Annotated in this window: 39 protein-coding genes and 13 pseudogenes (1 of these 52 running past the window's edge); 28 read left to right on the top strand and 24 right to left on the bottom strand. The window is 69.5% G+C overall.

Annotation, left to right across the window (positions count from 1 at the left end):
- The 5 genes and pseudogenes from ACFZDC_RS37160 to ACFZDC_RS37140 form a co-directional block, all read left to right on the top strand.
- Nucleotides 1-945, top strand: the 3' portion of a protein-coding gene (locus ACFZDC_RS37160; RefSeq protein WP_391330850.1) for a cytochrome P450. Its footprint begins 495 nt before the window's first position; 945 of the gene's 1,440 nt are visible here — the last part of the coding sequence; its start codon lies off the left edge, out of view; it ends in the stop codon at nt 943-945.
- 159 nt (nt 946-1,104) lie between these two features.
- Nucleotides 1,105-1,689, top strand: a complete 585-nt coding sequence (locus ACFZDC_RS37155; protein ID WP_391330848.1) for a DUF2867 domain-containing protein — start codon at nt 1,105-1,107, stop codon at nt 1,687-1,689.
- Nucleotides 1,690-1,884: 195 nt separating this feature from the next.
- Nucleotides 1,885-10,044 (top strand): SDR family NAD(P)-dependent oxidoreductase, encoded by an 8,160-nt coding sequence (locus ACFZDC_RS37150; protein ID WP_391330846.1) that lies wholly within the window; start codon nt 1,885-1,887, stop codon nt 10,042-10,044.
- Nucleotides 10,045-10,087: 43 nt separating this feature from the next.
- Nucleotides 10,088-11,245 carry an acyl-CoA dehydrogenase family protein gene (locus ACFZDC_RS37145; RefSeq protein WP_391330844.1) on the top strand — a complete coding sequence of 386 codons (1,158 nt, stop codon included), beginning with the start codon at nt 10,088-10,090 and terminating at the stop codon, nt 11,243-11,245.
- Between the two features lie 45 nt (nt 11,246-11,290).
- Nucleotides 11,291-12,649: pseudogene (locus ACFZDC_RS37140) on the top strand (IS630 family transposase).
- Nucleotides 12,650-12,738: 89 nt separating this feature from the next.
- Here the strand turns inward: ACFZDC_RS37140 and ACFZDC_RS37135 are convergent.
- The 4 genes and pseudogenes from ACFZDC_RS37135 to ACFZDC_RS37120 form a co-directional block, all read right to left on the bottom strand.
- Nucleotides 12,739-13,200, bottom strand: coding sequence for a pyridoxamine 5'-phosphate oxidase family protein (locus ACFZDC_RS37135; RefSeq protein WP_391330842.1), 462 nt, complete (start codon nt 13,198-13,200; stop codon nt 12,739-12,741).
- Between the two features lie 263 nt (nt 13,201-13,463).
- Nucleotides 13,464-13,892: pseudogene (locus ACFZDC_RS37130) on the bottom strand (RNA polymerase subunit sigma-70); the annotation flags it as partial.
- 57 nt (nt 13,893-13,949) lie between these two features.
- Nucleotides 13,950-14,075, bottom strand: coding sequence for a hypothetical protein (locus ACFZDC_RS37125; RefSeq protein WP_391330161.1), 126 nt, complete (start codon nt 14,073-14,075; stop codon nt 13,950-13,952).
- A 665-nt stretch (nt 14,076-14,740) separates the two neighbouring features.
- On the bottom strand, nt 14,741-14,956 hold the full coding sequence (locus ACFZDC_RS37120; RefSeq protein WP_391330866.1) for a hypothetical protein: 216 nt from the start codon (nt 14,954-14,956) through the stop codon (nt 14,741-14,743).
- Here ACFZDC_RS37120 and ACFZDC_RS37115 point away from each other — a divergent pair.
- Nucleotides 14,855-15,106 (top strand): annotated as a pseudogene (locus ACFZDC_RS37115) (glyoxalase superfamily protein); the annotation flags it as partial. The gene ACFZDC_RS37120 and the pseudogene ACFZDC_RS37115 overlap by 102 nt on opposite strands.
- A gap of 248 nt (nt 15,107-15,354) precedes the next feature.
- Here the strand turns inward: ACFZDC_RS37115 and ACFZDC_RS37110 are convergent.
- The 3 genes from ACFZDC_RS37110 to ACFZDC_RS37100 are packed head-to-tail and all read right to left on the bottom strand — an operon-like array spanning nt 15,355 to nt 23,525.
- Nucleotides 15,355-16,512, bottom strand: coding sequence for a hypothetical protein (locus ACFZDC_RS37110; protein ID WP_391330840.1), 1,158 nt, complete (start codon nt 16,510-16,512; stop codon nt 15,355-15,357).
- The gene (locus ACFZDC_RS37105) at nt 16,424-20,644 is read right to left on the bottom strand and encodes a hypothetical protein (RefSeq protein WP_391330838.1); all 4,221 of its coding nucleotides are present in this window, start codon (nt 20,642-20,644) and stop codon (nt 16,424-16,426) included. Before ACFZDC_RS37105 ends, ACFZDC_RS37110 begins: the two co-directional genes overlap by 89 nt.
- Nucleotides 20,645-20,699: 55 nt before the next feature.
- The gene (locus tag ACFZDC_RS37100; RefSeq protein ID WP_391330837.1) at nt 20,700-23,525 is read right to left on the bottom strand and encodes a hypothetical protein; all 2,826 of its coding nucleotides are present in this window, start codon (nt 23,523-23,525) and stop codon (nt 20,700-20,702) included.
- 435 nt (nt 23,526-23,960) lie between these two features.
- Between ACFZDC_RS37100 and ACFZDC_RS37095 the strand changes: the two genes are divergently transcribed.
- Genes ACFZDC_RS37095 through ACFZDC_RS37075 form a run of 5 tightly spaced genes read left to right on the top strand, consistent with a single transcriptional unit; the run spans nt 23,961 to nt 27,387 of the window.
- On the top strand, nt 23,961-24,500 hold the full coding sequence (locus ACFZDC_RS37095) for a winged helix-turn-helix domain-containing protein (protein WP_391330860.1): 540 nt from the start codon (nt 23,961-23,963) through the stop codon (nt 24,498-24,500).
- Nucleotides 24,416-25,345, top strand: a complete 930-nt coding sequence (locus tag ACFZDC_RS37090) for a transposase (protein WP_391330858.1) — start codon at nt 24,416-24,418, stop codon at nt 25,343-25,345. The genes ACFZDC_RS37095 and ACFZDC_RS37090 overlap by 85 nt, the downstream gene beginning before the upstream one ends.
- A complete protein-coding gene (locus ACFZDC_RS37085) occupies nt 25,342-26,676 on the top strand; it encodes a neprosin family prolyl endopeptidase (RefSeq protein WP_391330835.1) in 1,335 nt (444 codons plus the stop codon). The genes ACFZDC_RS37090 and ACFZDC_RS37085 overlap by 4 nt, the downstream gene beginning before the upstream one ends.
- Nucleotide 26,677: 1 nt before the next feature.
- Complete coding sequence (locus ACFZDC_RS37080) at nt 26,678-26,941, top strand: hypothetical protein (protein ID WP_391330834.1); 264 nt, start codon at nt 26,678-26,680, stop codon at nt 26,939-26,941.
- Nucleotides 26,942-26,991: 50 nt separating this feature from the next.
- Complete coding sequence (locus ACFZDC_RS37075; protein ID WP_391330832.1) at nt 26,992-27,387, top strand: hypothetical protein; 396 nt, start codon at nt 26,992-26,994, stop codon at nt 27,385-27,387.
- 582 nt (nt 27,388-27,969) lie between these two features.
- Here ACFZDC_RS37075 and ACFZDC_RS37070 read toward each other — a convergent pair.
- Nucleotides 27,970-28,209: pseudogene (locus tag ACFZDC_RS37070) on the bottom strand (ATP-binding protein); the annotation flags it as partial.
- A gap of 378 nt (nt 28,210-28,587) precedes the next feature.
- On the opposite strand from ACFZDC_RS37070, the gene ACFZDC_RS37065 reads away from it, so the two are divergent.
- Nucleotides 28,588-28,956 (top strand): methyltransferase domain-containing protein, encoded by a 369-nt coding sequence (locus tag ACFZDC_RS37065; RefSeq protein WP_391330856.1) that lies wholly within the window; start codon nt 28,588-28,590, stop codon nt 28,954-28,956.
- Nucleotides 28,957-29,311: 355 nt separating this feature from the next.
- On the opposite strand, the gene ACFZDC_RS37060 is transcribed toward ACFZDC_RS37065, so the two are convergent.
- On the bottom strand, nt 29,312-29,836 hold the full coding sequence (locus tag ACFZDC_RS37060; RefSeq protein WP_391330830.1) for a hypothetical protein: 525 nt from the start codon (nt 29,834-29,836) through the stop codon (nt 29,312-29,314).
- A 1,010-nt stretch (nt 29,837-30,846) separates the two neighbouring features.
- On the opposite strand from ACFZDC_RS37060, the gene ACFZDC_RS37055 reads away from it, so the two are divergent.
- Both ACFZDC_RS37055 and ACFZDC_RS37050 read left to right on the top strand, forming a co-directional pair.
- On the top strand, nt 30,847-32,364 hold the full coding sequence (locus tag ACFZDC_RS37055) for a helix-turn-helix domain-containing protein (protein WP_391330829.1): 1,518 nt from the start codon (nt 30,847-30,849) through the stop codon (nt 32,362-32,364).
- A gap of 240 nt (nt 32,365-32,604) precedes the next feature.
- Nucleotides 32,605-32,913 carry a hypothetical protein gene (locus ACFZDC_RS37050; RefSeq protein ID WP_391330827.1) on the top strand — a complete coding sequence of 103 codons (309 nt, stop codon included), beginning with the start codon at nt 32,605-32,607 and terminating at the stop codon, nt 32,911-32,913.
- A 27-nt stretch (nt 32,914-32,940) separates the two neighbouring features.
- Here the strand turns inward: ACFZDC_RS37050 and ACFZDC_RS37045 are convergent.
- A pseudogene (locus tag ACFZDC_RS37045) lies at nt 32,941-34,173 on the bottom strand (IS701 family transposase).
- A 172-nt stretch (nt 34,174-34,345) separates the two neighbouring features.
- On the opposite strand from ACFZDC_RS37045, the gene ACFZDC_RS37040 reads away from it, so the two are divergent.
- A complete protein-coding gene (locus ACFZDC_RS37040; RefSeq protein ID WP_391330826.1) occupies nt 34,346-34,981 on the top strand; it encodes a hypothetical protein in 636 nt (211 codons plus the stop codon).
- A 177-nt stretch (nt 34,982-35,158) separates the two neighbouring features.
- Here the strand turns inward: ACFZDC_RS37040 and ACFZDC_RS37035 are convergent.
- Nucleotides 35,159-35,497 (bottom strand): annotated as a pseudogene (locus ACFZDC_RS37035) (IS701 family transposase); the annotation flags it as partial.
- Between the two features lie 296 nt (nt 35,498-35,793).
- Nucleotides 35,794-36,336, bottom strand: coding sequence for a hypothetical protein (locus tag ACFZDC_RS37030; RefSeq protein WP_391330825.1), 543 nt, complete (start codon nt 36,334-36,336; stop codon nt 35,794-35,796).
- Between the two features lie 38 nt (nt 36,337-36,374).
- Between ACFZDC_RS37030 and ACFZDC_RS37025 the strand changes: the two are divergent.
- Nucleotides 36,375-36,791: pseudogene (locus tag ACFZDC_RS37025) on the top strand (phosphotransferase); the annotation flags it as partial.
- 207 nt (nt 36,792-36,998) lie between these two features.
- Here the strand turns inward: ACFZDC_RS37025 and ACFZDC_RS37020 are convergent.
- Nucleotides 36,999-37,709, bottom strand: coding sequence for a BlaI/MecI/CopY family transcriptional regulator (locus ACFZDC_RS37020; protein WP_391330823.1), 711 nt, complete (start codon nt 37,707-37,709; stop codon nt 36,999-37,001).
- A gap of 230 nt (nt 37,710-37,939) precedes the next feature.
- Here ACFZDC_RS37020 and ACFZDC_RS37015 point away from each other — a divergent pair, with 230 nt between their 5' ends.
- The 5 genes and pseudogenes from ACFZDC_RS37015 to ACFZDC_RS36995 all read left to right on the top strand — a co-directional run.
- Nucleotides 37,940-38,227: a WhiB family transcriptional regulator gene (locus tag ACFZDC_RS37015; protein ID WP_391330821.1), complete on the top strand. Its 288-nt coding sequence runs from the start codon at nt 37,940-37,942 to the stop codon at nt 38,225-38,227.
- A gap of 714 nt (nt 38,228-38,941) precedes the next feature.
- Nucleotides 38,942-39,718 carry a MerR family transcriptional regulator gene (locus tag ACFZDC_RS37010; RefSeq protein WP_391330820.1) on the top strand — a complete coding sequence of 259 codons (777 nt, stop codon included), beginning with the start codon at nt 38,942-38,944 and terminating at the stop codon, nt 39,716-39,718.
- A complete protein-coding gene (locus ACFZDC_RS37005; protein WP_391330818.1) occupies nt 39,715-40,143 on the top strand; it encodes a hypothetical protein in 429 nt (142 codons plus the stop codon). The genes ACFZDC_RS37010 and ACFZDC_RS37005 overlap by 4 nt, the downstream gene beginning before the upstream one ends.
- Nucleotides 40,144-40,441: 298 nt before the next feature.
- Entirely contained in the window at nt 40,442-41,425 is a 984-nt protein-coding gene (locus ACFZDC_RS37000) for a S8 family serine peptidase (protein ID WP_391330817.1), read from the top strand.
- 429 nt (nt 41,426-41,854) lie between these two features.
- Nucleotides 41,855-41,989: pseudogene (locus tag ACFZDC_RS36995) on the top strand (IS5/IS1182 family transposase); the annotation flags it as partial.
- A gap of 542 nt (nt 41,990-42,531) precedes the next feature.
- Here ACFZDC_RS36995 and ACFZDC_RS36990 read toward each other — a convergent pair.
- The 6 genes and pseudogenes from ACFZDC_RS36990 to ACFZDC_RS36965 form a co-directional block, all read right to left on the bottom strand.
- Entirely contained in the window at nt 42,532-42,864 is a 333-nt protein-coding gene (locus ACFZDC_RS36990) for a histone-like nucleoid-structuring protein Lsr2 (protein WP_391330816.1), read from the bottom strand.
- Between the two features lie 129 nt (nt 42,865-42,993).
- Nucleotides 42,994-43,143: an ATP-dependent DNA ligase gene (locus ACFZDC_RS36985; RefSeq protein ID WP_391330815.1), complete on the bottom strand. Its 150-nt coding sequence runs from the start codon at nt 43,141-43,143 to the stop codon at nt 42,994-42,996.
- A gap of 229 nt (nt 43,144-43,372) precedes the next feature.
- Nucleotides 43,373-43,750: pseudogene (locus ACFZDC_RS36980) on the bottom strand (transposase); the annotation flags it as partial.
- A gap of 10 nt (nt 43,751-43,760) precedes the next feature.
- A pseudogene (locus tag ACFZDC_RS36975) lies at nt 43,761-44,132 on the bottom strand (transposase); the annotation flags it as partial.
- A 161-nt stretch (nt 44,133-44,293) separates the two neighbouring features.
- A pseudogene (locus ACFZDC_RS36970) lies at nt 44,294-45,061 on the bottom strand (IS481 family transposase); the annotation flags it as partial.
- A 381-nt stretch (nt 45,062-45,442) separates the two neighbouring features.
- Complete coding sequence (locus ACFZDC_RS36965; protein ID WP_391330813.1) at nt 45,443-46,888, bottom strand: aminobutyraldehyde dehydrogenase; 1,446 nt, start codon at nt 46,886-46,888, stop codon at nt 45,443-45,445.
- Nucleotides 46,889-47,462: 574 nt separating this feature from the next.
- Between ACFZDC_RS36965 and ACFZDC_RS36960 the strand changes: the two genes are divergently transcribed.
- The 6 genes and pseudogenes from ACFZDC_RS36960 (at nt 47,463) to ACFZDC_RS36935 (ending at nt 52,630) form a co-directional block, all read left to right on the top strand.
- On the top strand, nt 47,463-48,572 hold the full coding sequence (locus ACFZDC_RS36960; protein WP_391330811.1) for an extracellular solute-binding protein: 1,110 nt from the start codon (nt 47,463-47,465) through the stop codon (nt 48,570-48,572).
- A complete protein-coding gene (locus ACFZDC_RS36955) occupies nt 48,572-49,465 on the top strand; it encodes an ABC transporter permease subunit (RefSeq protein ID WP_391330809.1) in 894 nt (297 codons plus the stop codon). The genes ACFZDC_RS36960 and ACFZDC_RS36955 overlap by 1 nt, the downstream gene beginning before the upstream one ends.
- Nucleotides 49,452-50,282, top strand: coding sequence for an ABC transporter permease subunit (locus ACFZDC_RS36950; RefSeq protein ID WP_391330806.1), 831 nt, complete (start codon nt 49,452-49,454; stop codon nt 50,280-50,282). Before ACFZDC_RS36955 ends, ACFZDC_RS36950 begins: the two co-directional genes overlap by 14 nt.
- A 3-nt stretch (nt 50,283-50,285) precedes the next feature.
- Nucleotides 50,286-51,407, top strand: coding sequence for an ATP-binding cassette domain-containing protein (locus tag ACFZDC_RS36945; protein ID WP_391330805.1), 1,122 nt, complete (start codon nt 50,286-50,288; stop codon nt 51,405-51,407).
- Nucleotides 51,408-51,650: 243 nt separating this feature from the next.
- A pseudogene (locus ACFZDC_RS36940) lies at nt 51,651-52,432 on the top strand (IS481 family transposase); the annotation flags it as partial.
- Between the two features lie 72 nt (nt 52,433-52,504).
- Complete coding sequence (locus ACFZDC_RS36935; RefSeq protein WP_391330804.1) at nt 52,505-52,630, top strand: hypothetical protein; 126 nt, start codon at nt 52,505-52,507, stop codon at nt 52,628-52,630.
- On the opposite strand, the gene ACFZDC_RS36930 is transcribed toward ACFZDC_RS36935, so the two are convergent.
- The 5 genes and pseudogenes from ACFZDC_RS36930 to ACFZDC_RS36910 all read right to left on the bottom strand — a co-directional run bounded on the left by ACFZDC_RS36930 (nt 52,614) and on the right by ACFZDC_RS36910 (nt 57,050).
- A complete protein-coding gene (locus ACFZDC_RS36930; RefSeq protein ID WP_391330803.1) occupies nt 52,614-53,570 on the bottom strand; it encodes a sigma-70 family RNA polymerase sigma factor in 957 nt (318 codons plus the stop codon). The two genes, ACFZDC_RS36935 and ACFZDC_RS36930, sit on opposite strands and share 17 nt — an antisense overlap.
- Before the next feature lie 29 nt (nt 53,571-53,599).
- The gene (locus ACFZDC_RS36925; protein ID WP_391330802.1) at nt 53,600-54,799 is read right to left on the bottom strand and encodes an FAD-dependent oxidoreductase; all 1,200 of its coding nucleotides are present in this window, start codon (nt 54,797-54,799) and stop codon (nt 53,600-53,602) included.
- A 188-nt stretch (nt 54,800-54,987) separates the two neighbouring features.
- Nucleotides 54,988-55,539: pseudogene (locus ACFZDC_RS36920) on the bottom strand (Tn3 family transposase); the annotation flags it as partial.
- A 288-nt stretch (nt 55,540-55,827) separates the two neighbouring features.
- Nucleotides 55,828-56,562: an alpha/beta hydrolase gene (locus ACFZDC_RS36915; RefSeq protein ID WP_391330801.1), complete on the bottom strand. Its 735-nt coding sequence runs from the start codon at nt 56,560-56,562 to the stop codon at nt 55,828-55,830.
- A gap of 290 nt (nt 56,563-56,852) precedes the next feature.
- Nucleotides 56,853-57,050 (bottom strand): hypothetical protein, encoded by a 198-nt coding sequence (locus tag ACFZDC_RS36910; RefSeq protein WP_391330800.1) that lies wholly within the window; start codon nt 57,048-57,050, stop codon nt 56,853-56,855.
- Between the two features lie 159 nt (nt 57,051-57,209).
- Between ACFZDC_RS36910 and ACFZDC_RS36905 the strand changes: the two genes are divergently transcribed.
- On the top strand, nt 57,210-57,671 hold a 462-nt coding region (locus ACFZDC_RS36905), incomplete at its 3' end, for a winged helix-turn-helix domain-containing protein (RefSeq protein WP_391330854.1).

Below are 57,671 nucleotides of genomic sequence, written 5' to 3'. Positions count from 1 at the left end.
TCGGTGCACCCCTATGCGCACCACTACACCACCAAGGTGATCATGGAGGTCCTCTTCGGCAAGCACCGCCCCTCCTGCGAGGACGCCATGTTCGCGGAGGTGATGAAGATGCTGGAGTTCAACTCCCGCCCCGCGACGATGAAGATGTTCCACCGCATGCCGACCTGGCGGGTGCAGGTGCTGCGCCTGATGCGGCCCAACGGCGTCAACGACTTCCTCACCCGCCGCGACCGGGTCCACGGCATGGTGGACGCGGCCATCGAGGAGCGGGTGCGCTCCGGTGCGCCCGGCGACGACCTGCTCGGCGTCATGCTCGCCATCACCAACGCCGACGGCTCCAAGCCGAGCCGGATCGAGATGCGCGACGAGATCATGACGCAGTTCCTCGCGGGTACGGAGACCACGGCCGCCGCCATCTGCTGGGCGCTGGAGTTCCTCACCCGGCACCCCGACGTCGTCGAGCGCCTGCGCGCCGAGATCGAGGAGGGCACGAGCGACGCCTACCTGACGGCGGTGGTCCACGAGGTGCTGCGGCTCGGCCCGCCGATCCAGCAGATCGTCCCCCGTGAGGTGGTCAAGCCGGTGGAGATCGGCGGCGTGCGCTACCAGCCCGGCGACCGCCTGTGGGCCAGCGCCTACCTGCTCAACCGCGACGAGCACAACTACCCGCAGCCCGACGAGTTCCGCCCGGAGCGCTTCCTCGGCTCCAAGCCCGCCTCGCACACCTGGATCCCGTTCGGCGGCGGCCACACCCGCTGCCTCGGTGACCGCATCGCCTTCGTCGAGCTCAAGGCCACCCTGACCGAGATCCTGACCACCCTCGACGTCGAGCGCGCCGACGCCGAGCCCGAGACGGCGCGCAGCCGCACGGTCGTCAACATCCCCAGATACGGCGCCCGCATGATGTTCCGGCCGCGCAAGGTGAAGGCGGGGACGGTCGGTTGAGACGGCGGATCGACGGCCGATCGAGGTGGCGGATCGAGACCGCCGGTTGAGATGGTCCGTTGAGACGCTCCGTTGAGGCGGCCGGTCGAGGCGGCGCGCGCACGGCTAGGTTGTTGTCCGCCGTGCGCGGCCGTCCGTTCTACGAGAAATGAGGTTGGCATGAGGCTCCCGAACTCCGCGTTCACCGAGCGACCGTGGAGGGTCCACGAGTTCATCAGGGATTTCGAGGTCGAGGACGTCTGGGATCTGGACACCCCCGGTGGTCCGGACGACCTGGCCCTCCTGGTCCGGCAGTTCGACAGCGACGGCAAGCACTTCGAGCCCTCGCCGATGTACAAGCTGCTGTTCGCGATCCGCTGGAAACTCGGAGCCGTCCTCAAGTGGGACGGGGCGGAGCACGGCCTCGGCCCGCGCAATCCCTCCCTGCGCGACCGGCTGCCGGACGACCTGCGCGACGGCCCCCGCGGCCCGGACCTGAAGGTGGTGCCGATGAAGTCGGTCTACCAGACGTCCGACGAGTGGGTGACCGAGGTCGTCAACAAGACCGTGCACGCGGCCATGCACATCGGCTGGGTGCACGACGGCAACGGCCGATACCACGCGCAGATGGCCGTGCTGGTCCACAAGAAGGGCCTGCTGGGCAAGGTCTACATGCCGCTCATCCTGCCCTTCCGGCGTGTCTTCGTGACGCCGAACCTGGTGAAGACGATCGGCCGTTCCTGGCACGCGCGCACCGCGCGCTGACAACGGGGCAGAACGTGGCCGCGCCGGGCGACCGGCGTGGCCACACGCATGTCCGCCCAGTCCCCGAAAAGCCCCCGATGCGTGCAGCCGGCTCGGAAATTCCCGGATTCGAAAGCGCACAGGTGTATCTGCGGAGTCCGTTCACGGATCGTGCAGGGCAGCCAAAGCGGTAGAGAGGGCTGGAGCTCTATGGGCGTGAACGAGTTCGGGGAAGGGCTCACCGGGGTGGATCGGAATGCCGTCGCCGTCATCGGAATGTCGTGCCGGGTTCCCGGTGCGAAGGACATCCGTTCCTTCTGGCAGTTGCTGAGGGAGGGGCGGGATGCGATAGCGGACGCGCCCGCCGACCGGTGGCCCAGGGACATTCCCGAACTGGCCCGCCACCCCCAGGGCGGTTTCGTCGAGGGCGTCGGCGACTTCGACGCGGGCTTCTTCGGCATCTCCCCGCGCGAGGCCGCCGGCATGGACCCGCGCCAGCGCATGGTGCTCGAGCTGAGCTGGCACGCTCTGGAGGACGCCTTCCTGCCGGCGGAGAACCTGCGTGGCAGCGCCACCGCGGTCTTCCTGGGCGCCACCGGGGACGACTACGCCTCCCTGGTGCACCGCCACGGCGGCGACGCGCTGTCCCACCACGCCATCGCGGGGCTGAGCCGGGGCCTGATCGCCAACCGGGTCTCGCACCAACTGGGCCTGCACGGACCGAGCCTGATCGTGGACACCGCGCAGTCCTCCTCCCTCGTCGCGGTGCACATGGCCTGCGAGAGCCTGCGCTCGAAGGACGCGGACCTCGCCCTGGCCGGCGGCGTCCACCTGAACCTCGTGCCGGAGAGCACGATCGCCTTCGCCCGCTCCGGGGCGCTGTCCCCGGACTGCCGCAGCCACACCTTCGACGCCTGCGCCAACGGATTCGTCCGCGGCGAGGGCGCGGGCGTGGTCGTCCTCAAGCGGCTGGCCGACGCCACCGCCGACGGCGACCCCGTCTACTGCGTGCTGCTCGGCGGCGCCGTCAACCACGACGGCCCCGGCGCGCTGACCGTGCCCAACGCCGAGGCGCAGAGCGCCCTGCTGCGCGAGGCCTGCCGCGATGCCGGCGTGGCCGCCGCCCGGGTGCGGTACGTCGAACTGCACGGCACCGGCACCCGGGCGGGTGACCCGGTCGAGGCGAGCGCCCTGGCCGAGGTGTACGGCGAGGGCCGCGACGCCGCGCAGCCGCTGCTGGTCGGCTCGGTGAAGACCAACATCGGCCACCTCGACGCCGCCGCGGGCGTCCTGGGCCTGATCAAGGTCGCCCTGTCGATGCGGCACGGCGAGCTGCCCGCCAGCCTCAACTACGACACCCCCAACCCGGACATCCCGCTGGACCAGTGGAAGCTGCGGGTCAACGCCGCCGCCGTGGCCTGGCCCGACGGCCCCCGGCTGGCCGGCGTCAGCTCCTTCGGCATCGGCGGCACCAACTGCCACCTCGTCGTCGGTGCCCCCGAACCGCACCCCGAACCGCGGCCGGCCGCCGAGGCCGCGCCCGGCACACCGGTGCCCGTGATGGTGTCCGCCCGCACCCCCCAGGCGCTGCGGGCCCAGGCCCGCGAACTGCGCGCGTGGGTGCGCGACGAGGCCGGCCTCGGCCCCCTGGACGTCGGCCACTCCACGGTGACCACCCGGTCCCCGCTCAAGAACCGCGGTGTCGTCCTCGCCGCCGACCGGCAGGAACTGCTCGACGGCCTCGCCGCGCTGGCGGAGGGCACACCGTCGGCGCGGGTCGTCACCGGCACCGCCGGCGAGGGCGGCGGCGTGGTGTGGGTGTTCTCCGGCCAGGGCGCCCACTGGGTCGGCATGGCCCAGGGCCTGTGGGAGACGAACGAAGTGTTCGCCGCCCGCATGGACGAGTGCGAGCGCCTGCTCGGCGAGTTCGCCGGCTTCTCGCTGCGGGAGGTGCTCGGCGACGAGGCCGCGCTGAAGCGGATGGACGTCGTCCAGCCCGCGCTGTTCGCGGTGATGGTGTCGCTCGCCGAGGTGTGGCGCGCGGCCGGCCTCCCGCCCGACGCGGTCATCGGCCACTCCCAGGGCGAGATCGCCGCGGCCACCGCGGCGGGCATCCTCTCCCTCGCCGACGGCATACGGCTCATCGTCAACCGCGCCCGGATCATCACCGAGAAGCTGTCCGGGCGCGGCCTGATGGCGGTGCTCGACCTGCCCGCCGACCAGGTCGACCAGACCAAGGTCTCCGTCGGAGCGGTCAACTCGCCCGCCACGGTGGTCATCTCCGGCGACCCGGACGCCGTACGCGAGGCCGTCGCCGACTGCGAGGCCCGAGGGATCCGCGCCCGGATCGTCCCGGTCGACTACGCCTCCCACTGCGAGCACGTCGAATCGATCCGCGACGAAGTCCTCGAAGGCGTCGCGGACGCCGCGACCACCGACACCGGCGTGGCGTTCTACTCCACCGTCGTCGCCGGACGCGTCGACCCGACCGAGCTGGACGCCGACTACTGGTACCGCAACCTGCGCGAGCCGGTGCGCTTCGCCGACACCGTCCAGGCGCTGACCGACGCCGGATACGGCGTGTTCGTCGAGGTCAGCCCCCACCCGGTGCTGGCGATGCACATCGCCGCCACGGCAGGCTCGGCCGTCGTGCAGCCCACCCTGCGCCGCCACGAGGACGAGACGCACCGCCTGCTGCTGTCCATGGCCGAACTGCACACCCGCGGCGTCGACCTGGACTGGAGCGGCACGTTCACCGGCGCCCGGCGTGTGCCGCTGCCGACGTACGCCTTCCAGCGCGAGACGTACTGGGTCGACGGGGCCGCCGTCCAGACCCCAGCCCCGCGACCCGCGCCCGCCACGGCGGCGTCCGAAGCGGCTGAAACCACCCGGGAAGCCACCGGGATGTCCGAGCAGGAGCTGTGGACGCTGGTGCGCGGCGAGGCCGCCGTGCTGCTCGGGCACGCCGACACCACCCGGATCGCCGCGGACAGCACCTTCAAGGAACTCGGCTTCGACTCGGTCACCGCGGTGCAGCTGCGCGACCGGCTCAACTCCGCGACCGGCCTGCAGATGCCCGCCTCGCTCGCCTACGACCACCCCACCCCCGCCGCCCTCGTACGGCACCTGCGCGAGCAGTTCACCGGCCCGGACGAGACACCGGCAGGCGCGGCGGCCGCCCCCGTCCACGCCGCCGACGAGCCCATCGCGATCGTCGGCATGAGCTGCCGCCTGCCCGGCGGCGTCACCACCCCCGAGGACCTGTGGCGGTTGGTCGAGGGCGGCGTCGACGCGATCACCGGCTTCCCCCAGGACCGCGGCTGGCGCATCGACGCGGACGCGGACTTCGTCCCCGCGGGCGGATTCCTCGACGACGCCGCCGACTTCGACGCCGGCTTCTTCCGGATCAGCCCGCGCGAGGCCCTCGTCATGGACCCGCAGCAGCGCCTCGCCCTCGAAACCGCGTGGGAGGCCCTGGAACACGCGGGCCAGGACCCGGCCCGGCTGCGCCGCACCAGCACCGCCGTGTTCATGGGCGCCATGGCCCAGGACTACCTGCCCCGCCTGCACGAGGTGCCCGGCAACCTCGCCGGCCACGCCCTGACCGGCGGCTCCGGCAGCGTCGTGTCCGGCCGGATCGCCTACTCCCTCGGCCTGGAGGGACCGGCCGTCACCGTCGACACCGCCTGCTCCTCCTCCCTGGTCGCCGTGCACCTGGCCGCCCAGGCGCTGCGCTCCGGTGACTGCTCGCTCGCCCTCGCCGGCGGCGTCACCGTGATGTCCACCCCCGGCATGTTCGTCGAGTTCGCCCGGCAGGGCGGGCTGGCCGCCGACGGCCGTTGCAAGGCGTTCTCCGACAACGCCGACGGCACCGGCTGGTCCGAAGGCGTCGGCGTGCTGGTGCTGGAGCGGCTGTCCGACGCCCGCCGCAACGGCCGGCGTGTGCTGGCCGTCCTGCGGGGCAGCGCCGTCAACCAGGACGGCGAGAGCAACGGCCTGACCGCGCCCAACGGCCCCTCCCAGGAGCGGGTGATCCGCCAGGCCCTCGCCTCGGCCGGACTGTCCCCGGACGAGGTCGACGCGGTGGAGGCGCACGGCACCGGCACCAGCCTCGGCGACCCGATCGAGGCCCAGGCGCTGCTGTCCGTGTACGGACGGGACCGCGAGGACCCGCTGTGGCTGGGATCGCTGAAGTCCAACATCGGACACACCCAGGCCGCCGCGGGCGTCGCCGGCGTCATCAAGATGATCATGGCGATGCGGGCGGGCCTGCTGCCCAGGACCCTGCACGCCGACGAACCCTCCCGCCGTATCGACTGGTCCTGCGGGGCCGTACAGCTGCTGGCCGAGCAACGCGACTGGCCCGCGGCGGACCGCCCCCGGCGGGCCGGCGTCTCCTCGTTCGGCATCAGCGGCACCAACGCCCACGTCATCATCGAGCAGGGCGACCCCGCAGACCCGGCCGAGCCCGCCGACACCCCTGCCGCGGACTCCCGAGGCGTGCTGGTGTGGCCGGTGTCGGCGCACAGTGCCCGGGCGCTGGCCGGACAGGCCGGCAAGCTGGCCGCCGCGCTCGCCGACGGCAGCGCCGCACACCCGGCCGACGTGGCTCGCGCCCTGGTCACCCGGCGCTCCGTCCTCGACCACCGCGCCGTCGTCATCGGCACGGACCGGGAGGAACTCCTCGCCGGTCTCGACGCCCTCGCCCAGGGGCGGCGCGACTCCGGCGTGGTCACCGGCCACGCCTCGGCGCCGCCCGGTGTCGGCGTCCTGTTCTCCGGGCAGGGCAGCCAGCGCCTGGGCATGAGCCGGGAACTGAGGGCGGCCTTCCCGGTGTTCGCCGAGGCCTGGCGCGAGGTCTGCGCGGAACTCGACCCGCTCCTTGAGTACCGGATCGACGACGTGGTCGGCGCCCAACCGGGCTCCCCGGCCGCCGCACTGCTCGACGACACCGCGATGACCCAGCCCGCGCTGTTCGCCTTCGAGGTGGCCGCCTACCGGCTCCTGACCTCGCTCGGCGTCGAACCCGCCGTGCTCGTCGGGCACTCCATCGGCGAACTGGCCGCCGCACACGTGGCGGGCGTGTTCTCGCTCGCCGACGCGGCCCACCTGGTCGCCGCCCGCGGACGCCTGATGGGGGCGCTGCCGCGCGGCGGCGCCATGGTGGCCGTCCAGGCGAGCGAGGACGAGGTCCGCGCCGCGCTGGCCGGACACGCGGACGCCGCCTCCATCGCCGCCGTCAACGGCCCCGCCGCCGTGGTGGTCTCCGGCGTGGCCGAGGTCGTCACCGAGGTCGCCGCCGCACTGGCCGCCGACGGACGCAAGACGACCCGGCTGCGGGTTTCGCACGCCTTCCACTCGCCACTGATGGATCCCATGCTGGCGGAGTTCCGGCGCGTCGCCGAGTCGGTCACCTATACGCCCGCACGCCTCGCGGTCGTCTCCAACGTGACCGGCGCCCTCGCCGAACCGGGCGAGCTGGAGCGGCCCGAGTACTGGGTGCGCCATGTCCGCGACGCCGTACGCTTCGCCGACGGGGTCGCCGCCGCCGTCGAGGCCGGCGCCGGGACGCTCGTCGAGGCGGGACCGGACGGCGTCCTCGCCGCCATGGCAGGCGACACCCTCGCCGACACCGGCGTGACAGCGATCCCCCTGGTTCGCAAGGGCCGTGCCGAGACCCGTGCGGCGGCCGAGGCCCTCGCCCGGCTGCACGCCGCCGGAGTCCCCGTCGACTGGTCCGCCTACCTCGACGCCGTCGGCTCCGCCGGCCGGCTCGTCGACCTGCCCACCTACGCGTTCGACCACCAGCGCTACTGGGCCGAGCAGGCCAAGCCGGCCGGCGATGTCGCGGACGCCGGTCTCGAACCGGTCGGGCACCCCTTCCTGGCCGCCGAAACCGAACTCGCCGGCGCCGGCCAGGTCGTCTTCAGCGGACGGATCGACCCCGACGCCGAGCCCTGGCTGGCCGACCACACCATCTTCGGCACCCCCGTGTTCCCCGGCGCGGCCGTGGTGGACCTGGCCCTGCGCGCCATCGAGAACACCGGCTGCCGCGCCGTCGAGGAACTCACCCTGCACGCCCCGCTGACCTTCGCCGACGGCGCCGTACGGGTACAGGTCCTCCTCGGCGAGGCGGAGCCGTCCGGCCGGCGCCCCGTCACCGTCCACTCCTGTCTGGCCTCCGGCGGCTCGACCGCCTGGACCCGGCACGCCGCGGGGTACGTCGTACCGAACGCACCCGCCCGCCCCGCCGCTGTGGACGACGTATGGCCCCCGCAGGAAGCCGCCGAGGTGGACCTGAGCGGCTTCTACCCGGAACTGGCCGAGCGGGGCTACGGCTACGGCACGGCCTTCCAGGGCCTGCGCGCCCTGTGGCGGCACGGCGACGAGGCCTACGGCGAGGTCCAGCTGCCCGAGCACGTACCGCACGCCGAGGACGGATTCGCCGTTCACCCGGCCCTGCTCGACGCCGCGCTGCACCCGATCCTGCCGATGGTCCTGTCCGACGACCCCGGACAGACGCTGCTGCCCTACGCGTGGGCGGGAGTCGCCCACCACGCCCCTGTCACCGGCCGTGTCCGGGTCCGCGTGGCCCGGATCACCGACACCGAGGTGTCGGTGACGGTCACCGCAGCCGACGGCGCGCCCCTGCTCACCGTCGACTCCCTGGCCCTGATGCCGGCCTCCGCCGACCAGCTCACCCGAGGCTCCCTCGCCGACTCCCTGTTCGCCGTGCGCTGGACCCCGGTGGAGCCGGGGCCGACGGGGGCGACCGAGCCGGCCGACCTCGTGCACATCGAGGCGCGGGCAGGCCTCGACACGCTCGAGGCGGCACGGACGTACGCCCGCGAGGCGCTGGAGCTGGTCCAGCGGCGGCTCAGCGACCACCACGACCGCCCGCTGGTCATCGTGACCAGGAACGCGGTGGCGGCCCTCCCCACCGAGACGCCCGACCCGGCCCTCGCCCCGGTGTGGGGCCTGGTGCGCTCCGCCCAGGGCGAGCACGCCGGCCAGTTCGTGCTCGTGGACACCGACGGCAGCGACGAGTCGCAGCGCGCCCTTCAGTCCCTCGACCCGAACGCGCCCGAGCTCGTGATCCGCCGGGGCACGGTCCACGCGCCCCGACTGACCCCGCTGCCCGCCCCGGCCGGCGCACGACAGACCTGGGACCCGGACGGAACGGTCCTGCTCACCGGGGCGACCGGCGGGCTGGGCGCGATGCTCGCCCGGCACCTGGTCGCCGAGCACGGCGTGCGCCACCTGCTGCTGCTCAGCCGCTCCGGCGGCGCCGACCTGGCCACCGAGCTATCCGCACTGGGCACCCACGTCACCCAGGCCGCCTGCGACGTCTCCGACCCCGAGGCGCTGGCCGAGCAGCTCGCGCGGATCCCCGAGGAGGCGCCGCTCACGGCCGTCGTGCACATGGCCGGTGTCCTCGACGACACCACCGTGGAGCTGATGACGCCCGAGCGGATCGACCGCGTGTTCGCGCCCAAGGCCGACGCCGCGTGGCATCTGCACGAACTCACCAAGGACCGGGACCTGTCGGCCTTCGTGCTGTACTCCTCGGTCGTGGGCGTCCTCGGCAACGCCGGCCAGGCCAACTACGCGGCCGCCAACGCCTTCCTCAACGCCCTGGCCGAGCACCGCGCGGCGGCGGGACTGCCCGCTCTCTCGCTGGCCTGGGGCCCGTGGGAGACCGGCATGGCCAGCACACTCGGCGACAGCGACCTGGCGCGCTTCCGCCGCCACGGCATGGCTCCGCTGCCTGCGGAGCGGGGCATGGCGCTGTTCGACGCCGCGCTCTCCGTGGACGAGACGCTGCAGCTTCCCGTGCAGGTGGACCGGAGCGCCCTGGAGCAGGACACCGTGCCAGCGCTGCTGCACAGCCTGGTCCGGCCCACGGCACCCGCCCCGGCCGGGCGGAGCGCAGCGGCCGAGCCGCAGGACAGCGGGGCGTCGCCCATGGCCGCCAAGCTGGCCGGCCTCTCCCCGGAGGAGCAGCGGGAGGAACTGGTGGCGCTGCTGCTGGAGACCGCCGCCGTCGTGCTGGGCTACCCGTCCGCCGACGACATCGACGCCGACATGTCGTTCCAGGAGATCGGCTTCGACTCCCTCAGCGGCGTCGAGTTCCGCAACCAGGTCAAGCAGGACACCGGCGTCCACATCCCGGCGACGGTGATCTACAACTACCCGACCCCCGCCGCACTGGCGGAACGCGTCCGGGAACTGCTGTTCCCCGAGCCGGAGCAGGGCGATCAGGAGACCGCCGGCCGCCCGGACGAGGCCCCACGGGAACCGGACGGCCTGGACGAGCTGGACGAGATCGACGACCTCGACATCGAGGCACTCGTACAGCGGGCGAATTCCGAATGATCACGTCAGTGCCCGGTGTGCCTGACCTGGAAGTGGTGGAGAGATGAAGTCGGAAGACCTCAAGACCGTCCGCACGTTCGTCAAGCAGCATCTCGACGGCCGTGACACGGAGTTCGACGCGCTCGACGACAAACCCGCGGACGTCTACGAGAGGTTCCGCGAGACCGGACTGGCCAACTGGTGGCTGCCCGAGGAACTGGGCGGGCGCGGGCTGACCCTCGAGGACAGCGTCGGTATCGTCAACGAACTCTCCTACGGCGACGCGGGAGTGGCGTTCACGCTTTTCATCTCGGTCCTCGGCACCAGCATCGTGCAGCTGTACGGCTCCGAGGAGCTCAAGGCCCGCCATCTCGGGCCCATGGCCGAACGCGGCTCCTTCTGCGCGACGCTGGGCAGCGAGCGGACGGCGGGCAGCGAACTCGCCAAGATCGAGACGGTCGTCGCGGCCGAGGGAGACGAACTCGTCCTGACGGGCGCGAAGTTCTTCTCCACCAATACCGACTTCGCCGACTTCCTCGTCGTCGTCGCCCGCTCGGCTGAGGACCCCGAGACGTACCACGCCGTACTGGTCCCGCGCGACACCCCCGGCGTGGAGATCGTGCGGCGCTGGGACGTCATCGGCCTGCGCGCCTCGCACACCTACCAGGTCAGCCTGCAAGGCTGTCGCGTTCCGGCATCGAACCGCCTCGACGGCCCGGGCCTGCGGCTGCTGGAGATCGGGCTCAACGCCAGCCGCATCCTGATCGCCGCCACCGCGATCGGGGTCGCCCGCCGGGTGCGCGACCACTGCATGACCTACGCCAAGAGCAAGCCCTTCCGCGACGGCACCCTCCTGGAGAGCCCCGTGTTCGCGCAGCGGCTCGGCCAGATGGAGATGCAGATCGACGTCATGAAGAGCCACTGCCTGCGCGCCGCACGCGAGTACGACGCTGTCATGGCCGCCCCCGACGCCGCCGCGCTCTTCCGCCGCCAGGGCACCCTGAAGTCGGCGCTCACCGCGAAGATGTTCTGCGGCCAGGCCGGCTGGGAGGTGGCCAGTACCGGCTCGGAGATGTTCGGCGGCCTCGGCTACACGCATGACCTGCCCATCGGCAAGCTGCTGCGCGACATCCGCTACGTCTCCCTCGTGGAAGGCGGTGACGACGTCCTGCGCGAACTCCTCTTCAGCCGCTACGTCATCCCCGTACCACGCCGCTCCTAGTGTGATGCGCCGGAAATTGCGGGCTTAAGTCTGTAGCCTGTTTTCATGTCTCGGGGTCCTCGTGCCGTCGAAGTTGTGCTGTCCGATGAGGAGCGCGCCGAGTTGCTGCGCTGGGCGGGCGGGGCGGTGGCGGCCCGTCTTGCCGAGCGGGCGCGCATCGTCTTGGCGTGCGCGGACGGGAAGCCGAATACACGTGTGGCGGCGGAGTTCAAGGTAACCGCGGACACGGTGAGGAAGTGGCGCTCGCGGTTTGCTGACCGGCGGTTGGCGGGGCTTGCGGATGAGCCACGGCCCGGCCGGCGCAAGTCGGAACTGGTGATCAGTGATGACGAACGGGCTCAGCTGACGCGCCTGGCGAGGCGCGCGAAGACCGCGCAGTTCCTGGCCCTGCGCGCGAGGATCGTGCTGCGGTGCGCGGAGGGCGCAACGAACAAGCAGGTGGCGGCCGAACTCGGCGTGAGCGAGCAGTCGGTGAACCGCTGGCGGGCCCGGTTCATCAAGCGGCGGCTGGACGGTCTGGTCGACGAGCCGCGGCCCGGTCGGCCGCCGTCTATCCTGCTCGACCAGGTCGAAGACGTCATCGTCGCGACGCTGGAATCCACCCCGGGCCAGGACACGCACTGGTCACGGGCCTCCATGGCCGACCGCACCGGGCTGTCGAAGTCCACCATCGGCCGGATCTGGAAACGGTTCGACCTCAAGCCGCACCTTCAGGATGCCTTCAAGCTCTCCACCGACCCGCAGTTCGTCGCGAAGGTCGTCGATGTCGTCGGCCTGTACCACGACCCGCCCGAGAAGGCAGTGGTGTTGTGCGTGGATGAGAAGAGCCGGATTCAGGCGCTGGACCGCTCTCAGCCGGTGCTGCCGATGATGCCGGGCATGCCCGAGCGGCGCACCCACGACTATCTGCGGCACGGCATCACCAGCCTGTTCGCCGCGTTCACCATCGCCGACGGCACTGTCATCGGTGAACTGCACCGCCGCCACCGGGCCATCGAGTTCAAGAAGTTCCTGGTCACGATAGACAAGGCGGTTCCCACCGGACTCGACGTGCACCTGGTGTGTGACAACTGTGAGCCACCCACAACACCCCCGAGATCAAGACCTGGCTCGGCAAGCACCCCCGCTTCCATGTCCACTTCATCCCGACCGGCTCCTCCTGGATCAACCAGGTCGAGCGGTGGTTCGGCCTGCTCACCGACAAACTCATCCGCCGCGGCGTCCACACCTCGGTGAAGGCACTGGAGGCAGACATCAGGGCCTGGATCAACCTGGATCAACTCGTGGAACGAGAACCCCAGACCCTTCACCTGGACCAAGACCGCCGACGAGATCCTCAAATCCCTCGCCGACTACCTCACCAAAGTCACTCCGCCAGCCACCGAGAATCAGCGAGAGACTTAAGCCCGCGATTTCAGGCGCATCACACTAGTACCCCAGCCATAGATCGTGATCTTGCTGGTGGGGAGAGCGGCGTCAGTCAGCGACGGCTGCTATTCCAGCCACGTCCCGTCGCGCATGATGACTCTGCCGCGCAGTTCCGGTTCGCCGCGCCAAGCGCGCACACTCTTCGGCACCACGCACACATACAGACAGGAACCTTCCTCCGCACGCGGGTCCCACCCGAACTTGGCGGCGAACGCCTCGGCCGCGTCTCCGGGCACGTCCTGGTCCAGGAAGCATTCCGCCTCACCCTGGAGAAGCACTACGTCGAAGGTGTCCGGCAGCGCCAGACGCACGCGCGGCTCCGCGCGGACGTTCCGCGCAGTCGCGGAAGTGGCACTGGTGCACATCCACACTGCTTGCCCATCCCACATGAACCACAGCGGCACCTGGTGCGGCCCGTGATCAGGATGTGCTGTCGACACCCATACATCCCGCTCGATGACGAGCCGTTCCAGAGTGTCGCGCCTACGCTCCGCCGCCTGGCGGCGAACAATCCCCGTGGTCTGCATGAGTACCGACCATAGCCAGCAGGCTCAAAGCGCGCATGAGGCGAGGGACCTACGCCCGGCGACCGATGAACCCCTCCGCCTCTGACTCGGGACGGCCAGTACAGGTCGGCTGACAGACGGGTACGGCCACCGCTGATCATCGTGTGTTGTGTGGACAAACGAAGAGACGGTGGCCGCGGGTCACAGCGTAGACCCGGCGCGCTGGCACGAGGTGTTCGAGGTCCTGGTGGGCCGGAGCGCGGCGAGCACGGCGAACACGACGGTCACCACTGGGTGATGAGCGGCGTGTCCGGTTCGTGCTGCCGCCAGGCGTCGGTGAGGCGGATGAGACGGGTAGGGGCGGCGATGCCGCGCACGGTTGCGATCTTGCCATCTGTGATGTCGAACGTCACGGCGCCGATGACTTGGCCGCCGACCACGAAGAGGATGGCGGGGGCGCCGTTGACAAGCGCGTAGTGGACGGCGGGCGTGCCGCCGGCAAGTCGCCGTTTCGCGGGTGTGGGTTTGAAGCCGGCCCGCGCGACGGCGGCGATGCGCTGCGCAGTGTCGAACTGCAGCAGCCTCTCGGTCAGACCGGCGCCGTCGGAGATCGCGGTCGCGTCGTCGGTGAGCAGCGCCACCAGCCGTTCGGTCCGGCCCGAGGAGGCAGCGGCGAGGAATTCCTCGACGATCCTGCGGGCGGATGCCCGGTCGCCGATGCCCCCGGACCCCGGTCCGACACCTGGGCCCGGGGCGCCCGGCGCCCGGCCTCAGCGGGCCGGATCGTCGCCCCGCGTCCGCACCCGCTCCTCCAGCCGCAGCAGACTGCGTTCGAGGGCGTCGCACACCCGCTGCTCGCCCGGGCCGGGGCCGGCGTTGAAGAAGGACAGGTGCACGGTCCGACAAGTACGCGGCGAAAACGCTGTCGTTCTCCACCGGCTACCACCTCGACGGCTCGATCAGCCAGTCGCGACACCACCCTGAACGGGTCTGCACGGCGCCGATGTTCACCGGCGCGTCTTTCGACATTGCAGCCTCCTTCCCTTCTCGAAACCGCTGCCGTCCTTCCCCATGCGCCGGGCTTTCCCCGGCTCGGAGTACTACGACGGCTCCGCCCCATCCCGGCCCGCTCAGCGGTCGGTGCGCTCAGCCACCCCTCCGGGCTGGAAGCCCGGCCGGGTGGCAAGACCCGAATGGTTCCCGTGTTCACTGTGATTCGCTCGACGGAGGAGGAGCCCGACTCTGCCCCTGCGGCATCACCATGGCTACCCCGCAGCATTTCGCCGTGGTCTCCCGGCCAGCCGTCCTATCCGGCCCAGGAGTTACCCGCCGATATCCGGTGGGTGCGCACCGCTCCCGGCCCATATCCGCCAGATTTGAGCCGGTGCAAGATGAAGGGACGTAAACGCCGGTTCCTCTCGTACTCCTTTCCGTCCCGCTCGCCGGACCCGCACCATCTGGCAGTACTGACACGTCCCGGCTTTGTCAGGGCCGCTTCCCGCCCTCACCGGCACCACCCGGATCAGACTGCCCTCAGCTCCACCGTCCTGCTGCGACAGGATCAGCGACGAAGGTCTCCCACCTCCGCTCGAATCAACAGCGCCTCACGGCGCACCGGTCGTTCCTTTCGGACGATCAGCCGCATGCCCTTCGGCCAGCCGTCCAGCAGCGTGCCAAGCAGTGGGAGCACCGCTTCGAAACGGGACTTCCCGCGTTCGTCGAGGTCGCCCGGGGCGGAGTGCGGTTGTTCCTGTCGGAGCATGAGGGCGACGCCCATCCGGACACGTTGGTCTACTTCCGCGTTCGTGATGTCGATGCCATCGCTTCCGAGTTCGGTGTGCAGGCGAAGGACGCTCCATGGGCGCGTGAGACCGAGCTCTGCGACCCTGACGGCAACCGGATTCGGATCGGCACGCCGAGGGAATGAACATTCGCCGGGGGTAACGAGTTCTGTCTCGACCTCGGCTGAGGGGCCGCGAACGTGACTTCGTCCGGTTCGACAGATCACGACAAGTTCTATGAGACGGACCCGGTGGGGGAGGCCGGCCGCGCGGCCGGTGCGGACCCCTGCGGCGGTGCGTACGCCTGGTGGGGCGTCGGCGGGGCCGTGACGCCGCCCGCGTCGCAGGCGACGCAGAGGAGGGCGATAGGGCGATGAGGTTGTGCGTATGGCCCCTACGGGAAGAGGAAGTTGACGAGAGTGGTGTCGACGAGCTGGGACACCGGCTTGAGCTGAGCGGACGTGGTGCCCACGCGGTTCTGGAAGACCGCGACGAAGCGTCTGCCGGTGGACCTTTCGTCGATGATCGCCGCTTCCGAGCACACGACCGCTCCCGTGTTCAGCGGCCCCTGCCCGACCTTCGAGAACACCATGTCGAAGTTCACCGTGGTGTCCTGGTCGAGCATGGAATGACGATTCAGCACCGCCTGCCGCAGCAGGGCCAGCATGGCTTCGTCGCTGTCCCCGTCGACAAGCGGGGTGTTCTGCGCACCGGCCAGACTCCGGCCGCCCAGAAAGGTGAACAGACGCGCCATCTGCCGGGCGGACGTCGCCTGCGCCACGGGCCCGGTGTCGTTGACGCACGGAATGCGCCGGGGCGTGAATCCGTTGGCGAAGTCGCCGCACAGCCACATGCCGTCGGCCGTCTCCGGGCTGCCGGTGGCGCTGTCATCGAAGAACCCCGCCGAGGCCGCGGCCTTGGTGAGATAGCCGAAGCCCAGCCCGTGGATCACCGTGCCGGCGGAAGTGTTGCTGCCGTTGGCGATCGCGTCCGACAGCTTGTCGGAGAACGCGGGAGTGAATTCCACGAAGGAATCTGCTCGCACGTCGAAAACGTCGTCCCAGCGCGGAAGCAGGGTGTTTCCCATGTCCACCCCTCGGAGCTGAGCCACCCGCTGCGCGTCGATGAGCGGATTGAACGTGTCGCGCAGCATGGTGATGACGTCGGCCGGAGGCGGTCGCGCGTCGAAGGAATCCACCAGTTCGTTCGCGGCGCGCAGCAGTTCGTGTGCCGCCCACACGGCGGTGGCCTTCAGCAGGCTCGCCGAGTAGTGGACCTCGAGTTCGAGCTGTCCGGTGAAGAAGTGCGGCTCCTGCTGGTTGAGGGCCACGACGACGACCGGCTCGCTGCCGAGCGCCTGCCCGGACGGGGTCTCCTTCGCGTCGTGGAACGCCTTGTCCAGACCGGCGTCCCGCTCCAGCAGGTCGTCCTTGAGATCCGGGAACAGCCCCACGGCCGCCTCCTCAGTGGTGGGGACCGTGCGGCCCGCCGTGAGGCCCTCCGTGCGGGCCGCCGTGCGGTCCGTCGTGGGGCCCGCCGTGGGGACCGTCATGCGGGCCGTCGTGCGGGCCGTGCGGCCCGTCATGTGGCCCATCGTGAGGCCCGTGCGGGCCAGGGTGCGGGCCGTCGTGGTGCGGTGATTCCACATCCACCGTGTCCATGTACACGACGCTGCCTTGCGTCCCCGACTCCGGGTCCTCGGGATGGTAGGCGACCGTGACCGCCTCCTCGACGACCAGGAGCCTCCGGGCCGCCCCGCTGTCCGGCCCACCGCCCGGAAGGGGCAGCTGCCCCGTGTAGTCGGAAGCGGAGAGGGAGACGTCGTCGACGCGGTCGAGTGGGGACGCGCTGTCCTCCAGGGTGAACCAGGCGACGGCGTCGTCGTCGAGTTCCGGATCGCGCTCCTGGAGGAACGCCGTCGCCCTGGCGGGACGCACGCCCGTGTCGGCCCCGCCGGGCACGGTGTAGTTGGGACCGGACAGCTGGACGAGCAGGGGATCCGTGCCGGCCACGGTGAGGACGCGCTCGGGGAGCACCCTCAGGTTGTCCGTGAGCACGATCTGCGACAGATGGTCACCCGGCAGGGAGTCGGGCTGGAAGCGCGTCAACGCCAGCCGGACGAACGGGAAGCAGGCGCCCCCGGTGTCGAGATCGATGTCGCAGAACCAGCGGCCGGCATCCCGGTCGAACCGCGGCTCGTAGCCGACGGCCGTGACCGTGAAGCCGGCGGTGAAGTCCGAGGGCTCCGGCAAGGGGAGGCCCGCCGCGACCGTCGCGGCGCCGGGGAAGGCGGACGCCGTCGGCGCGCTGACGGGCGCCGAGACGTGGATGGGGTCGCGGCCCATCACGCTGATGAAGGGGTACGAGGACTCCGGCGCGTCGCTCCCCTCGTCGCGGACCAGCACCCCGAGCAACTCGCCCTCGCCGGAGGAGAACCACGGCCGCTCCAGATAGACCCGCAGGCCGCCGAGTCGACGGCGGGTGAGCGTGCCGGGCAGGGAACCGGACGCGTCGAAGGACTGGGTAGGCACGACGTCGATCACCTTGGGCGCCGCCGGCTTGGCGCTGCTGAACACCGTGTGCGTGACGTCGACCGGCTGCTCACCCGGCCGGGACAGCAACTGCTGCTCGGGATGGTCCCCGAAATCGGCCGGGAAGCTGTCGGCGAACGGCGTGGTCGCCACCACGTGGTACCGCACCGTCCGGTGCTTCGTATCGCCGAACTCCTGCTTCTGCAAGGTCGGCGGAATGCTGCTGTCGCCGTCGGCGCGCGCCTGCTCGGCCGCCCGGGTGTTGAAGAACAGTGTGCCGCCGGCCAGGACGAAGGGGAGGGAGGCAGGGTCGTCGGGGACGTCGCTCCCCTCGAGCGGCGGCTTCGGCAGCGTCAGCCCGAAGACCGGCGCCGCACGGTCCTGCGGCGTACCGGGCTCCTCCTGCGCCGGGTCGTCGGTCACCTCGGTCCACTCCGCGAACAGATCGATCCGGTCGGTGCTCGCGGGGTCCACGCCGACCGTTCCCGACAGGTGCTCGGCGGTCTCGCCGTGATCACGCCCCGCGAGGTCCGGGATCTCCAGGACGGGCGCCATCAGGGGGTGCTGCACGGCATGGACCAGAGTGAGCTCGTACCAGGGCGTGAGCATCCAGTGACGGCCGCTCCGGGCCGCGTTCATGATGGCGGCGAAGCCGTCGCTGCTGTCGCCCAGCTCGTCGTGGCACCAGCGCAGCATGCCCATGATCCCTTCGTCGACGCGGACCTTGGAGCTGACCCGTACGACGGCCACCGCCGCCTTGGGCAGCGAGACCGTCAGCACGCGGGCGGCCGCGTCGAGAACCGGCGGCCCGGACCCCTCGACGACCCGCAGCCGCAACGACCGGGGCGTGTGCCACTGCGCACCGGCCCACGGCACCTCGAAGGGCTCGTCCCGCTGGTTCTCGGGCAGGCCCGGCAGCCCGTGGAGGACCACGCCCAGCGACAGTGGATCGGGCAGGTACGGCACCTGGATCGACTCCCCGGTGTGCAGCGTGTAGCCGCCGGGGTGCCCCGGGGTGTCGGGCGCCGCCCGGAAGCCGGGCAGCCCGGGATCGTCGAGACTGCCCGACTCCCGTACGGCGAGCTGGTACACCGCCTGCCGGGTCGTCGAGTTGCCGGAGGCGATCGCGTCGTCGAGCTTGCCGTGGCGTTCGACGCACTCCAGCGACGCCTTCGGAGCCACCAGATGCCGTTCGTCGACGGGCAGGTACGGCGGATGCGTCCCGCCGGCGACCAGCGGGGATGCGTTGAAGGCGGCGGCGTACGCGGCGGTGGACTGCCCGTCGTCGCTGCGGATCACCATCCGGTGCGCGCCGGTTCCCTCCAGGAAGGGGGAGCGCGGCAGCAGCAGGGGGGCCGGGACCGGTTCGTGCCGCCGGAAGGTCGTCCCGCCGACGGGCAGCGCCAGATCGTCCTGGTCCATCCGGTCCGTCGCCTGGTCCACGGTGGGGCCGTTGCCCGCCAGGTCGACGGTGCGGACACGGAGTTTGTACTGAGCACCGAAGCGCAGCCGAGGCAGGCTGCCCGGCTTCGGAGCGGTCTCGATCTCCAGTGGCAGCTTCGTGAATGCCTCATTGCGGACGGGCTGCGGTCCCGCCGTCGGGTCCGGTGTACCGGGGCCGCCGTTCGGGTCGTAACCGTCGACCATCACATTGCCCGGCAGGGGAGCCGACAGGGCCCAGCCGTTCCAGGTGACCATGTGCTCGTGCACATGGACGCGGCCGTCGGGCCCGTCCGGCTGCATCAGGCCGGTCTGCACGAAACCCTCGTCCGTGACGGGGGGAACGATGGGCGGAGTGCCCGCCTGCGCGCCGGGCGGGTTGTAGCTGACGATGCGTTCGTTCAAGGACCGCCACTTCCCCCGGTCGTTGACGTCGACCCGGTAGCCCCGCACCAGGTCCTCCGAGGTGAACGTGGTCAGGCCGTCATCGTCCCGCTGCCGGTGCTGGTCGGCGGCGTGCAGGAGATCGGACTGGAGGGCCTGTGCGTGGCCGGTGTGGACGAGGGCGAGGCCGGTGGTCCGTACGGTCGGCGGCGCGGCGGGGGCGGGTGAGCCCTCGGGCGGCGCATCGGCGGCGGCGGACGCGGCGAGCAGCTTCAGGTTCGTACCGTCCGTGTCGGTCTGCTCGATGCGGTACGTGTCGGGCCGTTCGACGCCGTCGTCACTCTCGCTGACGGGCAGCGCGAGCAGCCCGCGGGCGGGCGGACCCAGCGGATCGGATCCGGAGGCGGCGGCGCAGAAGTTTCCGTCCTGGTCCAGGACGTACAACGTGGCCGGCGTGTCCGGGACATTGGCGGAGTCCGGGAGCGCCGACGGGACGGTGGGGACGAGCACCAGGCCCAGCCCCCCATGGGTGCGCGGCAGCTGGTCGACCGGCAGGGCCAGGTCGATGACCAGGCCGAGGCGGCGCAGCAGCGCCGGATGGTCGCCGAGGGCGGTGAGCATCTGGTGGAAGTCGGGCTTGGGCTTATCGGGCCGCGGCGGCGGCTCCGGCAGCTTGCCCGCCCCGGTGGACCCGTCCCGTATCTGCGGATGGAAAGCGAGGAACTGCTCCTGGGCCGAGGAGAGATCCGGCTGTACGTTGCCGGTGGGGTCGTCGGCGGCTCGTGCGTCGGCGTCGGCGAGCTTCCCGGCGACGTTCTGCAGGGTGTCGGGCATGTCCTCGCTCGAGGGGAATCCGGCGAACCCGCTCATGGCCGCGGGGTCCGGCAGCTCGGTCGGCGAGGCCGACGCGATGTCGGCGTAGGCCCGACGGCCCGCTCTGGCCAGGTCCGCCGCCGCATAGGTCACTTTCGCCCGTGGCGCGTAGTCGTCGAAGGCGAAGGAATCCAGCGGGGTGTCCGGGTGGAAGAACCGCTTCCAGAGGTTCGAGTCGGCGGGATTCCCGGCGAGGGTGAGTGGGCCGAACGGCGCACCGGCCGCCGTGCTGCGCCCGGTGCCCTCGTCCACGGTCGCGGTGTCGAGCATGAACCGGGCGTTCGCCAGGAGCGCCGGCCAGTCGAGGAAGTCCTCGAACGGGGCGAGGGTCGCCCCCTGGCCGTCGCCGTCGACGCTCAGCCGGGGCGCCACGAACACCGATACCAGGGCCTGGGTCCCGTCGGGCGACAGGCCGGCCGGCAGGACGACCCACTGGATGCGCTGTTCGATCGTCACGAGTGGATTCCCCTTCGTCTCGTTCGTCCCGCGCGGATCCCGTGGCGCGCCCGGCTCAGGGGGCGAAGGCCAGGCAGTAGGTGTCCCAGTGGCCCGGCTTCACACAGTCGGCGAAGCTCGGGTCGCCCGAGCCGCCGAAGCGGCGTTGCAGTCCGAGGGAGACGGACTTGCTGAAGAATGCCACCTTCACACTGACGGTGAGGGTGCCCTCGCCGTACACTTCCGTACGGTTGCCGGACTTGACGTACGTGAGCTTCAGATAGAACTCCACGGACACGCTGACCAGACCCAGCACGGACAGATAGCCGCCGCAGCGCAGATACCCGGTGAGCTGCACCGCCTGATCGCTGTACGCGAAGTAGATCCCCGCCGTCAGATGGACGCCGCCGCTGGCGACCCCGAGATCGAGCGAGGTGTTGCCGCCGAACTCCAGTGACCCCTCGATGAGTTGGATACCGGCCGGGCTGACCGTCAGCGAGAAGAACCCGCCGCCGCCGAAGATGCCGACGCTCAGGTTGAACGGGTGGAACCGCTCGGCGACCGAGAAGCGGAAGGTGACCACCTGCCGGTCGTCGAACGGGATCCGCAGCTCCGCGCCGAGTGACACATTGCTCAGGCTGAAGGCGCCGAACTGCACGGCGGGAACGGCGAGGGTGTATCCCGCCTTGATCCCGCTCTGGTCGACGTCCACGTAGGCGCCCTTGCCGAAGCCATCCTTCGGCAGCAGTTCCTTGAGCGTATTGATGAATTCCAGCGCGCTCTTGAAGCCGACCTGCAGACCGGAGGCGTTGAGGACCGGCCGGCTGCCCGGCTTCGTGACGAACTCGATCCGGCCGAAGTCGACGGTCAGGAGGCCGGCGAAGTCCAGGCCGAAGCCGGTCAGTACGCCGCGTACGGTCGACTTCTGCGCGGCGTCCGGCGTGCAGACGGTGGTGGCCTCCAGCGTGAGGGAGGCGTTCTTCAGGTTGATCGCGGCGAAGTCGGCCCCGGGCACCAACGGGGTCCGGCCCTGATGGAGCGCGGGCGTCCACAAGTAGCGCAGTTCCCGGCCGTTCGCCAGTTCGCGGGCCCGCAGGATCGGCACGGGCAGCAGACCCCTCGCCAGCCGGTCGGCGATGATCTCGTCGGCGTGCGGGCCGGTCAGCTGGGCCAGACCGTTGATTCCGGCGGGCGCGACCGGCTCGAGCAGTTTGAACAGGTCGACCGAGCCGAGCAGTTTGGCGTCGCCGAAGATGTGCTGGAGCTGGTCCACGCTGACAGCGGTCGCGGCACCGGCGAAGTCCTGTGGCAGCAGCCCCGCCTTCGCCGTGATCGCCTGGACCACCGAGGACGGCTGCGCGAGACCGCCGGCCTTCTCCGCGGCGAAGCTCACGGCCAGCGGGTCGACCAGGTCGAGGAAGGCGGAGCTGGGACCCGCGGCGGCGAACCCGTTGGCGACGTAATCCCGGCGCAGGGCGACCTGCCGCTCGGCGGGCGAACCGGTGAGCTGTTCCACGGCGTGTACCCGGGCCGTGGCAAGCTGCATCTCCGGCAGTGCGCCCAGCGGATGACCGGACACGGGGGCCATCGTGAAGGTGAGCGACCCGACCGGCATGCTCGTGGCACCGGACTCCACGCCGTCCGGCAGCGGCGTCAGGGCCATGGTCTGGCCCTGGAGCGTGACCCGGCGAAGGTCCTCGGGAGCGGAGCCGTAGATCCCGGCCACGTCCACGCTGGAGACTTCGTTCAGCGTGAAGAACATCAGCGGCATGGTGAACGTGACGTGGCGCTGCTCGCTGTCGGTGCCGACGACGGTGAAGCGGAACGGCTCACCGGACCCCTCCAGCTTCACCTGGTGGGTGTTGTCGGCGGGGGCGAGCGGTGGAGTGATGGTGTCGGTGATGCGCAGCGCCGCGAACGGCATGCTCTGGCCCACATGGTGATAGTCGACTCCCTCCCCGTACGTCTGCTCGGGCTGGGTGACGGTGATGCGGTCCTCCCTCACCAGGTACGCGACCACCGTGCCGTCCCCTTGGGCCACGAACCTGCGCTTGGCGGTCTTCGTGCGGACCGCCGCGTGGCCCGAGCTCAGGAAGCCGCGTTCAACGACCCGTACGTACTGGTCCCGGCCCAGTTCCGCCTCGTGGTGGTAGCCCTGCAGAGAGATCCCCGGCAGCGGCGCGAAGTCGCCGCTCATCCGGACGCACGCGCCGAGCGGGGTGAGGATGAAGCGTTCGGCGCGCAGCGGCTCACGCTGGAATCCCTCGACCGGCACGCCGTTGAAGATCAGCTCGCCGGCGCTGGTGACCTTGATGAGGTCCCGCAGGTTGTCGTCACTGATGGGGGAGCTGATGCGCTGCGGAGTGTCCGTGAAGGCGGCGAATGCCTTGAGCAGCCCCTCGGCTCCGTCCTGTCTCGTCAACGCCGCGCGCCACAGCGGTGCGTGCCCGTCCTTGGACACCGGGCCGTGCACGAAGGACCATCCGCTGTCCCCCTCGGTCCCCAGCAGGAGGCGGGCGGGGAACTCGATCGCGGTGCGCGGCAGTCCGCCGAAGACGGAGATCTCACCGTCGTCGGGAGGTATGGACACCGGTACGGAGGTGTTCTGCAGGAGTTCCCAGGCCAGCAGCGCCTCCGAGGCGAGGTCGATGCCGTCCTCGCCGTCCGGGAGCAGCAACGCCAGCCTGCTCGTCCCGGCCGAGACCGCCGGGACCGTCGGCGGGAAGGCACCGCGCACGTCCGACTCGCCGACGTGCTGCGGCGGAAGCCCGAAGAGCAGCACCGCCGGTTCGTCCGCGTTCTCGCGCACCAGCCGGGAGCCGTCGCGCTCAAGGTTGATCACCGAAACATGCAGCAGGAGCATGTCCTCGACCCGCAGAATGGTGAACGGATCGGCAGTCATCGCGGCACCGCCTTCTGTCGGCCGTCCGTTCTCCTCAGTGTGGCAAACGGGTGAGGTGTATGCACCTTTTGTCGGCTTCGGGGCGGGCTCGGTCCGTGCGGTGCACCCGGGCTCGGTGCGGTCGTTCGCCGGTGAACGGCCTAATAGTGCTTCGTTACGTCGGGTGATCTCACCTGGTGGTGGGCATCTTCCTAGCATGAGGCTGGGGGAGGTGGAACGGCTCCGAGGTGAGTTATCGGGGTTCGTTGCCGATGTGTTCGGGTCACTGCCGCGGCGGGATCAGAGGCGGTGGGGCGAGTGTTACTGATCTCGGCTCGTTAGGGTGAAGTTTGCTGAACGTCCTGATGTGGGTGTGGTGTTGCCGGTAATCCGTGGTGCGTGAGATATGCGGATGGGGGCGGGCTGACGCCTGCAGCACGGCGGCGCCGGGAAGCGGTGCGGATGCAGGCGGCGGAGCTGTTCGCTCAGCAGGTCAAACCGCCCGAGGTGGCCCGGCAGCTGCGTGTGAGTGTGAAGTCGGCTTACCAGTGGCAGCAGTTGTGGCGGCAAGGTGGTGTCGACGCGCTGCTTTCCCGAGGGCCGAGCGGGGGCCGGTGTCGCCTGTCGCCGCGCTGTCTGGAGAAGCTCGCCGGGTATCTCGAGCAGGGACCGGCCGAGCACGGCTGGACTGAGGACCAGGTGTGGACGGCTGCACGCGTGGCCACGCTGATCGACAGGAAGTTCCACGTCTCCTACAGCGTCTCGGGCGCGACGAGGCTGATGCGCCGGCTCGGTTTCACTCCGCAGATGCCCGCGCGCAGGGTGGCCGAGCGCGACGAAGAGGCCGTGACCGGCTGGAAGGAGGCGACCTGGGTGGAGGTAAAAGGGCCCGGGCGGCCTGCGGGGGCTACATCTGCTTCGAGGACGAGGCGGGCTTCACACGTCGGCCGCCCAAAGGACGCACCTGGGGCCGGCGGGGCCGCACCCCGGTCGTGACGGTGAGCGGGCGGCGCTCGGGGCGCCTGTCTGTGGCCGGGCTGATCGCCTGGCGCCCGGGCTCCCGCACCCGGCTGTGCCACCGCCTGCGCAGGCACCCCGCGGGCAAAGGCAAGCGCCTCAGCATCGGCGAGCGTGACTTCATCGTACTGATCGACGGCGTCCACCAGCTCGTCAAGGCGCCAATCGTGCTGGTGTGGGACCGGCTCAACACCCACGTCTCCCACGCCATGCGTGAGCTGATCGCCGAGCGTGAATGGCTGACGGTGTTCCTGCTGCCCGCGTACTCACCCGACCTCAATCCCGTCGAGGGCGTCTGGGCACACGTCAAACGCAGTCTGGCCAACCATCGCCGTCGTCGCCCTCGACCGCCTGCAAGCGCCGCGATCCCGGCGCCCGTGGGCACCGCCCGCCGACGCCCACGCGGCGTCGGTGTCGAGGCCGACGGGCGCGGGGTTGAGGTACTGCTGGAAGAGCGCCGCAGGATTCGCCCGCCAACCTCGCAGATCGTCGACAGCCACTTGGTCCGCGAGCTGGGGCGGAAACAGGAAGTCGAACCGGTCGGCGACCGCCGGCCACAACTCCTGCAGGACGCTGGGCAGTTCGCAAACGGCTCGGCTCTCGAACGGAACGGAGACCTCGTCGGTGCACTTGATCAGTGCGCGTGCCATGGGCTCTCCTCGGACGGTGGGAGCAGTGCGCCGTGCCGAGCGCGGCTCCCGGCACGGCCGGGACTCAGGCGCACCTTGAAATCCCTCATCGCTCCGGTGGACCGGCAGCGCGCACAGAAAAGGAGCGGTTGCGCGCGTTCACCGCCCGGAGGAGACTGGGTTTCGGGCCCATGAGCCGCATCAGAGCCTTCCGGCCTCGCCTCTTCCTTCTCGTTCCCCAAGGGGCTGCTCCGCGACTGCGGAGACATATCGGCACTCCTCCAAGAGGGCGCATTGCCATGCCATTCGGCAAGATCCAAAGAAACCCCGAAGCACCGCCTGCAGGGCCACGGCCCCGTTCCGGTCAGGACATCGACCGTGAAGCAGCCGAACGGCTCGACGAAATCCGCCAGTACTTCAAGGATCTGTACGCCGGCCGTGACGTCGTCACCCGTACGACAACACCCTCTGGCCAGGAACTCGACTGGGTCCCCCTGGAGTCCCAAACCGTGGGTGTCATAGCCGAACAGCCTCCCCTGGAGCCGGTGGTGGCGCCGCCGGACCCCTCACGCGTCGGCTATCACGTGCCCTTCGAGCTGGTGAACGCCCCTGAATCGACGGGGCCGCCCGGAACCGTGCCGCTGGTGCGCAAGCCGTTGGACCGCATCACCCCGGCGGGTGACCTGCAGGACTACTTGGCCAAGGGCATACGCGCCAAGCGGATTACACCGCCGGACGACCCCGGCACAGCACCGCCCGCCGCGGCGGACGCCGTGCACAAGTACGCACACGCCTACCAGGTGGTGCCGAATTTCGGCACCGAGGGATTCATCAACACCTGGCGCCCGTTCGTGCAGTGGTCGAACGAATTCTCCCTGGGCCAGTTGTGGGTGGTGAACGGCAGCGGATCCGGGCTGCAGACCGTCGAGGTCGGCGCACAGACGTATTTCGACATCTACGGCGACTGGAACCCGCACCTGTTCATCTTCTACACCACCAACGGCTACACGCAGGGCGGCGACAACCTGGGCGGCTACAATCGTGATGTCGCCGGCTGGATACAGAACTCGTCCGTGGCCTTCCCCGGCATGCGCGTATCCGAGAGCATCCTGAACGGGGATCAGTACGACCTCTTCCTCAAGGTCACCCTGTTCCAGGGGAACTGGTGGGTCCAGGTCGGGAACGAGTGGATGGGCTACTACCCCGCGAGTCTGTACAACGCTGCGGGATTGCAGAACCAGGCCGCCACCGCCGACTGGGGCGGCGAGATCGTCGACGACACGGTCAACCACCCCGAGCCGACCTCGACCTGGATGGGCAGCGGACACTTCCCCGCCGAGGGCTGGCAGCACGCGGCCTACATGCGCAACCTTGCCCACCAGATCGACGCCAATGGCACCATGACGGCCCTGCAGGGCTTCCCGTCGGCGACCAACCTGAAAGCCTATCAAATCACCGCTGACTTCTCCGGGAAGTCCAGCTGGGGATCCAACTTCTTCTGGGGCGGCCCGGGGGGCGTGGCCTGACATGCCGCCGAAGGACGAACGCCCGGCGGTCATTCCGTCGGAAGTCGACCCGGACATCGAGTGCGTCCGCGTCGACGACCCCGGCAGCCTGGCCGAGCCCCCCGGCGACCTCACCCCCGCCACCGGCCCCAAGCCGTGCCCCGACGGCTACCTGCCCCGCCGACGCCGCCGCGACTACCACCTCGACGGTAAAAGGGCCGTCACGGACACCCCACCCGTACGCAACCCTGCCGACACGGACAACGGCACGCGTGGACGAGGATGATTCGGATCACCTGAACGGCGTGCATTGCGCCAGAACTCAGGAGCCAAGCCATGCCAGACATAGTCTTCGCTGACGGCGACAACCCCATCACACCGGACAAGACGATTGTCCATGACAACGAGGCCTTCCGGGTCCAGTGGGCGGCACGCAACATCAGCACTCAGGATGTCCCTGCGTTCGTCGACCGCCTGTTGATCCAGAGCATTCCTGAAGGCTGCCCCGGATCCGACAGCACCGATCATGACGTCGTCTTCGACAGCGATACGGACGCCGACCCGAACGATGTCTCCGAGCCGGACCTGCCCATCGGTCAGGCCGGACCCCTGATGAACCCTTCGGTCGGACCATTTCCTACCGGTTCCTACCGATTGACCGTGACCCTGGCCAACGACCTCGGGGTGGGAAAGACAACATTCAACTGCATCGAAATCGTGGACGCAGTCTGACCGCACGAGCGGTCTGTAGCCAAAGGAGGGATCATGCCCTACGGCGGAGCTGCCGCTGGTCCGACGTGCCCTGGAACAGCGACTGTTGGAACCAATGCGGTACTGAACAGTTCCCATTGGTACGAGATCGTCAACGACACGGATGAGGAAATCCTGGTGGACATCCTCATGGAGCTGTCCGATTCTGACGGTAACCACACGTCCGAGTCCCACTCCAACGAGGTAGTGCCCGCGCAGAGCGATATCACTGTCGACAGCGCGCTCTCCATCGTTGCACTGTACTCATCGCCGGGTCCTATATCGGTCACCGCTTCGACGACGATCAGCGGTGCGGTGGCTACAAGCGGCTCGAACAGCTGCACTTTTTCGGTCGCGGCAGACCAGCCGCTCGTGGAACCGCCCCAGATGGTCCCAGGGCGGCGGCTCTTCCGTAGCGCGCGCCGCCGAAGCTCAGCGGCCAGGTCCGGCAGGCGTCTCCTCCACCGCTCGTGACACAAGGCGTCGGGCGGTTCACAGGCCAGAAAGGTTTGCAGGACGGGGCCACCACCAAGATGCTGCGACGGCAGGACGGGCGGATGGGGCGATGTGCAGGCACTGGCTGTCCCACGACATCACCAGTTGCGCGGTGCTGTGCCCGTGCACATGCGCGTTGGTGACCAGTTCCGACACGACCAGCAGCACGTCGTCGGCCGTGTCCGGGTGACGACTCGTCCATCCCAGCTCGTCCAGATGGGCCCGCGCCCAGTCACGCGCCGTTGTGACCTGACTGTTGAGCGGCAACGAGCGGGCCCAGCCCACCGCGCGCAGCGAACGTCCATTCATGTCTTCCTTGCCCCTGCAGACTGTTCCCTTCTTCGGCGTGGGCGCGGACACGCCGAATGCGTGCCGGTCGGCGGTGCGGCCCACTCCGCGTGCCGCACCGCCTGAGGGAATTGCGGGCAAGGGTCCCGCAAGGGGCGGGTCTTCCCAACAGTGAGGCATGAACACGGCGCGTCGCATCCGCCGCCGCGCCGAGTACTGGGCCTGCATGCAGGACCAGCTTGGCTCGGTCCCCCCAATCTCCGGCTTGTACCTGAAAGACCGTCACACGGGTGCAGTGGGGGTCGTGGTCACCTGTCGAATGACCCGCAGAGCGTGGTCGAAGGTCACGCTCGAGTACAGCAAGCGCGTCGTGGCCCGGACGGGTAAAATTTTCACTTCATCGCACCCGACTCGGACGCGGTCTGCCTGGACGCCGCCTGCGGCACGGGTATCGTCGCCCGCGCCCTGGCACCCCGGGTACGGCACGTCACCGCCCTGGACACGACGCCGGAGATGCTGGCGCAGGGCAAGGGGCAGGCGGACGCGGAAGGTGTCGCCAATCTCGTCTTCCAGAAGGGCGACGCGGCCGCGCTGCCCTTCCTGGACGGCTCCTTCCCCCTGGTCGTGTCGCGCTTCTCGCTGCACCACGTCGCCTCCCCCCAGGGGGTCGCCGCCGAGTTGGTGCGGGTATGCCGCCCCGGCGGGCGGGTGGTCGTCGCCGACATGGTCGCGCGCCCTGATCTTCCCGGCTACGCCGACAGGGGTTGATGGCGATGACGTGGTCCAGGAACGGGAACATGCCGAGGTCGTCGATCCGGCGCCGTAGCGCGGCCTGGGCCGGGGTGTCCGGCAGGAACAGTCCGTGCAGCGCGTAGAACATACGCAGACCGACCAGCACCTCTCGCGCGCGCACCAGCTCCTCATCGCTCGCCCGCTGCACTCGAGCCACCATGTCCGCGTTCTGCTGGAGCAGTCCCCAGTCCAGCTCGGGCCCCTCGCCGCGCTTGGCCGCGCTCAGCATCTGTGCCCAGTCCTCGGCCGTCAGCCCGGTTACTCGCCGGATGGGTATGTTCTCGTCCGTCGTGAGGTTGACCACGACAGACCGGGCGGAGCGGCTCCGCTGTCAGCGGTTGCTCGTGGTGCCGATGTCGACGATGTGGTTGTACCGCTCGACCAGCACGAAAAGCTTGATCTTCTGCGTCGTCTCCCCGCTGCCGAAGGTCAGGGTGACGATGACCTCATGGCCGTTACCCACGGCGCCGTTGTCGGTCACCGTCCACTTCCGCGGGACGTTTTGAGCACGCAGGACACCGTCCGCCCCGTGCTTCTTCTCCCAGGCCGTCAGTCGCTTGGCGAAGTCGGGCGTCAGGTAGTGCTTGCGGAGCACCGTCTCCAGTGTGGCGTCCGGGTCCGTGTAGTCGCCGATCGCGTCGATGTACGCGCCGTAGAAGTCGGCGACCCGGGTCACCACTTGGCCGCTCGTGCCGCTGACGGACTGCGGTGCGGCGGCGGACGACTTTGCGGGGGCATGGACGGATGCCTGTGCCGACACCTGTGTCGACACACCGAGTCCGACAGCCAGGACGAGGCCGGCGGCGACGGCCGCGCGACGGCCCGGACGGCGGTGTGCGGGGGACTTCCTGTTCATGTGTATCTTCCTTTTCTGTTCCATATGTGGTTGCTCTCGGCCCGGTGTCTTCGTGCCGGGGCCGTCGTGTGGCTATCGCCTTTTCGGGTCGGCGGGCGCTGCCCCGGAGTCATGAACATCTGCTGCTGCGCGGACCCATTCCCCCCTGCCGAGGCTCGGAGCGCGATCGACGACGCCAAGTCCTGCCGAATCGCGCCGAATGACCCTGTCAGCGGTCGATTGGCCGCCCTCCCCACCCCCGTGGCGGAGGGCGGCCCCGGTCATGCGGTCAGCGGAGCTTGTCCACGGCCCGTGACGGCCGTCTTCTTGGAGGCCTTCACCGGCGCATGCCGGAAGTCGCGAGACGGGTGTCAAAGACGCCCCAGGAGGTCACCGGTGCAGGCCGTATCCGTGCCTGCCCTCTTCGGCAGGCAGCGTGCCGTAGTCCTTCAGCGTGGCCCCGGTCTCCGGGCCGGCCTTCTCGATGCGTGCGCACAGGACTTGATGTCGTCGCTCGGCCGCGAGAAGCGCCCCTTCACCACAGCCGTCCTGGACAACTGCACGCTGACCTGACGGACGGTCGCTCCTGTCGAGTTCGGTGCGGAGCTCCCGGTACCAGGTCCGGGCTGTCGCAGCCCAGCGCCATGCGTAGACAGCGGTCCTGTTCCACCGCCTCCGGTACGCAGGCGGTGACCTTGCCGACCGTTCAGGACGAGCTTGGATGCGACGGGAGTTGGGCCGCCGTGAGGAAGCCGACGCCTTGGCCGCGACGTTTGCCAGTGTGGCGAGCGTCGTGCCGAGGGCGAGCCCGTGACGGCGAGTGCGAGGGGCGGGCCTGCTCGAGTGCGCTGGGGCATGGGTGTCTCCCGTGGATGAGTGCATGAGTGTCGCTTGTCGCCCGCCGCCGACTGGCCGGTCCGGTCCTGGTCGGTGCGACACCAAGAGCATCAGCCGTCACGACGGCTCGGCGCAACGCCGGACGCCCGCCCGGCGAGGGTGGAACCATCCCAGCCCATCTGACGTGCAGGTATATGGACAGCCTGAGATACGGGGACACGTGGGAGGTTGGGGGAGCGGTGTCGACCGAGGACGACGTCGAGCAGTTCGCGGCGCTGCTGCGCCAGCTGAAGGACCGCACGGACCGGAGCTACGGCTCCCTGGCCCGCCGTCTCGGTATGAATACCTCCACGCTGCACCGCTACTGCGCGGGCGAGACGGTCCCGCAGGACTACGCCCCGGTGGAGCGGTTGGCCGCCTTCTGCGGAGCAACACCGGAGGAACGCCTCGATCTGCACCGCCTATGGCTGCTCGCGGTGACGGCACGACAGCGGCCGAGGGCGGGTGAGGAGACAGCGGAGCCGACAAAGACCGAAGGGGCACTGAAGCCGACAGGGGACGAGCGGGCTTCGGGTCCGGACAGCCGGACAGCGGGGCGTGCGGGTGGCAGCACGCGCAGTGTGCGTGGCGGCGCCGACGGCATCGGTGGTGACGGGGACGGCACGAGCGGTTCACCACCGCGACTCGATGCGGGCGCCCCCGACGCCGCACTGGCTGCTCCCGACGCTCCCGGACCGGGCAGTCGCGAGTCGACGGCCCAGTGCGATGCGGTCCGCTCAACTGGACGGCCCTGGTACCGCCGTCGCCGTACCGCCGTCGGCACAGCCACGGCGACCGTACTGCTGGTGACGCTGGGCAGTATGTCGGCGCTGTCGGCCGACCGGTCTCACGACAACTCCGCCAAGGCCCCCGGTCAGTCCCGTACGACAGGAACCGGTACGTCACACCACCCCTCCGCCACTGCGGCCAGCCCCTCCCGCAGCCGTTCTTCGGCCTCGTCCTCCACAGGAGTACGGGCTTCAAGGAGCCCCGAGTCGAAGGGCGGATCGGCTGAGACGAAGAGCGGCGCCCCCGTGCCAACCGGTGTGCCGCTCGCCTGGACCGCCGACTCGCAGATCTGGGACGGCGGTTGCGGGCACGACTACGTCATCGGCAAGGAGCCGGCCCAGGTGCCCCCGCCGCCGGTAGAGCAGGACGCCGGAGTGTGGGCAGCGACGCAGCAGGCGGTACCTGGGCGGCAGACGATGGTGCAGATCTCGGTGCAGGGGAAGTCGTCCACGGCCGTGGTCCTAGCGGCCCTCCGGGTCCGTATCGTCAGCCGCGGCACCCCGGTCACCGGCAACGCGTACGCCATGGGCCAGGGCTGCGGCAGTGATCTGCCGCCCCGCAACTTCTCCGTGAACCTGGACGTCGACCGGCCGATCGCCCACGCGCGCCCCGGCAACGACAGCGGAAAGCCCGTCCCCGCGGTGCAGTTCCCCTACCGCGTCTCCGCCGAGGACCCGGAGGTGCTGCAGGTCACCGCGACGACCGAGGCCTACGACTGCAACTGGTACCTGGAACTCGACTGGTCATCCCAGGGCCGCACCGGCACGGTCCGCATCGACGACCACGGCCACCCGTTCCGCACCAGCAGCATCAAGGGGCTGCCCCACTACTGGTACGGCACGAACGACCACGGTGTGCGTCAGTGGGTACCCACCGACTCTTGAGGGAACGTGGGAGCTGTTCGGGCCATTTTCGCGATGTGACCGTTCCCCGTCACCCAGGCCCATGCTGCTGGAGGGGCCGGTTGCTGCCGCTTCGGCTAGGAACGCCGCTGCATTCCACTCAGGTTCGGTGTCGGCTCCGGCTGACACCTGTCATATGCAATACCGGATGCAAAGCACTGGGGCTCGCGGGTCGACGTCCGTACGGTCAACGGGGAGAACCCACAGAAGACCGACGTCAAGGTGAGCCTGATCGGCGGTCATCGCCTGGCAGGAGCCACCCTCCACGAGAAGACCGTCACTGCTTCCCTCATCGGTGGTGCCAACGTCGATCTGACGGACATCGACATCCCGGACGGCACCGAGTTGCGCATCACCAAGTTGAGCCTGATCGGCGGCGTAAGCCTCAAGGTCCGCCACGACGTCCGGGTGGAGATCCACGGGCTGCGCCTGGGCGGAGTGAAAGACGATGGTCCGAGCAAGCCGGGTGGCCCGACGGTCCGGATCGACGCCTGGGGCCTGGTTGGCGGCGTCAGCGTCAGCCGCGCCTAGTACTCCAGTTGTAAATCATGATCTTCATCATTGATGGGCGGCCTGCCGTTCGTAGTGGCAGGCCCTGGACCGGGCTTGATGGCGTCGACGCCAGGTGGACCAGCCCAGGTGATGTGCGGCTGGGGCGAACGGTGGTGATGAGTGCGGCGAACAGGTGCTGGATCTCGTTGCAGGTCAACGGAATCAGCTCGCCTGGGGCCGGTCGGTGATGGTGTTCGTGTGCGGTGACTGCGGCCAGGAAGGCACGGGCGAGCATCGCGAGGGTGACCCAGCGGTGCCAGGACGTCCAGCGTCTGACCTGGTGCTCGTCCAGCCCGGCCAGGCCCTTGGCGGCCTGGAACGTCTCCTCGACGGTCCACCTGCGCCCGGCCACCCGCACCAGCGTGGCCAGCGGCACCGGGGTGGCCGAGTAGCTGCGGTAGAAGGCCAGTTCGCCGCTGCTGCGGTTGCGGCGAACGAGTGGATGGCGGTGACCCGGCTGGCCGTCGGCAACGTCAGCCAGGGCCCAGTCGTAGAAACGGTGCCCTTTGGCGCCAGCGCCTGCGGAAAGCTTCTGCCAGGCCCGTTTCGGCAGCTTCCTGGCCAGTGCATCGGCCCGCACCTTGCCCGCCCGGGTGGCGATCTGGTGATCGCAAGCGACCGCGAGGACGTAGCCGAGCTGGCGGTCTTCCAGCGCGCCCCGCAGATGCGGATTGCCTCCGTAGACCTCGTCTGCGGCCACCCGGGCTGCACGGATCCCGGCACCAGGGCCCGGTCGATCATACGGAGGGCGAGCGCGGGCTTCGTGGCGAAGCCGACCTCCTCGGGAATCCCGGCCAACCGACAGCGGGCCGCATCCGTGATCCACGAGCGCGGCACATACAGTTCCCGGTCGATCGCCGCGTGCCTGCGTCGGCTGGAATAGGCGAGGTAGACGGCGACCTGGCTGTTCTCGACGCGGCCGGCGGTGCCGGTGTACTGGCGCTGCACGCCGACCGTGGCGGTGCCCTTCTTCAGGTCGCCGGTCTCATCGACCACCAACACCACGTCCTCATCATGCAGTTGCCCCACGACGAAGCTGCGCAGGTCGTCACGGACCGCATCGGCGTCCCGCTTCGCCCTCGACAGCAGATGCTGCAGGCCGTACGGGGTGGCATTGCCGGCGTGCTCGGCCAGAGTCCAGCAGTTTTTCCGAGGCAGATCCGACAAGAGCCCGAGCACGAACTCCCGCGCCCGCCTCCGTGGTTCCACTCGGGTGAACCGTCCCGCCATGCGGCCCATCAGAGCCTCGAACATGTCCTGCCAGTGGGCGGGATCTATGCTGTGGCCTGCGGCCACTGCCTGATCTTCTGTCTTCACACACCGATGATCAACGGTGGCCGCATCCGCGCCACTCGCCCCCAGCCATCCCGTGGGCACAGGGCCTACGCGCGCGTCGGGCAGGGGGCTAATCATGTGGTCGACCACTTCACGGCCGGCGCTCCGGCGCTTCGTCGGTGCCGTCGCGATCGGCGTGGCCCTGGCCGCGACCTCAGGATGCACGGTTCCCGTCGATGCCGTCGCTGGCATCTCCGTGACCGGCGACGGTCATCTGCTCGGCGTCATGATGGTGTGCGGACATCAGATCGATGGCGCGACCCTCTACGTGGACAGCGACGACGTCGACAAGACGGTGACGGTCGGTTCATGGACCGCTGACCGTCCCCTCACGCCCGGTCTCGGCACCTGGACCCTCGATTCTCCTGCTGCTGGCTGGACCGCAACCAGATCTCTAGCTCCGCTCACCGCCAAGACCACCTACGCTCTCTACGGCTGGACCAAGGACAACTCATGGTCATCAAGCAGCGTCTCTTTCACCCTGGCCGACCGGGACGGGCTCACCCCGGGAAAGGTTCGCTACAGCAACATCTCGGACAACGGCGACGAAATCCGCAATCACCGTCTCTATAGCGGAGTTCAAAGCCAGAGCCTGCCAGAACATGTAACGCCACGGCGCCCTCGGCCAGGCCGGGGCACTCCCGTTGTCGGGAGCACGCTCAACCTTCACTGCCACAAGACGCAAGATCACGATCTACAACTGGAGTACTAGTACTCCAGCCGGACTTCTGTATTTCTGCTGGTCAACGGCTTGGCGGTGGGGAGTGTAGCGGGGGTTGGGCATGCGCGGGACGGTCTTGGACAGGTCGTCCCACCAACGTGTGTCCGCGCCGCTTGTAGTGACAGCGTCGGGCTCGTGCCTGGTGACGGCGGCGCCATCGTGACCAGTTCACCGCGTGATCGCGGCGTGCAGGACGGTGGCGGGGTTGAGTTGCCAGCAGACGACGGATTTCGGCTGGTGTGAGGTCCACGAGGTCGGGTGTGTCGGCCTCGGCACCCCCTTTTCACGTTCCTGCACGGCCATCACCACGAGGAACGCGTGGGCGAGCATGGCAAGCGTGATGTGCCGGTGCCAGCCAACGTAGCGGCGGACCTCGTACTGGTCCAGGCCGCACTCGTTCTTCGCGCTCTGGAAACACTCCTCGATCTTCCAGCGGCAGCCGGCGACGCGGACCAGGTCGGCGACGGTTGCGTCCAGTGGAGCGCAGGCGAGGTAGTAGGCGATCTCGTCGGACCTGCGGGTTTGGCACCTCGGCCAGCCGTTCCAGCAGGCCTGAGCTCCTCGGGTCCGACCTGCGGTTTCTCGCGCAGTTGGTCAAGGGCAGGCGGGATCAGAGATGATGCGTCGGCAGGCACGGTCTTCCACTTGGATCACGGGGCGTGGAGAGCTCCATGATCTTGGAAGCCGCGCCTGTCACGTTCCGAGAACACCGCCGCTGAGCTGACAGTCCGCCACGAACCGGGCATCACCCGACTACGCCGAAGCCCTGCCATTCCGGGTGCTGAAGCTGGGCCCGGTCGTGGTCAGGGCAGCAGCTGGCGTGTTTCGATCCAGGGCAGAAGCCGATCGCGCGTCGGGCCGGGCTGCAGATACCCGATGAGCCCCTCCAGGTGCGCTGTCAGGTTCTTATGACGCCGCAGCGCGCGGATCTGTTCGAGGGGAAGCTCACGCCAGTTGCTGGCGAGGGCTGCGGCTTCCGATGGCGAGAACGCCAGTGCGGCGAGCGTGTCGGCCGCCAGTGCCTCTGGACTCCAGTCGGAGTTCTCGTTCGCGGGACCGAGGTGGTCGATCATCCAGGTTCGCAGCATGAAGTCCTGCTGGAGTTCGCGCGCTGACCCCTCAGCGCCAGTGCCTCGCATGCGCCTGTTCACCGGCAGCGACAGCTCAGCCCAGTGCCGACGCGCGTCGCGAGGCTGGTTGGAGTCGTAGGCGTGTTGTTGGGCAACAACGCGGACCGACTCGAGCTGCGAGCAGTCGTGAGCGTCCGCGGTGAACGCCTGGAGGCGTTCGATCGGCCAGGTGCTCAGATCATGCTGTGGTTCCTTCTGATCTGTACCGGTGCTCACTGGCCTTCGCTCCTGGTCGTAGGGATGCCGAGACCGACGCCCCCGGTCTCCAGCGCAAGGAGCGCCGATGGCTGCCCGTCCTGGCCCCGCGCCTGCCGCTCCCGGTCCCCAACCGGACCGGTGAACCATCCGCTCGCCTCCCGCGCCCCTGGACCATCATGACGTGGGTTCCTGGCGAGCCGCTGGATCACACCCCGATCAGCCACGGCGACAGCGCGGCCGACACACTTGCAGGCTTCCTCAAGGCGCTCCATGTGGAGGCGCCCGCCGAGGCGCCGACCAGTTCGGACCGCGGGGCTCACCCCTAGGAGTGCACCGACCGTTTCGACCATTTCTTCCAAGCCGTTGTCCCCAACGGCATTGCTGGCGAGGTCCGGGCCGTCTGGGACGATGCCGTAGCGGCCCCCGCGTGGGAGGGCCCACCGGTATGGGTGCATGGTGACCTTCATCCCGCACAGCGACGATCCTGCGGCCGAGCAGCAGCGGCACACGCAGCACGTGCCGACATCGCACAGCCCCGTCCGCCCAGCATGACGCCACCCGGCTCTCTCTGCCGCGGCCATCGGCCTTCGCGTATCGGAATCCGGAGTCGCCCTCCCGGCCGACGGACGAGTCCCGAAACGCATGAGGTTGCCGCCCGGCCGCACCGCGGCGTGGGGGCGTCAGGACCCCACGCCGACCTTCACTCCCTCTTCGCTCGCCGGGATGTCAGCCGCCTCGGCTGCTGCGGACGCCGTTGTGTCCGCCTTCTCGGCCCCAGCCTGCTGGAGTGCGGTGTAGTAGACGGTGCTTCCCTGCTTCGTCCGCTCGACGCGGCTCTTGGCGACGAGCCGCTCCAGTGTGTTGCGCACCGTGTTGATGTCACGAGCGCGCTCGGGAAACGTCTGCTCCAAGGCGCCGGCGACCTCGCCAGCGGTGCGCGGCTCGCTGGGCTGCTTGGCCAGGATGAGCAAAAGGAGGTCGCCCAGAGCGAGTTCGCCGCTCCTGGCTGCGGTCTTCTCGGCGGCCGCCTTCTTCGCGGTCTTCTTCGCCGGGTCCTTGGCCGTGGTCTTCTTCGCCGGAGCCTTGACGGTCTTCTTCACCGTGCCCTTCTTGGCTCGGCCCGCCTGCCCGACCGGACCCGCTTCCTCCTGCCGCGGCTGCGGGACCGGCGCTTCCTCCGGTGCCTGGGCGGACGACTGCGCCGCGTCGGCGGCTTCCCCGTGGACCTGGGCGTCAGCCAGGGAGCCCAGCACGCCGCGCAGCCACTCCTCCTCCGCCCTGAGCCGATCCAAACGCGCCTGGAGCTCTTGTTGTTCGGCGAGGATCTTCTCGAGGTCGGCGGCAAACTGAGAGGCGTACCGCTCCTGGATGGTGTCGAGCTTGTCGGCCACGGCAGTTCACGCTCCTTGGATCCGTGGTGTGTTGCGCCGGATGCTACCCACCTCAGCTCCACATGGCTCTTGTCCCGCCAGAACGCACCCATACGAAAACACACCAGTGATGGCCCACCATGCGGGCCGGCACAGGTCTTTGCTCCCCACAGTGTTGAGCAGACCGGAGCCCGTGAGCGTGGTGTGTGGTGGGCGGCGTAGGGTCGCTGAAGGGAAGTTGAGGGGGAGCCATGACCAGCGCGCACTGGGTTGAGCTCGCGGCCTGCCGGAGCACCGAACCCGACGAACTCTTCGCACAGGGCGCCGAGCAGAACCGGGCGAAGGCAGTGTGCACGGGATGTGTGGTGCGCACCGAGTGTCTGGCCGAAGTACTCGACCATCGCATCGAGTTCGGCGTATGGGGCGGCATGACCGAACGCGAGCGCCGGGCCTTGCTGCGCCGTCGTCCGGACGTCGTTTCCTGGCGGACGGTTCTGGAGGACGCGCGTCAGGCGTATGAGCGGCCCGCTGCTGGTTGACCGCCTGATGCGTCCGTCGGCGCAGCGGTGCGGGCCATTCTGCCTCGGTCATGAGAGGCGGAGGGAGGCTTCGACGCCAAACGTCGGCGGACCGGGACGTTCGTACTGCGGACCGCAGCGGCCGATTGTGAAGCATCGGTTCCCGCCCGGGGGGAACAGGCCGGGCATCCGGACCTCGCTGCCTCCCGCAGGGGCTGTCCTGTTGTGCATGAGGGCACACTACGGCGACCGCCGGACGGTCGGCCGTTTCCGAAGCCGTGAGTACAGCGGGGTAGCGGCACTGGACTTCCTCGCCCGCGCCTGGCCCGGCCTGTTGCCCGCACGCCACCGATGAGAGTGCGAATAATGATGTTGTTTCGTACGCTTTCAGTTCCCGGTTCTGACAGGACAGCCGGGATCCGGCGGTCCCACGCTCCGATCGCACGCCGCGCGGGACCGCCTCAAAGACCACGGCCGAGCGCCGTAGGCTGAGCATGCCGATGCGCCAGGTGTCATTCCTGGCCCTGTGGGGCCCGGCGAGTGAGCCGGGTCCCCATCACTTCTTCGGGCCATGGCTTCGCGAGCGCGCGCCAGCTTGCTCCCGTCGAGGTCTGCCGGCATCCGCCGCGGCCGCTGCCTCATGATCCCAACGTGCGGAATCAGGCACGGCAGCCAGGCGAGTCCGCAGGTTCGGGCTTGACCTTCCAGCCGGGTCGAAGGTTTACCGTCGCAGGCATGACGAGCTACCGCATCTCGCAGCTGGCCGAGCGTAGCGGCGTGCCGGCGACCACGCTGCGCTTCTACGAGGACGCGGGACTGCTCCCCGCGGACCGCACGCCGTCCGGGTACCGGATGTACGGCGAAGACGCGGTGGAGCGCCTGGCCTTCATCTCCTCGGCCAAGTTGCTGGGCCTGGCCCTGGAGGAGATCCGTGAGCTGTTGGACGTCCGGGAGGAGGGAGCGTGCGCCTCGGTCCGGGCGTGGATGCTGCTGCTGGTTGCGGATCGGATCGCGGAGACGGACGGCCGGATTGCCGAGCTGCGCGCGTTCTCCGCCCACCTGGCCGGCGTCCACGCCGCTCTGTCGGGCCCGGCGCCCGCGGGTGCGTGCGGGCCGGACTGCGGCTGCACCACAACCAGCCCGGCAGCGGCGGCAGGGCCTGTGCCGATCAGGCTGTCACCGACCCGCCTCTCCCCGGCCGCCGAGCCATGGCGGGACGCTCCCGTGGCGTGCGCACTCGGCGGCGCCGAGCTGGGCGAGCGCACCGAACAGTGGCAACAACTGGTTGGCAAGGCCGAGGGGCGCGAGCAGATCCCCGACGGAGTACGCCTTTCCTTTCCCGCCGACGCCGAGCTCGCCGGTGAGATCGCAGCACTCGCCGCGGCTGAACAGGGCTGCTGCGCCTTCTTCGACTTCACCCTGCGCCTCACCCCGGCCACTGCCCAGCTGGAGGTGCGGGCGCCCGAGTCCGCCGCCGGGATGCTGGCCGGCCTCTTCGGAGCCACCGCATGACCGCCTCCTCTCCCCGCCCTTCCCGGCCCTGGGGCACGCTCGGCGCCGGCGCGGCCGCGCTCGCCGCCTGCGCTGTGTGCTGTGCTGGCCCGATCCTGGCCGTCCTCGGCGGCATCGGCGTCACCTCCGCGATCGGCGCACTGTGGATGCCCGCCCTCGCGGTACTGGCCTTGGTCGCCGGACTCGGCGTCCTCGTCGTACGGCGCCGACGCCGGACGGCGTCCTGCCGCACGGCAGGCGCACAGGCCGACCTCGGCATGCCGACCTTCGGCCCGCCCCCGGAAGCGGACGGGACAAGAGCTCCTAACGAAGGCGTCGGCCATGCCGGTGGGCGACCTGTGGTTGATGTGCGCAGGTGGCCGGAGGGGCCCGATGCCGCGCGTGGGTCGGGCCCCTCGTCTGCGCACGGTGTCCACGGGGGGTGACGTCTGTACGCGTCGCGTACTCAACCGCCGCGACTTTGCCCGACAGGATTCCGTCGAGCGCGTGAACCGACCCACCCGCACGCCCCGCCGGAACCGCCCGCCCCCTGTACTCGTCTTGTGCGCTGACCGTGTACTAAGCAGGGATATGGGGGACGTTGTGACGCGGAACGTGACGAAGGCCGGTCTCATGGTGGTGGCCATGGCGACGGTGCTAGGGGCCTCGGCCTGCGGCGGGGGAGCCGGCGCGGCGGCCGGGGGGAGCGGCGGGACGCTCCCTGCGCACGGGCAGGGGGAGTCCGTGGCGCGCTCCGTGGACGGGGCGTCGCCCGGCTCGGCGCCGACGTCTTCCGGCACCGTGGGGAAGTTGTCCGGTATCGCGCAGACCGCGGCGTCGCCCATCACCCGGCACGTGCCGTGGAACCTGGACATTCTGGACCAGCGGTCGCGGCCGCTGAATGGGCAGTTCACCACCGCTGCCACGGGCAAGGGCGTTCACGTCTACGTGATCGACACCGGGATGGACATCGCCCACAAGGAGTTCGGCGGGCGCGCCCATCTCGGCGCCGACTTCGTGGGCCCGAAGGACTCCGATGACTGCTTCGACGAGGGGGGGACGGGCCACGGCACATTCGTCGCGGGCGTCATCGGCGGGACGAGGTACGGGGTGGCGCCCAAGGCGGAGCTCGTACGGGTCCAGGGCATCCTGTGCGAGAGCGAGGGCGGCGGCTCCCCGGCGGCGGCCGAGGAGGCCGTGGTGAAGTCGGTCAAGTGGGTCACCGCTCACGCACAGAAGCCTGCGGTGGTGAACATGTCGCTCAACTTCGACCACCGGTCGGCGGCCGTGGAGTCCGCCGTGAAGAAGATGGTCGACGCGGGGATCCCGACGGTGGTGTCGGCCGGCAACTTCCATGACGACGCCTGCAAGCACTCCCCGGCCGGCGTCCCCGGCACGATCGTCGTGGCGGCCTCCACCTCGAACGACCGCGCGTGGAGCGACGGCGGTTCCTACGGATCGGGCTATGGGCGGTGCGTGGACCTGTACGCCCCCGGCCAGAAGGTCACCGCCGCCCTCGCTGGCGGCGGTACGACCACGGAGAACTACGGCGCGACGTCCTGGGCCGCGCCGCACGCGACCGGCGTGATCGCCCTGTACCTGTCGGCGCACCCCCACGCCACGGCCAAGGAGGTCCACGTCTGGCTCGACCACATGGCCACCCGTGGTGTCGTGCGCGGCGTCCGCTCCGACACTCCCAACCGGCTGCTCAACACCGGCGGCCTCTGACCGGCCCCGGCGCCCCGGAGCTGTCCGCTGCGGTTCCGCTGCCTCCTGGGCTGCGAGCACCTCCACACCGACGTCTCCTAACTCCCCGAACCTGAGGCCTACTTCGCTGACCTGTGCGCAGCCGCGAGAAGCTGATGCCGGCGAGCCGTAGCGGTATCGGTGTCGTCGTCCCAGGCGCGGTCGCGGACCTGCAGGCCGGACACCCCGGACAGCCGGCCGTGCAGCGAGGCGATGGTGCTGCTGCAGCCGCGCCTGGTCCTGGGCGATGACTTGACGCGGAACCGACGTCCCGCCCGGCGACGGGGTACGCCTCGCAGCGTCGTTCGATCTCATCGAGTTCGTCATCGCTCATGCTGCCGGGGCTGTTCACGGTCGAGGGCACTCCTGTCAGAGGTACTTGCTGCTCGGCGCCAGGCGGGCAGGCCCGGCAGCAGGGCAGTCCAAGAAACGCGCACGCTCCTGGCCGAGCGGGGATGCGCGGTCCCCAACCGGCCTGACCTGCGATTGCGGACGTTGACGGACGTGTTCGCTTATGCCCAAGCCGAGGGCATCGAGCTCCGCCTCGGACAAATTCCGGGGCTGGTGGGCGAGTACGGCGGCATGCCCGGCGCCCGCATCACCCTCACCGATGAGGAGACCGGCGACGTCCTGACCTCCTGGCCCGACGAGCAATAGTTCACCGACGTGACCCCGTCTCGCGGCTGAGCACGGTGAAGGCGCAGGACTCCCGCACACGCCGGTCGTCGCGCTTTCTGGTCCGTGCGCCGCCGGGCCGCGCCTCCGGGCCGGGGCCAGGTCGGCCGCCAGGTCCAGGCCCTCGCGGAGGGCGATGACTTCCAGTGTCGGCCGCTGCGCCGGACTCGGCAGGGGTGAGACAGTCCGTGCGCGCGGCTCTCAGCAGAACAGGCGAGGTATGAGCGGACTGTCGGCCATGAAAAGCGGGATACACCCTGCACGTACGCGGGCAGCTTGGCCAATTACGGCCGCAAGCACATCAGTTCACGAGAAAGAGCAGATCAGCGTGGCACACGCAGGCCGCGCACGCCCGGACCTTCCTTCGCATGCACGTCGACTTCCCGGCATTGGGCCGGGTAATCGTTCGTGGGTCAGTGAGCGGCGTCGAACGCGTCTCGGATTTCCTTGGGGACACGGCCGCGGTCGTTCACCTCAAGGCCGTTCTCCCGAGCCCACGCACGAACCTCTTCCGCACTGGGAGCGTCCGCGGCGTCCCTGCGTACCCGCCCCGTCCCCTTCGTCCGGCCCATCTTCCGGCCCTTCTCGATGAACGGCCGGAGCGCCGCGTCCAGCTTGTCGTAGTTCTCCGGAGTGAGGTCGATTTCGTAGTTAATGCCGTTCAGGGAAAACCAGTGCGTGCTGACCTCGCTCGATTCCGTACCGGTGAGGTCGTCCGAGTAAACGGTCACAATCTTCTGAGCCATGGCCGGATGCTACCCAGCCGCTCCGGAGTAGTAGACAGAGAATTCGATCTGGTGGTCACTGTCGGAAGGGCCTCCGACTTTCCAACATGGGGGTTGAGGAACCTCCCGCCGCCGCGTAGCGGCGTAGCCTCACTCCCCTTCGCCGAACTTCGGCACTTGCATCGGATGCAACTCCGCTCGAACCCGGTGCCAGCGCGCCGGTTGACGCCAGCGTCCGGCGCTGTCGCGGGCGACGTCAACGCCGACCTCCACCACCAGCTCCGGCGCCACGAGGGTCACGTGCAGAGTCTCACGCGAGCCCCACCCGGCGGAGAACGTCCAGCCCGTCCAAGGGTGGTCGTCTCCGGCTGGGGTGAGGAGCCCGGCGACCGCCCGGCCCGCGGTCTGCGGGAGCGTCGTGCTGCGCCCGGACGTACCGCAGGCGCCCATCGGTGTCGTACCGGCCCAGCAGCAGCGTGCGGGGCGCCGCCGGAGAGCCGGTGAACGCGCCGACGACGGCGTCCTCGGTCTCGCGGACCTTGTGCTTGCGCCAGCCCTCGCGGTCGAAGGTCGGTGGTCTGCCGCACCGGCTGCCGCGTCGCAGCCGGTGTCCCCGCTGGTCGGCAGGCACCGGGATGACCGCCCGGATTCCGCGTCTGCACAGGTGGTCGCGGATCGCGCGGGACGAGTAGGCCCTGTCCGCCAGGACCACATCCGGCCTGGTGCGCGGACGCCCACGCCGTCGGGGGACGCGCAAGCGAGCCATGACGTCCGTGAAAGCGGGTGCGTCGCCGGCCTGCCCGGCGGTGAGAACGAACGCCAGAGGCCGGCAGCGAGCATCGGCAGCGAGGTGGATCTTCGTGGTCAGCCCGCCGCGGGACCGGCCGATGGCGTGGTCGGCAGGTTCGCCGGCCGGGGCCCCGCTCAGTGGCGTAGGCAAGGAACGCGCCGACCTGGGAGTTCTCGATCCGGCCTGCTGTGCCGGTGTACTGGCGTTGCACCCCCGCCGACATGCTGCCTTTCTTCACGAAGACGGTCTCGTCCACGATGAGAACGCCGTCGTCGCCGAGGTGGTCGACAACGTAGGCGCGGACGTCGTCACGGACGGCGTCGGCATCCCAGCGGGCATAGCGCAGCAGGCGCTGCATAGGCCCGGGCCGGGCGTGACCGGCCTGTTCAGCCAGTTGCCAGCAGTTCTTCCGCTCGGTAGCCGACAGCAGCCCGAGCAAGTAGGCGCGGGCCGTGGCCCGAGGCTCAACTCGGCCGAACCGCCCGGCGATACGAGCCATGACCTGGTCGAACAACGCCCGCCAGCGGGCAGGGTCTACGCTATGGCCCGCGGCCGCCGCACGATCTTCGTTTGTCCACACACCAACCGATGATCACGCGGTGGCCGTACCCGTTCCCAGCCGGGTTCGCCACAAGATCGCGAAGTCAGACTGGAGTACTAGCCGTTGGTCTGTGGCAGGTAGACGCGGGTGAGCTTGCCGGTTGCGCCGAGGTCGGCAAGCGCCTGCTGCCAGGCGAAGCTCTTGCGGTAGGGCCAGGCGTTGTCGGTCAGGACCCGCTCGACGCGGTCGATGCCGCAGGTGGAGAAGGCCGCGGGCCGGCGCAGGAAGGCCGCGCAGGTGGCGGCCATCTCGTCGCTGTGGATCGCGCTGTGGGCGAGGCGAGTGTGGTCGTCGACGGCGGAGCGGACGTAGCCGAAGCCCACGCTGCTTCGCCGGGCCCGGCCGGCCTGTCGGCCCAGGACCTTGTGGCCGCCGCCGTCAGGGATGCGGCCCAGCTTCTTGACGTCGATGTGGACCAGTTCGCCGGGCCGGGAGCGTTCGTAGCGGCGGACGGGCTCGCCGTTGGCCCGGTCGGTGGCGGCCAGAGCGGGCAGGCCGAGCCGGGCGAGGATGCGGTGAGGGGTGGAAGCGGCGATACCGGCACGGGCGGCCAGCCGTACCGACCCGATCCGGTGCTCGCGCCGCAGCCGCACGACCTGCTGTTCGACCGCGGCGGGTGTCCGGCGCGGGCTGTGGTGCGGGCGGCTGGAGCGGTCGTGCATGCCCTCGGTGCCCAGCTGCCGGTAGCGGCCGGCCCAGCGTGCGGCAATGGTGTGGCTGACCTGGAAGCGTTCCGCGGCCCGCCGCAACGGCCAGCCGTCGTCCACGACACACCGGGCCAGACGCAGCCTCCCGGTCGGAGTCAGCGGGGCATTACGGTGGGACACGGGAGCCTCCTGAGTACCGGCCGTAGATGTCGCAATCCACAGCGAACCCAGAAGGCCCTCACCTCCTTCACGTACCCGGCACGCGTGTCACCAACGTCCCAGGACAGCACGCCTAGCGGCTCATTATGGCCGGGGCGACGAGGCGGTAGCCAGCGAGGCCGGGGCGCTGACCGGGTTGGGGGACGCTGCGATCCCGGTCAGACCGCTACTCCTGAATCAAGACGTGGACCATGCGCGGGCCAACACTCCTCCAGTCGCGAAACCGACTCCCGTCCTGCCTGGTCAGATCACTATGCAGGGCAGACGAAGAACTTCTAGGCACCCCCGCGAGGGCGCCTGATCGCCACACCGTCAGGTGCCCTGCGGGGCAGACCTGACCGATCACAGCGCCGTCATGACGTGCTTGATGCGGGTGTAGTCCTCGAAGCCGTAGGCCGAAAGGTCCTTGCCGTAGCCGGACTTCTTGTAGCCACCGTGGGGCATCTCTGCGACGAGGACCATGTGGGTGTTGATCCATACGCAGCCGAAGTCGAGGCGCTTCGACATGCGCATCGCGCGGGCGTGGTCCTTTGTCCAGACCGAGGACGCGAGGGCATAGTCGACGCCGTTGGCCCACTCCACGGCCTGATCCTCGTCGGCGAAGGACTGGACGGTGATGACCGGGCCGAAGACCTCGTTCTGGATGATTTCGTCGTCCTGCTTGAGGCCGGAGACGACGGTGGGGGCGTAGAAGTAGCCGCTGTCACCGACACGGTGACCCCCTGCCTCGACAGTGGCGTGCGAAGGGAGCCGGCCGACGAAACCGCTCACCTGCGCGAGCTGGTTGGCATTGTTGAGCGGTCCGAAAACCACGCCCTCCTCGTCGACGCCACCGGTCCTGACGCCGGCGGCGGCCTTGGCGAGCTCGGCGACGAACTCGTCGTGGACGGACTCGTGCACGAGAACTCGAGTGGCGGCCGTGCAGTCCTGTCCCGCGTTGAAGAAGCCCGCGGCCGTGATGCCCTCGACGGCCTGCACGATGTCCACGTCCTCGAAGACGACGACGGGTGCTTTGCCGCCGAGTTCCAGGTGGACCCGTTTGACGTCCTGGGCGGCGCTCTGGGCGACCTGGATGCCGGCACGGACCGAGCCGGTTATCGCGGCAAGGGCCGGAACCGCGTGCTCGACCATCAGCTGCCCGGTGTTCCGGTCCCCGCACACGACATTGAGCACACCGGCCGGAAGATCCAGCGCCTTCAGTACATCGCCCACGATCTGTGCGAGCAGCACCGTGGACGCGGGGGTGGTGTCCGACGGTTTGAGGACCACGGTGTTCCCTGCGGCGATCGCCGGCGCGAACTTCCACACCGCCGTCATCATGGGGTAATTCCAGGGCGCGACCTGAGCGCACACACCGATTGGTTCCCGCCGGATGATTGAGGTGAGGCCCTGCGTGTACTCTCCCGCTGCCTTGCCCTCCAGCAGGCGCGCAGCGCCCGCGAAGAAGCGCAGCTGGTCCACCATGGGAACGATCTCTTCGGTCCTGGTCACGGCGCGGGGCTTGCCGGTGTCCCGGCACTCAGTCTCGACCAACTCCTCAGCACGTGTTTCGACGGCGTCGGCGATAGTCAGGAGCAGCTTCTGTCGGATGCCGGGAGTGGAGTCGCGCCACACGGCGAAGGCCGCCGCCGCGGAAGCCATCGCCGCGTCCACGTCCGCCGGCCCCGACAGTGGTGAACTCGCGTAGACCTCACCAGTGGTGGGGTCGAGTACCGGCAGCGTACGGCCGTCCTTCGCATCGACGAATGCACCGTCGATGTAATTGCGCAGCACGTGAATTTCACTCACGACGTTCTGTGCTCCTCGTGGCTCGGGAATCGTGATGGAGGAATCGGCGATCAGAGGAAGAGCCGCCGTCGGCAGATCTGCGCTCAGGCCGGCTGGACGATGGCGGTGACGCGGCGCCCCGAGGGATGGCGGGACGCCGTGCGCATGCGTTTCGGGGAATGCGAGGCGAGGGGGTCGGGGCCGGCCCGGACGATGCGGAAGGGGCGACGACGACGCTATCCACTGCCCCGACCGGACAAGAAGTGGCGGATTCATCCATGATCAAGCGCCTCAATGGATGGTTTGCACACCCCTGTGAGCGTTGACGCGCTGAGGGGATGTTCCTACTGTTGCGCCACGCGGTCGCCGGACTGGCGCAGACCGCGGGTACCGGCTCGTTTCTCCGCCCGTCTCCTGATCGTGGCGGCGGATGTCGACGAGTTCCGGAATGTTTTTTGCCATGGGCGACGGTTTCAAAGCCGCAGGTCACACTCCGGCCTGTTCGCTCATGACACACACGGTAGTTCGCGGCATCCCCCCTTTTTCCCCGGGGCTGATCGCTGCCATGCCCCTTTACTGCTGGAAAGGCATGCCCATGAACGAGCAGTCACACAGAAGCACGAGCCGCCGGTCTCTCCTGCGGGCGGCCGGGGCCTCCGCGCTGGCGGCACCCCTCGGGGGGAGTCTGCTCACCGCCTGCAGCAGCAAGTCCACACCTTCGGCCAAGCCGAACACCACAGTGACCGTCACCTCGTACGGCGGTTCGTACAACGACCAGCTGACGAAGACCCTGCTCAAGCCGTTCGAGAAGAAGACCGGTGTGCGCGCGTCACTGCTTGCCAACACCAGTCTCGCCGGTCTCAAGGCCCAGGTGCAGTCCGGCGATGTCCAGTGGGACCTGGTGGAGCTGACCGCGCCGGAGTACCTCCAGGCCGTCGACGAGGGGCTGCTGGAGAAGCTCGACTACGGCGTCATCAATGACAAGGGGCTGCCGCACTACGCGAAGGCCGACCACGGCATCAAGTACCTGAGCTTCCTGTTCGTGATGGCCTGGGACCAGAGGCACATTCCCGATGCGCAGGCGCCCGCGAGTTGGGAGCAGTTCCTGGACCAGCAGCGCTACAAGGGCAAGCGTTCCGTCTACGCGGAGTTGTCCGACAGCTCGATCCTGGAGGCCGCACGGCTCGCCGCCGGTGTCCCCAGGGACAAGATCTACCCGCTCGACGTCGACGCCGCCCTGAAGTACCTGGCACAGCACCCCGGTCGCGACAAACTCATCTACCACACCGCCAACCAAGAGCCCATCCAGCAGCTGACCTCGGGTGAGGTCGCGCTCTCGACCAGCTTCAACAACCGGATCAGCGCCGCCCGCAAGGACGGGGCGCGGCTGAACTTCACCGCCAGGAACAGTGTCGTCGCGGGCGACTACTTCGTGGTCCCCAAGGGCGCCAGGAACAAGGAGGCGGCCTTCCGGCTCCTGGACTTCATGAGCAACGACGCCGCAGCCGGCGCCGACTTCATCCAGACCACCAACCTCACCCTGGCCAACACCCCCGCCCTCGCCAAGCTGCCCGCTTCGGTCGCCGACTCCCTGCCCACCAGCCCCAAACTGGCGGACTCCATCCTGGTCCGCGACGACGCCTGGTGGGCCAAGAACCTCAAGGCGACCGAGCAGCGCTTCAAGCTGTGGCAGGCGGGCAGCTGATGACGTCCACCACGACGCCTGACGCAGCCTCCGCGACCGCGTCCGCATCAGCAGGCCCCGACGCGCCGCCGCGGCGCAGCCGCCCGCGCGGCACCTGGTTGCTACTGCTGGCGCCCGCACTCGCCTTCGACGCCGTACTATTCCTGACGCCTCTCGGCAAACTCGTCGCGGCGGGTGCCCACGGCCACGCCTACCAGCGCGTGCTGAAGGACCCGCTGGTGTCCCGGTCGCTGGTCAACACCTTCCAGATCAGCGCGCTGTCCACGCTCGCCACGGTCGTACTCGGCTATCTGCTGGCCGTGGTGATCTGGCGGCGCGGCCCGCTGGCGCGGGTCGTCCTCTTCGCCCTGGTCCTGCTGCCCTTCTGGACAGGCGTCCTGGTGAAGAACTTCGCCTGGGCGGTGCTTTTGCAGGACAACGGTCTGGTGAACACCGCACTGCAGGGGCTCGGCCTCACCGACGCTCCGCTGGCCCTGCTCCACAATCGCTTCGCCGTCGTGGTCGGCATGGTGCACTATCTGCTGCCGTACGCCGTCTTCCCGATCTACGCGGCCCTGGCCGCGATCGACGATCGGCTCGAGCTGGCCGCCCGTTCACTGGGGGCAGCCGAGGCATCGGTCTTCCGTCGGATCATCCTGCCCCTGACCGTCCCCGGGGTCTCCGCCGCCGGTCTGCTGGTGTTCATCATCAGCACAGGGTTCTTCATCACGCCCGTCGTACTCGGTGGCCCCGGCGACATGATGATCGCCAATCAGATCGATTTCTACGCACGGCAGTTGACCGACTTCGCCGGCGCGTCGGCACTCGCGCTGCTGCTGACCGTCGTCGTCAGCGTGCTCGTCGCCGTGTACCAGCGGATCCTTCGCGCAGGAGGCGAATATGAGGCTCACTAGACCTCGCCATGTGTCGTCGCTGATCGCCTCCCTGCCGGTCTTCGTCTTCCTCGTGGTGCCGACGCTGATCGTGCTGCCGGTGGCGTTCACCGGCAGCCGCTACATCACCTTCCCGCCCAAGCAGCTCTCCACGGACGCGGTCACCGGCTTCTTCGGCGACACGGCGTGGATGGCTGCCCTGTCCGCGAGTCTGCAGGCGGCCGGGGTCGCGGTGGTGGTCGCGGTGGTGATCGGCGGAGCAGCAGCGGTGGCACTGCACGGGCGTACGTTTCCCGGGAAAGCGGCGGTCACAGGCTTGCTCCTCGCACCGATGATCGTGCCCGCAGTGGTGATGGCACTCGCCTTCTACCAGTTCTTCATCTCACTGGGCATGGTGGGGACGGTCCTGCCGATCGGCCTCGCCCATGCCGTGATCGCGGTGCCGTACGCCTTCCTCACCGTGCGGGCCAGCCTCGCCGGGCTGAATCCGGCGCTCGTCCGCTCGGCGAGCAGCCTGGGCGCGGGCGCCTTCTCCGTCATGCGGTTCGTCTACCTCCCGGTCATCCGGCCGGGGCTCGTCGCGGGCGCCCTGTTCGCCTTCTCCGTGTCCGTCGACGAGACGGTCATCGCGCTGTTCCTGCAGTCCCCGAACGCGACGACGCTGCCGGTGAAGATGTTCACCGACATCCAGTACAACCTGACCCCGAAGATCGCCGTGTCATCGGCGATGCTGGTCACCGTCGCCACGCTCGGTCTGCTCTTCCAGGTCTGTTTCACCATCCGCCGCCGCTCCGCCGCACGGCTGCTCCCCTTGACCGCCCCCGAACCGACAGGGTGAACCATGACGACCACGACCACACAGCGGGCATCAGCCCAGACTCCCCGTGAAGAGCGCCGTGGCGCCATCGAGTTGCGGGGCGTCCGCAAGACGTACGGCAGCGTTGCCGCCGTTGACGATCTCGATCTTTCGGTCGGATCCGGCGAGTTCGTGACGCTGCTCGGACCGAGCGGCTCCGGCAAGACCACGACGATGATGATGGTCGCCGGCTTTGAGGAACTCACCTCCGGCACCGTGCTGATCGACGGCGAACCCGTGGACCGGCTGCCACCGAAGGACCGCAACCTCGGCGTCGTCTTCCAAAATTACGCCCTGTTCCCACACATGAGCGCCGCCGAGAACGTCGAGTTCCCGTTGCGCATGCGAGGAGTCCAGCGTGGCGAGCGGCGCAGGCGCGCGGAAGAGGCACTCGCCCGCGTCGGACTGGCCGGGCTCGGCGACCGTCGTCCCCGGCAGATGTCCGGCGGCCAGCAGCAGCGTGTCGCGCTCGCCCGCGCCCTGGTGTTCAACCCGGCTGCCCTGCTGCTGGACGAACCGATGGCCGCTCTGGACAAGCGTCTGCGTGAGCAGATGCAGGACGAGGTGAAGACACTGCAGCAGTCGCTCGGCATCTCCGTCCTGTTCGTCACCCACGATCAGGAGGAAGCGATGTCCATGTCCGACCGGATCGTGGTCATGCGCGACGGCAGGATCGTGCAGGAGGGTACGCCCGAGGACGTGTACGCCCATCCACGCACCGACTGGGTGGCCACCTTCCTCGGCGACACCAACCTGCTGCCCTGCACGGTGCTGGAACGCAAAGGCGGCGAGGCCGTCGTCGACCTCGGTGCCTGGGGAGTCGGCCGGGTACGGGACCGCGGAGCCAAGGGCGACGCGTACGCGGTCTCCGTCCGCCCCGAGCATCTGCGGTTCGTCGACGCCGACCGCACCGAGAACTGCGGCTCCGGTCGGCTGCTGTCGTCCACCGGCCTCGGCACCACGATCCGTCACCGACTGCACGTGTGCGGCCAGGACGTGGTCATGCGCGAACTCGGCACGGGCTCGCGCCCGACCGGCGACCTCGACGCCGAAGTGACGGTCGGCTGGTCACCGAAGGAGGCGCAGCTGCTCGTACTGGAGCAGTGAGTGGGCGCGGAGCCGTCGGCCACTTAATCCGGGTGGATCGCCGTGGCCGCGGCCCGGGCCCGTCACCTTCACTCGCGGCACAGGGCCTTCGACCCGTGCCGGCGGCAGAACGTGAGAGCGAACTAGGTGTTCTGCCCACGGAGGTTGGTGACGGACACCACGACTGAGTGATCTTGAAATGGGTGAGGGCCTTCTGGCCTGGTGTGGATTGCGACATCTGCACCGGCGACCAGAAAGGCCCTCATGCCTCACCGTAATGCACCGCTGACCGAGACCGGACGCCTGCGCCTTGCCCGCTGCGTGGTCGAGGACGGCTGGACCCTGCGCCGGGCGGCCGAACGCTTCCAGGTCTCCCCGACCACGGCCCAGCGGTGGGCCGACCGCTACCGTCGGCTCGGCGAGGCAGGCATGGCCGACCGCTCCAGCCGTCCCCGCACCAGCCCGCGACGGACCCCGACGCGTACCGAGCGGCGCATCATCAAAGTCCGCGTCCTGCGCCGCTGGGGACCGGCCCGCATCGCCGGCCTGCTGGGACTGGTGCCCTCCACCGTCCACCGGGTGCTGACCCGCTACCGTCTGGCCCGCCTGACCCACCTCGACCGGGTAACGGGCCGTGTCATACGCCGCTACGAACGCGACAAGCCGGGCGAGCTGGTGCACGTGGACATCAAGAAGCTCGGCAACATCCCCGACGGCGGCGGCCACAAGGTCCTCGGCCGCGCCTCGGGCCGCAAGAACCGCTCGAACGCCGGTTACAGCTACCTGCACACCGCCGTCGACGACCACTCCCGCCTGGCCTACAGCGAGATCCACGCGGACGAGAAGAAGGAGACCGCCACCGGCTTCTGGACCCGGGCCCAGGCGTTCTTCACGCAGGCCGGGATCACCGTCGAGCGGGTTCTGACCGACAACGGCTCCTGCTACCGCTCACACACCTGGCGCGACGCCCTGGCAGCGGCCGGGATCGTCCACAAACGCACCCGGCCTACCGGCCCCAGACCAACGGCAAGGTCGAACGCTTCAACGGGCCTTGACCCCTGATCTTGGACACACGAGACACTGGATCCTGAGGATCTGAGAACGGACATCTCGTGGTCATGAAGAACTATCTGCCGCAGTTCAAGGCGGACGCGGTCGCGCTGTACCAGTCGCGGCCCGAGGCGACGATCCGGCAGGTTGCCGCCGATCTCCGCGGTCGGCGTCGGCTCACCACTGGGGGATGAGCGGCGTGTCCGGTTCGTGCTGCCGCCAGGCTTCGGTGAGGCGGACGAGGCGGGCGGGGGCGGCGATGCCGCGCACGGTTGCGATCTTGCCGCCTGTGATGTCGAACGTCACGGCGCCGACGACCTGGTCGCCGGGCACGAAGAGGATGGCGGAGGCACCGTTGACGAGCGCGTAGTGGACGGCGGACGTGCCGCCGGCAAGTCGCCGCTTCGCGGCTGTGGGTTTGAACCCAGCACGTGCGACGGCGGCGATGCGCTGCGGAGTGTCGTACCGCAGCAGCGTCGTGGCCAGGCCGCCGGCGCCGTCGGAGACCGCGGTCGCGTCGTCGGTGAGCAGCGCCACCAGCCGTTCGGTGCGGCCCGAGGAGGCGGCGGCGAGGAATTCCTCGACGATCCTGCGGGCGGATGCCGGGTCGGCTTCGCCGCCGCCGCGGCGGGCGGCGGTGATGCGGCGCCGGGCCCGGTGGAGGTGCTGCTGGCTCGCGGACCCGGTGATGTCAAGGATCTCGGCGATCTCGGCGTGACCGTAGGAGAACGCTTCGCGCAGGACGTACACGGCCCGTTCGACGGGGGACAGGCGCTCCATGAGCGTCAGAACGGCCAGGGAGACCGATTCGCGCTGCTCGAAGGTGTCGGCCGGGCCGAGCATCGGGTCGCCGTCGAGGAGCGGTTCGGGCAGCCAGGCGCCGGCGGTGCGTTCGCGGCGAGCTTGTGCCGAGCGGAGCCGGTCGAGGCACAGGTTGGTGACGACCTTGGTCAGCCATGCTTCCGGCACCTTGATCCGCTGCCGCTCGGCGGCCTGCCAGTGCAGGAACGCATCCTGCACGGCGTCTTCGGCGTCGGTGGCGGAGCCCAGCAGCCGGTACGCCAGCGAGGCCAGCCGGTTCCGGCTGGCCTCGAACCGACTGGTGTCGAAGCGATCAGTGGCGGTGCTGTCCACGCGGATCACCCTAGGCAGACTCTGGTCGGCTACGCGAACGCCTTCTCGGCGGACGCATCCGGGGCGACGGCCAGGCGGCGTTTGCGCTTAGGCAGGCCGAAGGTCGGATGCGAGGTGGTCCACAGCGACATCTTGAGGATGCCCGCCTTGATCCGCGCGGCCTTCCGGCCGCCCACATGCTTCGGCTTCGCCTGCCCTTCGTCGTCGACCATCTGCAGGATCCCGTCCCGCCGCCCGAGGCTGATGTGGTTGCCCAGGTACTCCAGCTTGGTGTTAGGGATCTTGCGACCGGTCAGGCGTCCCACGATCGCGGCCGTGGCCTGCATGCCGGTGTAGCCGGCCGAAGCGCAGGACATCGGTAGCGGCCGACCACTGTCGCCGATGGCGTAGGCGCTGTCGCCGGCGGCGTAGACGTTCGGGTGCGAGACCGACCGCATCGTGCGATCGACGACGATCCGACCGTTCTCGGTGACCTCCAGCCCGCCGGCGGCGGCGATGGGGTTGACCGCGAACCCAGCCGTCCACACGGTTGCGTCGGACGCCACGGCGGTGCCGTCGGCACACAGCACGCGCGTGGCTTCGACGGCTTCGACGCTGGTGTGCTCCAGGACGGTGATGCCCAGCCGGTCGCAGGCGTGACGCAGGTGGCTGCGGGCTCCGACGGAGAGCGGGGCGCCCAGCTCGCCGTGGGCGACCAGCGTCACCGACAGGCCGGGCCGGGATTCGGCGATCTCGGTGGCGGTCTCGATGCCGGTCAACCCGTCGCCGACGACCAGCACACTCCCGCTTGCGTCCCGCCTGCTCAGGCTGTCCAAGCGCTCGCGCAGGCGCAGCGCGGAGGGCCGGCCGGCGACGTCGAAGGCATGCTCGGCCACGCCCGGGACGCCGTGGTCGGCGACGTGGCTGCCGAGCGCGTAGAGAAGCGTGTCGTAGCCGACCTCGCCGCCGCCGTCGGCGTCGGCCACGGCGACGACCTGGCGCTCGGGGTCGACGGCGGTGACACGGGCCAGGCGCAGTCGTATCCCCGTGCCCGCGAAGACGTCGGCGAGCTGTGGAGCCTCGATCTCCTGGCCGGCCGCGAGCTGGTGCAGCCGCAGCCGCTGGACGAAGTCCGGCTCTGCGTTGACCACGGTGATCTCGGTGTCCGCCGAGGACAGCCGGCGGGCCAGGGTCCCGGCCACGTAGGCCCCGGCATAGCCGGCGCCGAGGACGACGATGCGGTGCTTCATTTGATGCTCCTGTCGGTTCGCTTGCTCCTGGTGACTTGAGCGGAACAGCGCCCCGATTGCTGACAGGAACTGAATGTGGCATGGGTCACAGAGTGGCAGGAGTGTCGCTCAACGATGCTCGCGGCGTCGAGGCGGCGCAGATACAGGCCGAGCCGAGCGAGGTGATCTGACGCCAATCACCATCGACGTCATGCTCGCCAAGCGGATGATTTGCGGGCGCGTGATGGCCACGGGCTACCGAGGCCTGCGACGCGGCGACCGTTTCTCCGTATCTGCATCAGACCATGGCGAGGCCAGCCCGGGGGTCGGGCGCCTGGTCGATGGCCCGGAGATCCCTCATCGTGTCTCCGTGCGTGATCGGTCGGCGCGCCAGCAGATGTGCGGGGGCGGGGCACGGCGGCAACCGGTCCCAGGTCGAGCCGGGCATCCATGTCCAGGCGGAAGGTGCCGTACGGGTTGACGTTCGACCAGAACAGGGCGGTCAGACCGCGCCGGTCCTCGTCGCTCAGCTTCTTCGCCCAGGCCGGCTCAGCCAGGACCTGCTGGATCAGTAGGGTGTTGACGTGGACGAGCGCGGACTGGAGCAGGTGCAGGGCGAGCATCGAGGTCTCGGCGTGCTCCTTGTCCGGGCCGGTCAGGGCGCCGTCCTTGCCGTAGTGGAGCACGGTGTTGGCACTGTTCCAGTTCTCGACGACCTGGAGCCCGCCGTGGATCTCGCGTCGCAGGCCGGGGTTGGCGAGGTAGTCGCAGGTTCTGTGGAATCAGATTTGTCAAGTAGTTCAGCCTTTGCCCTGGTCGACGGCGACGCTCGGCAGGAGCGTCGCGGTGGCCGGCAGCAGCTGGTCGAGCGCAGCCTGCGAAGCTCTGCAGACGTCGAGCAGTTCATGGCTTCGGGCAGCGTGGGCCCCTGCCGAGAGTCTGGCAGGGGCCCGTGGTGTAGAGAGCTGAGGAGGTCGGGACCTGTCCCTAGATGGGCAGCGTCCTGGCCGACACGGCTTACTGTCTGCTGGTGGCTTGACGGCCCGGCGTCACTTCAGGTGCCGGGCGAGGAATCGGCCCGCTTCGTCGCCTGCGGATTGCGGGACGCCGGTGTGCCCGCCCATGTTGGCGTGCAGGGTCTTCTCCTTGGAGCCGAAGGCGTCGAACAGGTCCAGGGCGGCCTGCCGGTCGTTCCCTTCGTCGTCCCACTGCAGCAGGACGTGCAGCGGAATGGTGACCTGGCGGGCCTCCTCGAACATGGCCCGGGGGACGAAACTCCCGGCGAACAGAACGGCGGCCGAGATGCGCGGCTCGACCACCGCCAGCCGGGTCCCGAGGGAGATCACTCCCCCCGAGTAACCGACCGGGCCGCCGATCTCGGGCAGCGACAGGAGGGCGTCCAGGGCGGCCTGCCATTCCCGGACCGACTTGTCGACGAGCGGGAGGATGAGGGCCTCGATGATCTCGTCGCTGACCGGCTCGCCGGCCTCCATGGCCCGGCGCAGGTCGGCGCGGGCCTGCTCGGCGCCGGGCCAACGGGGCCGGTCGCCGCTTCCGGGGAGCTCGATGGTAGCCGTGGCGAAGCCGTCCGCCGCAGCGTGCCGGGCCCGGGCCACCAGCCGGGGGTACGTCTTGCGCAGCCCGAGAGGAGGGGGGCTGAGCAGGATCAGCGGCGTCGGTGCGGACACGGATGCGGGCGTCCACAGGATGCCGGGGATCTCACCGAGGGTGAATTCGCGCTCGAGGACAGCGTCGTCGAGACGCTGTTCAGAAGTGAAGTGCATGGTCGTGCCTTTCGGGAGTGCCATTGAACGGCGCTCCCGGACGACCGATCGCCCGACCGTGACCCCGGAGGGGAGCACCCATGTCGATACGTTCACGGGTACCACCTCCTCGCTCTCTTGCACGGCCTCCGGAAACGTAGCAGTGGCTGCCGTGGTTCCGCCAACGGGTTTTGCGGAGGCTCTGTGGCCGAACACCATGGCGTCGGAGTCTCGCCTGTCACTGGCCAGGAAGCGCGCGTCCGCCACCGATACGAGCACTCAAAAACCGGCATTCTGTGGAATCAGATTTGTCAAGTAAGCCAGCCTTTGCCCTGGTTCACGGCGACGATCGGCAGGAGCGTCGCGGTCGCCGGGACACCGATCTCGCGGGGTGTCGTCCCGGCTGGCGTGGGGACATCGACCAGCCGTTCCAGCAGCTGGTCGAGCGCGGCCTGACCGTCATCGACGGCGGCGCGTTCCTCGTCGCTGAGCGGGACGCTCGCCAGCATGCGCTGAAGGTTGTCCTTGGCCTCCAGGAGCTGCCCCTTGCTGGAGCCCTTCGGCGTGTACTGACATCAGCTCGTCAGGGTGAACTTTGGTGAAGTCCCTGATGGGTCTGGAGTCGTGGTCGTATCACGTGGTGTGTGAGATATGCGGATGGGGGCGGGCTGACTGCTGCGGGACGCCGGCGCCGGGAGACCGTTCGGATGCAGGCGGCCGAGCTGTTCGAGCAGAAGGTCAAGCCATCGGAGGTCGCGCGGCAACTGCGGGTGAGTCTGAAGTCGGTATACAAGTGGCACCAGTTGTGGCGGGACGGTGGTGTGCAGGCTCTGGTCTCCCGTGGCCCGGGCGGTTCGCGGTGCCGTCTGTCACCGCGCTGTCTGGAGAAGCTGGCCGCGTATCTGGAGCAGGGCCCGGCCGCGCACGGCTGGGTGGAGGACCAGGTGTGGACCGCGGCGAGGGTGGCCACGCTGATCGGCAGGAAGTTCCACGTCTCCTGCAGCGTCTCGGGGGCCACTCGGTTGATGCACCGGGTCGGCTTCAGCCCGCAGGTCCCTGCCCGGCGGGTTGCCGAGCGCGACGAGCAGGCCGTCACCGCGTGGAAGGAGGCGACCTGGGCCGAGGTAAAA

Origin of the sequence: Streptomyces sp. NPDC007905, assembly GCF_042959345.1 — a bacterium.
In the GTDB taxonomy this organism is placed as follows: Bacteria; Actinomycetota; Actinomycetes; order Streptomycetales; family Streptomycetaceae; genus Streptomyces.
Note: the sequence above shows the minus strand (reverse complement) of the source record. Positions and strands in the feature narration are given on the sequence as shown.

Coding starts and splice junctions, on each gene's coding strand:
- ACFZDC_RS37155 (WP_391330848.1), top strand. CDS start 1,105: ATGAGGCTCCCGAACTCCGCGTTCACCGAGCGACCGTGGAGGGTCCAC.
- ACFZDC_RS37145 (WP_391330844.1), top strand. CDS start 10,088: ATGAAGTCGGAAGACCTCAAGACCGTCCGCACGTTCGTCAAGCAGCAT.
- ACFZDC_RS37135 (WP_391330842.1), bottom strand. CDS start 13,200: ATGCAGACCACGGGGATTGTTCGCCGCCAGGCGGCGGAGCGTAGGCGC.
- ACFZDC_RS37120 (WP_391330866.1), bottom strand. CDS start 14,956: ATGGGCGTCGCCCTCATGCTCCGACAGGAACAACCGCACTCCGCCCCG.
- ACFZDC_RS37110 (WP_391330840.1), bottom strand. CDS start 16,512: ATGACGGTCCCCACGGCGGGCCCCACGACGGACCGCACGGCGGCCCGC.
- ACFZDC_RS37100 (WP_391330837.1), bottom strand. CDS start 23,525: ATGACTGCCGATCCGTTCACCATTCTGCGGGTCGAGGACATGCTCCTG.
- ACFZDC_RS37085 (WP_391330835.1), top strand. CDS start 25,342: ATGAGCCGCATCAGAGCCTTCCGGCCTCGCCTCTTCCTTCTCGTTCCC.
- ACFZDC_RS37080 (WP_391330834.1), top strand. CDS start 26,678: ATGCCGCCGAAGGACGAACGCCCGGCGGTCATTCCGTCGGAAGTCGAC.
- ACFZDC_RS37075 (WP_391330832.1), top strand. CDS start 26,992: ATGCCAGACATAGTCTTCGCTGACGGCGACAACCCCATCACACCGGAC.
- ACFZDC_RS37060 (WP_391330830.1), bottom strand. CDS start 29,836: ATGAACAGGAAGTCCCCCGCACACCGCCGTCCGGGCCGTCGCGCGGCC.
- ACFZDC_RS37055 (WP_391330829.1), top strand. CDS start 30,847: ATGGACAGCCTGAGATACGGGGACACGTGGGAGGTTGGGGGAGCGGTG.
- ACFZDC_RS37040 (WP_391330826.1), top strand. CDS start 34,346: ATGTGGTCGACCACTTCACGGCCGGCGCTCCGGCGCTTCGTCGGTGCC.
- ACFZDC_RS37015 (WP_391330821.1), top strand. CDS start 37,940: ATGACCAGCGCGCACTGGGTTGAGCTCGCGGCCTGCCGGAGCACCGAA.
- ACFZDC_RS37010 (WP_391330820.1), top strand. CDS start 38,942: ATGACGAGCTACCGCATCTCGCAGCTGGCCGAGCGTAGCGGCGTGCCG.
- ACFZDC_RS37005 (WP_391330818.1), top strand. CDS start 39,715: ATGACCGCCTCCTCTCCCCGCCCTTCCCGGCCCTGGGGCACGCTCGGC.
- ACFZDC_RS36990 (WP_391330816.1), bottom strand. CDS start 42,864: ATGGCTCAGAAGATTGTGACCGTTTACTCGGACGACCTCACCGGTACG.
- ACFZDC_RS36960 (WP_391330811.1), top strand. CDS start 47,463: ATGAACGAGCAGTCACACAGAAGCACGAGCCGCCGGTCTCTCCTGCGG.
- ACFZDC_RS36955 (WP_391330809.1), top strand. CDS start 48,572: ATGACGTCCACCACGACGCCTGACGCAGCCTCCGCGACCGCGTCCGCA.
- ACFZDC_RS36950 (WP_391330806.1), top strand. CDS start 49,452: ATGAGGCTCACTAGACCTCGCCATGTGTCGTCGCTGATCGCCTCCCTG.
- ACFZDC_RS36945 (WP_391330805.1), top strand. CDS start 50,286: ATGACGACCACGACCACACAGCGGGCATCAGCCCAGACTCCCCGTGAA.
- ACFZDC_RS36935 (WP_391330804.1), top strand. CDS start 52,505: ATGAAGAACTATCTGCCGCAGTTCAAGGCGGACGCGGTCGCGCTGTAC.
- ACFZDC_RS36925 (WP_391330802.1), bottom strand. CDS start 54,799: ATGAAGCACCGCATCGTCGTCCTCGGCGCCGGCTATGCCGGGGCCTAC.
- ACFZDC_RS36915 (WP_391330801.1), bottom strand. CDS start 56,562: ATGCACTTCACTTCTGAACAGCGTCTCGACGACGCTGTCCTCGAGCGC.
- ACFZDC_RS36910 (WP_391330800.1), bottom strand. CDS start 57,050: ATGCTGGCGAGCGTCCCGCTCAGCGACGAGGAACGCGCCGCCGTCGAT.